The 54,391-nt window shown below is 71.3% G+C and carries 58 protein-coding genes and 1 pseudogene (1 of these 59 cut by a window edge); 26 read left to right on the forward strand and 33 right to left on the reverse strand.

Features of this window, described 5'->3' with window-relative positions:
- Window positions 1-279: 279 nt before the first annotated feature.
- Genes D581_RS0134880 through D581_RS0134890 form a run of 3 tightly spaced genes read left to right on the forward strand, consistent with a single transcriptional unit; the run spans window position 280 to window position 1,542 of the window.
- Window positions 280-1,110 (forward strand): Scr1 family TA system antitoxin-like transcriptional regulator, encoded by an 831-nt coding sequence (locus D581_RS0134880; RefSeq protein ID WP_018961752.1) that lies wholly within the window; start codon window positions 280-282, stop codon window positions 1,108-1,110.
- Window positions 1,107-1,316 carry a DUF397 domain-containing protein gene (locus D581_RS0134885; protein ID WP_018961753.1) on the forward strand — a complete coding sequence of 70 codons (210 nt, stop codon included), beginning with the start codon at window positions 1,107-1,109 and terminating at the stop codon, window positions 1,314-1,316. Before D581_RS0134880 ends, D581_RS0134885 begins: the two co-directional genes overlap by 4 nt.
- A gap of 16 nt (window positions 1,317-1,332) precedes the next feature.
- On the forward strand, window positions 1,333-1,542 hold the full coding sequence (locus D581_RS0134890) for a DUF397 domain-containing protein (RefSeq protein ID WP_018961754.1): 210 nt from the start codon (window positions 1,333-1,335) through the stop codon (window positions 1,540-1,542).
- Between the two features lie 467 nt (window positions 1,543-2,009).
- On the opposite strand, the gene D581_RS1000000139085 is transcribed toward D581_RS0134890, so the two are convergent.
- Complete coding sequence (locus D581_RS1000000139085; protein WP_018961755.1) at window positions 2,010-2,381, reverse strand: hypothetical protein; 372 nt, start codon at window positions 2,379-2,381, stop codon at window positions 2,010-2,012.
- 532 nt (window positions 2,382-2,913) lie between these two features.
- On the opposite strand from D581_RS1000000139085, the gene D581_RS01000000138180 reads away from it, so the two are divergent.
- Window positions 2,914-3,576: a hypothetical protein gene (locus D581_RS01000000138180; protein WP_018961756.1), complete on the forward strand. Its 663-nt coding sequence runs from the start codon at window positions 2,914-2,916 to the stop codon at window positions 3,574-3,576.
- Window positions 3,577-3,698: 122 nt separating this feature from the next.
- Here the strand turns inward: D581_RS01000000138180 and D581_RS0134905 are convergent, their stop codons facing one another.
- From D581_RS0134905 to D581_RS0134935, 7 genes are all read right to left on the reverse strand, one after another.
- A complete protein-coding gene (locus D581_RS0134905; RefSeq protein ID WP_018961757.1) occupies window positions 3,699-5,270 on the reverse strand; it encodes a helix-turn-helix domain-containing protein in 1,572 nt (523 codons plus the stop codon).
- Between the two features lie 756 nt (window positions 5,271-6,026).
- Window positions 6,027-6,551: an SgcJ/EcaC family oxidoreductase gene (locus D581_RS0134910; protein WP_018961758.1), complete on the reverse strand. Its 525-nt coding sequence runs from the start codon at window positions 6,549-6,551 to the stop codon at window positions 6,027-6,029.
- A gap of 145 nt (window positions 6,552-6,696) precedes the next feature.
- Window positions 6,697-7,029 carry a helix-turn-helix domain-containing protein gene (locus tag D581_RS0134915; protein WP_018961759.1) on the reverse strand — a complete coding sequence of 111 codons (333 nt, stop codon included), beginning with the start codon at window positions 7,027-7,029 and terminating at the stop codon, window positions 6,697-6,699.
- The gene (locus D581_RS0134920) at window positions 7,026-7,412 is read right to left on the reverse strand and encodes a type II toxin-antitoxin system RelE/ParE family toxin (RefSeq protein ID WP_018961760.1); all 387 of its coding nucleotides are present in this window, start codon (window positions 7,410-7,412) and stop codon (window positions 7,026-7,028) included. The genes D581_RS0134915 and D581_RS0134920 overlap by 4 nt, the downstream gene beginning before the upstream one ends.
- A 96-nt stretch (window positions 7,413-7,508) precedes the next feature.
- Entirely contained in the window at window positions 7,509-8,168 is a 660-nt protein-coding gene (locus tag D581_RS0134925) for a DUF5063 domain-containing protein (RefSeq protein WP_018961761.1), read from the reverse strand.
- A gap of 152 nt (window positions 8,169-8,320) precedes the next feature.
- The gene (gene recR / locus D581_RS0134930; RefSeq protein ID WP_018961762.1) at window positions 8,321-8,920 is read right to left on the reverse strand and encodes a recombination mediator RecR; all 600 of its coding nucleotides are present in this window, start codon (window positions 8,918-8,920) and stop codon (window positions 8,321-8,323) included.
- A gap of 131 nt (window positions 8,921-9,051) precedes the next feature.
- Window positions 9,052-9,396, reverse strand: coding sequence for a YbaB/EbfC family nucleoid-associated protein (locus D581_RS0134935; RefSeq protein WP_003967515.1), 345 nt, complete (start codon window positions 9,394-9,396; stop codon window positions 9,052-9,054).
- 368 nt (window positions 9,397-9,764) lie between these two features.
- Here D581_RS0134935 and D581_RS0134940 point away from each other — a divergent pair, with 368 nt between their 5' ends.
- Entirely contained in the window at window positions 9,765-10,562 is a 798-nt protein-coding gene (locus tag D581_RS0134940) for an SLATT domain-containing protein (RefSeq protein ID WP_018961764.1), read from the forward strand.
- A gap of 165 nt (window positions 10,563-10,727) precedes the next feature.
- Here the strand turns inward: D581_RS0134940 and D581_RS0134945 are convergent, their stop codons facing one another.
- The 3 genes from D581_RS0134945 to D581_RS0134955 form a co-directional block, all read right to left on the reverse strand.
- Window positions 10,728-11,378, reverse strand: coding sequence for a hypothetical protein (locus D581_RS0134945; RefSeq protein WP_018961765.1), 651 nt, complete (start codon window positions 11,376-11,378; stop codon window positions 10,728-10,730).
- A gap of 60 nt (window positions 11,379-11,438) precedes the next feature.
- Entirely contained in the window at window positions 11,439-12,287 is an 849-nt protein-coding gene (locus D581_RS01000000138185) for a GntR family transcriptional regulator (RefSeq protein ID WP_078626008.1), read from the reverse strand.
- Window positions 12,288-12,523: 236 nt separating this feature from the next.
- The gene (locus tag D581_RS0134955; protein WP_026291182.1) at window positions 12,524-13,906 is read right to left on the reverse strand and encodes an aspartate aminotransferase family protein; all 1,383 of its coding nucleotides are present in this window, start codon (window positions 13,904-13,906) and stop codon (window positions 12,524-12,526) included.
- A gap of 169 nt (window positions 13,907-14,075) precedes the next feature.
- Between D581_RS0134955 and D581_RS0134960 the strand changes: the two genes are divergently transcribed.
- From D581_RS0134960 to D581_RS1000000138785, 3 genes and pseudogenes are all read left to right on the forward strand, one after another.
- Window positions 14,076-14,681: a DJ-1/PfpI family protein gene (locus D581_RS0134960; protein ID WP_018961768.1), complete on the forward strand. Its 606-nt coding sequence runs from the start codon at window positions 14,076-14,078 to the stop codon at window positions 14,679-14,681.
- On the forward strand, window positions 14,659-15,168 hold the full coding sequence (locus D581_RS0134965) for a MarR family transcriptional regulator (protein WP_051114690.1): 510 nt from the start codon (window positions 14,659-14,661) through the stop codon (window positions 15,166-15,168). Before D581_RS0134960 ends, D581_RS0134965 begins: the two co-directional genes overlap by 23 nt.
- A gap of 240 nt (window positions 15,169-15,408) precedes the next feature.
- Window positions 15,409-17,297, forward strand: a pseudogene (locus D581_RS1000000138785) (serine/threonine-protein kinase).
- Here the strand turns inward: D581_RS1000000138785 and D581_RS0134975 are convergent.
- Window positions 17,279-18,553, reverse strand: coding sequence for an MFS transporter (locus D581_RS0134975; protein ID WP_018961770.1), 1,275 nt, complete (start codon window positions 18,551-18,553; stop codon window positions 17,279-17,281). The pseudogene D581_RS1000000138785 and the gene D581_RS0134975 sit on opposite strands and share 19 nt — an antisense overlap.
- Before the next feature lie 206 nt (window positions 18,554-18,759).
- On the opposite strand from D581_RS0134975, the gene D581_RS0134980 reads away from it, so the two are divergent.
- From D581_RS0134980 to D581_RS0134990, 3 genes are all read left to right on the forward strand, one after another.
- Window positions 18,760-19,338: a TetR/AcrR family transcriptional regulator gene (locus tag D581_RS0134980; RefSeq protein ID WP_018961771.1), complete on the forward strand. Its 579-nt coding sequence runs from the start codon at window positions 18,760-18,762 to the stop codon at window positions 19,336-19,338.
- 150 nt (window positions 19,339-19,488) lie between these two features.
- Window positions 19,489-20,442: an aldo/keto reductase gene (locus D581_RS0134985; RefSeq protein ID WP_018961772.1), complete on the forward strand. Its 954-nt coding sequence runs from the start codon at window positions 19,489-19,491 to the stop codon at window positions 20,440-20,442.
- Between the two features lie 66 nt (window positions 20,443-20,508).
- On the forward strand, window positions 20,509-21,798 hold the full coding sequence (locus tag D581_RS0134990; RefSeq protein ID WP_018961773.1) for a serine hydrolase domain-containing protein: 1,290 nt from the start codon (window positions 20,509-20,511) through the stop codon (window positions 21,796-21,798).
- Window positions 21,799-21,897: 99 nt separating this feature from the next.
- On the opposite strand, the gene D581_RS0134995 is transcribed toward D581_RS0134990, so the two are convergent.
- The gene (locus tag D581_RS0134995) at window positions 21,898-22,518 is read right to left on the reverse strand and encodes a TetR family transcriptional regulator (protein ID WP_018961774.1); all 621 of its coding nucleotides are present in this window, start codon (window positions 22,516-22,518) and stop codon (window positions 21,898-21,900) included.
- A 111-nt stretch (window positions 22,519-22,629) separates the two neighbouring features.
- On the opposite strand from D581_RS0134995, the gene D581_RS0135000 reads away from it, so the two are divergent.
- The 3 genes from D581_RS0135000 to D581_RS0135010 all read left to right on the forward strand — a co-directional run bounded on the left by D581_RS0135000 (window position 22,630) and on the right by D581_RS0135010 (window position 25,410).
- Window positions 22,630-23,748, forward strand: coding sequence for an IS701 family transposase (locus tag D581_RS0135000; protein WP_018961775.1), 1,119 nt, complete (start codon window positions 22,630-22,632; stop codon window positions 23,746-23,748).
- A 123-nt stretch (window positions 23,749-23,871) separates the two neighbouring features.
- Window positions 23,872-24,315 carry a MarR family winged helix-turn-helix transcriptional regulator gene (locus D581_RS0135005; protein WP_007452970.1) on the forward strand — a complete coding sequence of 148 codons (444 nt, stop codon included), beginning with the start codon at window positions 23,872-23,874 and terminating at the stop codon, window positions 24,313-24,315.
- A gap of 465 nt (window positions 24,316-24,780) precedes the next feature.
- Complete coding sequence (locus tag D581_RS0135010; protein ID WP_018961776.1) at window positions 24,781-25,410, forward strand: ScbR family autoregulator-binding transcription factor; 630 nt, start codon at window positions 24,781-24,783, stop codon at window positions 25,408-25,410.
- A gap of 257 nt (window positions 25,411-25,667) precedes the next feature.
- On the opposite strand, the gene D581_RS0135020 is transcribed toward D581_RS0135010, so the two are convergent.
- From D581_RS0135020 to D581_RS0135040, 5 genes are all read right to left on the reverse strand, one after another.
- Window positions 25,668-26,081: a DMT family transporter gene (locus D581_RS0135020; protein WP_018961778.1), complete on the reverse strand. Its 414-nt coding sequence runs from the start codon at window positions 26,079-26,081 to the stop codon at window positions 25,668-25,670.
- A 124-nt stretch (window positions 26,082-26,205) separates the two neighbouring features.
- Window positions 26,206-26,526 carry a DMT family transporter gene (locus D581_RS0135025; RefSeq protein WP_018961779.1) on the reverse strand — a complete coding sequence of 107 codons (321 nt, stop codon included), beginning with the start codon at window positions 26,524-26,526 and terminating at the stop codon, window positions 26,206-26,208.
- Window positions 26,527-26,700: 174 nt separating this feature from the next.
- Entirely contained in the window at window positions 26,701-27,180 is a 480-nt protein-coding gene (locus D581_RS0135030; protein ID WP_018961780.1) for a nucleoside deaminase, read from the reverse strand.
- A gap of 136 nt (window positions 27,181-27,316) precedes the next feature.
- A complete protein-coding gene (locus D581_RS1000000138790) occupies window positions 27,317-27,838 on the reverse strand; it encodes an oxidoreductase (protein ID WP_018961781.1) in 522 nt (173 codons plus the stop codon).
- A 1-nt stretch (window position 27,839) separates the two neighbouring features.
- A complete protein-coding gene (locus D581_RS0135040) occupies window positions 27,840-28,496 on the reverse strand; it encodes a DsbA family oxidoreductase (RefSeq protein WP_018961782.1) in 657 nt (218 codons plus the stop codon).
- 274 nt (window positions 28,497-28,770) lie between these two features.
- On the opposite strand from D581_RS0135040, the gene D581_RS0135045 reads away from it, so the two are divergent.
- Entirely contained in the window at window positions 28,771-29,388 is a 618-nt protein-coding gene (locus D581_RS0135045) for a GNAT family N-acetyltransferase (RefSeq protein WP_026291183.1), read from the forward strand.
- On the opposite strand, the gene D581_RS0135050 is transcribed toward D581_RS0135045, so the two are convergent.
- Window positions 29,377-29,784, reverse strand: coding sequence for a hypothetical protein (locus D581_RS0135050; protein WP_026291184.1), 408 nt, complete (start codon window positions 29,782-29,784; stop codon window positions 29,377-29,379). The two genes, D581_RS0135045 and D581_RS0135050, sit on opposite strands and share 12 nt — an antisense overlap.
- Window positions 29,785-29,940: 156 nt before the next feature.
- On the opposite strand from D581_RS0135050, the gene D581_RS0135055 reads away from it, so the two are divergent.
- Together D581_RS0135055 and D581_RS0135060 are read left to right on the forward strand one after the other, a co-directional pair.
- Complete coding sequence (locus tag D581_RS0135055) at window positions 29,941-30,777, forward strand: Scr1 family TA system antitoxin-like transcriptional regulator (protein ID WP_018961785.1); 837 nt, start codon at window positions 29,941-29,943, stop codon at window positions 30,775-30,777.
- A complete protein-coding gene (locus D581_RS0135060) occupies window positions 30,774-31,010 on the forward strand; it encodes a DUF397 domain-containing protein (RefSeq protein WP_018961786.1) in 237 nt (78 codons plus the stop codon). The genes D581_RS0135055 and D581_RS0135060 overlap by 4 nt, the downstream gene beginning before the upstream one ends.
- Before the next feature lie 90 nt (window positions 31,011-31,100).
- Here D581_RS0135060 and D581_RS0135065 read toward each other — a convergent pair whose 3' ends face one another.
- Window positions 31,101-31,481 carry a hypothetical protein gene (locus D581_RS0135065; RefSeq protein ID WP_032753577.1) on the reverse strand — a complete coding sequence of 127 codons (381 nt, stop codon included), beginning with the start codon at window positions 31,479-31,481 and terminating at the stop codon, window positions 31,101-31,103.
- Between the two features lie 140 nt (window positions 31,482-31,621).
- Here D581_RS0135065 and D581_RS0135070 point away from each other — a divergent pair, with 140 nt between their 5' ends.
- Together D581_RS0135070 and D581_RS0135075 are read left to right on the forward strand one after the other, a co-directional pair.
- Complete coding sequence (locus D581_RS0135070) at window positions 31,622-32,620, forward strand: ArsR/SmtB family transcription factor (RefSeq protein WP_018961788.1); 999 nt, start codon at window positions 31,622-31,624, stop codon at window positions 32,618-32,620.
- An 87-nt stretch (window positions 32,621-32,707) separates the two neighbouring features.
- The gene (locus D581_RS0135075) at window positions 32,708-33,226 is read left to right on the forward strand and encodes a DUF1203 domain-containing protein (protein WP_018961789.1); all 519 of its coding nucleotides are present in this window, start codon (window positions 32,708-32,710) and stop codon (window positions 33,224-33,226) included.
- A gap of 30 nt (window positions 33,227-33,256) precedes the next feature.
- Here the strand turns inward: D581_RS0135075 and D581_RS0135080 are convergent, their stop codons facing one another.
- The gene (locus D581_RS0135080; protein WP_026291186.1) at window positions 33,257-34,717 is read right to left on the reverse strand and encodes a helix-turn-helix domain-containing protein; all 1,461 of its coding nucleotides are present in this window, start codon (window positions 34,715-34,717) and stop codon (window positions 33,257-33,259) included.
- A 434-nt stretch (window positions 34,718-35,151) separates the two neighbouring features.
- On the opposite strand from D581_RS0135080, the gene dnaN reads away from it, so the two are divergent.
- From dnaN to D581_RS0135095, 3 genes are all read left to right on the forward strand, one after another.
- The gene (dnaN, locus tag D581_RS0135085; protein WP_018961791.1) at window positions 35,152-36,279 is read left to right on the forward strand and encodes a DNA polymerase III subunit beta; all 1,128 of its coding nucleotides are present in this window, start codon (window positions 35,152-35,154) and stop codon (window positions 36,277-36,279) included.
- 90 nt (window positions 36,280-36,369) lie between these two features.
- Complete coding sequence (locus D581_RS0135090) at window positions 36,370-37,107, forward strand: hypothetical protein (protein WP_018961792.1); 738 nt, start codon at window positions 36,370-36,372, stop codon at window positions 37,105-37,107.
- Window positions 37,108-37,364: 257 nt separating this feature from the next.
- The gene (locus tag D581_RS0135095; RefSeq protein ID WP_018961793.1) at window positions 37,365-38,063 is read left to right on the forward strand and encodes an SDR family oxidoreductase; all 699 of its coding nucleotides are present in this window, start codon (window positions 37,365-37,367) and stop codon (window positions 38,061-38,063) included.
- A 148-nt stretch (window positions 38,064-38,211) separates the two neighbouring features.
- Here the strand turns inward: D581_RS0135095 and D581_RS0135100 are convergent, their stop codons facing one another.
- The 3 genes from D581_RS0135100 to D581_RS01000000138195 form a co-directional block, all read right to left on the reverse strand.
- On the reverse strand, window positions 38,212-38,910 hold the full coding sequence (locus D581_RS0135100; protein WP_018961794.1) for a TetR/AcrR family transcriptional regulator C-terminal domain-containing protein: 699 nt from the start codon (window positions 38,908-38,910) through the stop codon (window positions 38,212-38,214).
- Between the two features lie 339 nt (window positions 38,911-39,249).
- Window positions 39,250-40,131 (reverse strand): glycoside hydrolase family 19 protein, encoded by an 882-nt coding sequence (locus tag D581_RS0135105; protein WP_026291187.1) that lies wholly within the window; start codon window positions 40,129-40,131, stop codon window positions 39,250-39,252.
- A 303-nt stretch (window positions 40,132-40,434) separates the two neighbouring features.
- On the reverse strand, window positions 40,435-41,319 hold the full coding sequence (locus D581_RS01000000138195; protein ID WP_469225319.1) for a glycoside hydrolase family 19 protein: 885 nt from the start codon (window positions 41,317-41,319) through the stop codon (window positions 40,435-40,437).
- A 367-nt stretch (window positions 41,320-41,686) separates the two neighbouring features.
- Here D581_RS01000000138195 and D581_RS0135115 point away from each other — a divergent pair, with 367 nt between their 5' ends.
- A complete protein-coding gene (locus tag D581_RS0135115) occupies window positions 41,687-43,072 on the forward strand; it encodes an MFS transporter (RefSeq protein ID WP_469225320.1) in 1,386 nt (461 codons plus the stop codon).
- A gap of 116 nt (window positions 43,073-43,188) precedes the next feature.
- Here D581_RS0135115 and D581_RS0135120 read toward each other — a convergent pair whose 3' ends face one another.
- Window positions 43,189-44,472 carry an adenylosuccinate synthase gene (locus D581_RS0135120; protein WP_026291188.1) on the reverse strand — a complete coding sequence of 428 codons (1,284 nt, stop codon included), beginning with the start codon at window positions 44,470-44,472 and terminating at the stop codon, window positions 43,189-43,191.
- Between the two features lie 186 nt (window positions 44,473-44,658).
- Between D581_RS0135120 and D581_RS0135125 the strand changes: the two genes are divergently transcribed.
- From D581_RS0135125 to D581_RS0135135, 3 genes are all read left to right on the forward strand, one after another.
- Entirely contained in the window at window positions 44,659-45,549 is an 891-nt protein-coding gene (locus D581_RS0135125; RefSeq protein WP_018961799.1) for a hypothetical protein, read from the forward strand.
- 33 nt (window positions 45,550-45,582) lie between these two features.
- Window positions 45,583-45,855, forward strand: a complete 273-nt coding sequence (locus D581_RS0135130) for a DUF1876 domain-containing protein (RefSeq protein WP_018961800.1) — start codon at window positions 45,583-45,585, stop codon at window positions 45,853-45,855.
- Between the two features lie 134 nt (window positions 45,856-45,989).
- Window positions 45,990-46,331 (forward strand): hypothetical protein, encoded by a 342-nt coding sequence (locus tag D581_RS0135135; protein WP_018961801.1) that lies wholly within the window; start codon window positions 45,990-45,992, stop codon window positions 46,329-46,331.
- A gap of 16 nt (window positions 46,332-46,347) precedes the next feature.
- On the opposite strand, the gene D581_RS0135140 is transcribed toward D581_RS0135135, so the two are convergent.
- The 8 genes from D581_RS0135140 to D581_RS0135175 all read right to left on the reverse strand — a co-directional run.
- Complete coding sequence (locus D581_RS0135140) at window positions 46,348-47,553, reverse strand: cytochrome P450 (protein ID WP_018961802.1); 1,206 nt, start codon at window positions 47,551-47,553, stop codon at window positions 46,348-46,350.
- A 229-nt stretch (window positions 47,554-47,782) separates the two neighbouring features.
- Window positions 47,783-48,451, reverse strand: coding sequence for a response regulator (locus D581_RS0135145; protein WP_018961803.1), 669 nt, complete (start codon window positions 48,449-48,451; stop codon window positions 47,783-47,785).
- Window positions 48,448-49,806, reverse strand: coding sequence for a sensor histidine kinase (locus D581_RS0135150; RefSeq protein WP_026291189.1), 1,359 nt, complete (start codon window positions 49,804-49,806; stop codon window positions 48,448-48,450). The genes D581_RS0135145 and D581_RS0135150 overlap by 4 nt, the downstream gene beginning before the upstream one ends.
- 141 nt (window positions 49,807-49,947) lie before the next feature.
- On the reverse strand, window positions 49,948-50,775 hold the full coding sequence (locus tag D581_RS0135155; RefSeq protein ID WP_018961805.1) for an NAD(P)H-binding protein: 828 nt from the start codon (window positions 50,773-50,775) through the stop codon (window positions 49,948-49,950).
- Window positions 50,776-50,881: 106 nt separating this feature from the next.
- Window positions 50,882-51,787 (reverse strand): alpha/beta hydrolase, encoded by a 906-nt coding sequence (locus tag D581_RS0135160; protein WP_018961806.1) that lies wholly within the window; start codon window positions 51,785-51,787, stop codon window positions 50,882-50,884.
- A gap of 122 nt (window positions 51,788-51,909) precedes the next feature.
- The gene (gene kynU, locus D581_RS0135165) at window positions 51,910-53,187 is read right to left on the reverse strand and encodes a kynureninase (protein WP_018961807.1); all 1,278 of its coding nucleotides are present in this window, start codon (window positions 53,185-53,187) and stop codon (window positions 51,910-51,912) included.
- On the reverse strand, window positions 53,180-54,028 hold the full coding sequence (locus D581_RS0135170) for a tryptophan 2,3-dioxygenase family protein (RefSeq protein ID WP_018961808.1): 849 nt from the start codon (window positions 54,026-54,028) through the stop codon (window positions 53,180-53,182). The genes kynU and D581_RS0135170 overlap by 8 nt, the downstream gene beginning before the upstream one ends.
- 336 nt (window positions 54,029-54,364) lie before the next feature.
- Window positions 54,365-54,391 carry the 3' end of a DUF3151 domain-containing protein gene (locus D581_RS0135175; RefSeq protein WP_018961809.1) on the reverse strand. 387 nt of this gene lie beyond the right edge of the window, so only the last 27 of its 414 coding nucleotides appear in the window; its start codon lies off the right edge, out of view; its stop codon occupies window positions 54,365-54,367.

Below are 54,391 nucleotides of genomic sequence, written 5' to 3' on the forward strand. Positions count from 1 at the left end.
GCGGCTCCGCCTCCCACTCCGCCCCACCACCCACCGGCCGCAACGACCAGTAAGGGCCGGCCACCCCACGGAACTCCCCCACCCGGTCACCCCGGGCAGTGTCCACCACAAGCGTTCCGAGGGCCGGGAGATCGGGAGGCTCCTGCGCATTCGGGCAAACGTTCTCGCCATACACCTATCGCTCCTCTCTGTAGCCAATTGACTACCGGGGCGATTCAGCGTGACCTACGGTCGAGATGTCTTCAACTTACGCAAACTGCCAGGCAAGTTAGGTGTCGCATGGTGAACCGGAAGGAACTGGATCCCGAGCGGTCGGCGAACGCCGCGTTCGGAGCACTTCTCCGCAGCTTGCGGGACGAGCGCGGCTTGACGCAGGACGAGCTCGGCGCCCTCATGAGGTGCTCGGGGGCGCATATTTCCGCCGTGGAAACTGGCAGACGGTCTCCAACTGACGCCTTTGCGGCAAAGGCTGACAGGGCGCTCGGCACAGGCGACCGCCTACAGCGTCAGAGCCGGGCCGTCAGGTACACGGCACTGTTGGAGGGATTCCCGGCGTACGTGAAGCACGAGGAGCGCGCGGCGGAGATCCGGCTGTACGAGGTCGGAGTCATCCCGGGGTTGCTCCAGACACCGGAGCACGCGGCCACGCTGGAGGCCGACGCCGTACGCCGGGAAGCGATCACTCAGGAACAGGCCGATGAGCGTGTTGCGTTGGTGGCACAACGACAGGCCGCGCTCGTGCGCTCCCCGACCCCCTTGTTGTTCGCGGTCCTGGACGAGGGATGCCTTCTCCGGCCGATGGGTGGCCCGGCCGTCATGGCAGCTCAGTTCGACCGGCTGCTGGCCTTCGCCGAGCAGCCGAACACCGTGCTTCAGGTCGCCCCGTTCCAGATGGGGGAACGCCGACCGTTCAGCCTGCCGCTCTACATCCTGACCATGCCCGACCGCTCGCTCATGTCGTACGCCGAGTCCGCCCAGCACGTGTACCTGGAACGCAACAACACACTCGTCCTCCCCCTGTTGACGGCCTACCATCAACTACAGGCAGAGGCGCTGTCGCAAGCGGCTTCCGTAGCCATGATCAGAAAGTTACGAAAGGGCATCCTGTGACGACCGAAACCCCTCGTTGGTTCACGTCCTCGTACAGCGGCAACGGCGGCGCGTGCGTCGAGGTCGCCACCAACCTCGCCACCCCGCACGGCATCGTCCCCGTCCGCGACTCCAAGAACACGAGCGGCCCAAGCCTGAGCGTTCCGGCCGGCGCATTCACGGCCTTCGTCGCGGGTATCAAGACTGGAGACTTGCAGCACCCGTAACGTCGGAAGGGCACCCGTGACAGCCAAAACCCCTCGCTGGTTCACGTCCTCCTACAGTGGCAACGGCGGCCAGTGCGTCGAGGTCGCCACCAACCTCGCCACCCCGCACGGCATCGTCCCCGTCCGCGACTCCAAGAACGTCAGCGGCCCGGCCCTGACCATTCCCGCCACCGCGTTCACCGCGTTCGTCACGGGCGTCCGGGCCGGGGACTTCGGCACCGCCTGAGCCACCCGAGCAGACAGCCCCACCGTGCCCGCACGGTGGGGCTCTCGCGCGGCCCGGCGGGCCCGCGCCGGGTGGTCCTGGTCGGCGCGGTCGCTGAGACCACAGCCGACAGGTGCCCTCCGAGCATCACGTTGACCTGAAACGGGGCCGCAGCCTCCTGCTTACCGACGGCGCTGGTCGACTGAGCACCTCATCTCCGGCCCACGCACATGCAGTTGGACAGCCAGCACTTGCTGACGTGCCGGCCGACCGCCTCGCATCGGAGTTCTCCGGGGAGTCGGAACGAAGAGCATCACCGCGCCGAAGCCCTGGAGTGGGTGGGGGAACCAGCACCCATGCCAGAGTCCCACCAGCCGAAACGGTAGGACTCTGGCGCGCCTCAGCACTCCGGTAGCACTTCACTTTTCCGGTCCCCGATTGATTACCGGAGATGGGAATCGTTCAGCCGTTGAACAGCTGCGAGTCGATTAGCTCTCACTGAACTCGGAGGACTTTGCGCATGCGGCACCGGGAACGCTCCAACAGAGGTTCATGAAGTACTTCGTGGAACCCACGATGTTGTACGTCTTACCGTCGCAGCCCGCGTCACCTCCGTCGGTGATCGTCCACATGATCCTGCGGTCAGAGGCGCGGTACAGGGACATCTGAACGCCGTGGCCGTCCGAGTTGGTGTCACATACAGTGAACCTGTCGCCGTTGTCCTTGAAGTGCGCGGTGCCGCGACCCCTGAGGGTCAGGTCTTTGTCCGCTGCGTAGGCCGGGGCCGTACCCAGAGCCAGCACTGTGCCCAAAGCGACGGCCAGACCTGCGGTCGACCGGACCATGTGCTTCAACCTCATGATGTCTCCTCCTTGCTCGGTAAAAGCGCTACAGCTGACCTCTCCTGACTGCCAGTCCGACTAATTCGCACCATCACCTCGCGCGAGGTAGTCGGTATTCCGAATGCCGAGGAGTGTGAGCTTGCGCTTCATGTGATCTGTCCTTGGCTCTTGGCGTGCCGGCTCCCTGTGCCATGGGCGGGGAGACGCTGACATCACCGAGTTCGTGGCACCACGTTAAAAGCAGGGACATGTGCCGGACAGGGTGCATCGTGCGCAGGTCCGCGCCGTGGGTGTGCACAGTGCGCAGCCGGACGGCGGGAACCCCGGCTGCCGCGCCGGACGTGAGCCGCCGACGCACCAGTTGTCCGACGCCCTCATGACGGCCGCTCGGACCGCTCAGCCGGACACGGGAGCCGGGGTGTTACGAAAGCGGCCCGGCCATGACACCCACTCTCCCCCTCAGGTTTTCCGCCGCGCTGCCGACGGCCCACCCGCATCGAACCCGAATGCGACAGGAATCGGGGCGGCCCTGGGCACCTGCACGGACGGTGTGAGGACCACCGCCGACGTCCAGACGAAGACGAAGGTCGGCCGCCACAAAAACGTCTGGTACAGCTTCGGCTACCGGTACGTCATGCCGCAGGTGGCCGCCTGGAAGTTCAAGGCCACCCAGTCCAACCCCAGATCCCCCTCCTTCGCCTGTGTGTCCTCAGGCGCGCCGAAGGCCTCCTATCTCTCCCTCGACCGCACGACCGTGCCCGACCGGCTCCTCATGGGCGAGTACTGCCGACCGCAGGTCGGGGGTCACCCCTCCACCCACTACCCGTCCACCGGCCGGATCGCCTCCTACCCGGTCGCCGCGCTGGAGCAGCGGTCCGGTGCGGTGGCCGCCCAGGGCTGGGCCAACTATCTGCCGCTGCCCGACGGAGGTGCGCAGGGAGCGGCCGCACACAACGGCAAGCTCTATGTGAACGTGAGCAGGGGGAAGAACCGCAACGGCCATCTCCACCGGGCCGCCTGGGACAAGAGCGCACTGACCCTGACCGGCCAGCCCATTGAGTCCGCCACAGGGCTTGAGGACCTCTATGTCGAGCGGGGTTCGGGCCGGCTGTGGTCCATTTCCGAACATGGGCCCAAAACCAAGGAATGCGGCAGCCTCTGCCATCGGGTGCTCTACGCCCACCGGCTGAGCTCGGTGGGCGCCAGGCGATGATGCCTGCCCGCCCCCGCACCCGGGCGGCTCACTGGCGGGCCGGCCGGGCTGGCGGGACCCGCGCCGGCGAACGCAGCCTGTCGACGCCGGTCAGCGGTCCTCTTCGAGCCGGTGGGGTGCCGTCAGCTGGGCCGGGTGAGTTCGCCGGTGGTGTGGAAGGCGTGGACGAGCTCATGGACGCCGGAGCCGGTGATCAGCACATCGCGTGCGAGAGCCCGCTCGGCACTGCGCAGTCGGGTTCTGACGGTGTTGCGGCTGATGCCGAGCAGTTGGGCGGCTCGCCGTGCGTCGGTGTCTGCCTCGATCCAGGCGAGCAGGGTGGTGCGGAGGCTTTTCCGTTCGGGGGAGCGCAGTGGGGCGAGCAATGATTCGGCCCAGGCGGCGGCAGCAGGTGTGCGGAGCAGGTCGTCGAGGGTGGGCGCGGTGGCGGCGGGGGCTTCGCGGACGCGCGGCAATCCGGTGATCGCCATGGCGAGGGAGAGCGCGGCTCGTGTACGGGTGTCCCGGAGGTCGAGCCCGAGGGTCTTCTCGGCGTGTTTGAGATGAGCGGCGACGGTGTTGCGGCTGATGCCGAGCAGTTGGGCCACTCCGCTCTGGGGGAAGGTGAGGGCGAGGCGGGTGATGTCGACGGTGATACGGGGGGCGGAACCCATGGCTCGGAGAAAGCCGGTGGCCCACTGCTGCGCTTCGCCGGCCGGCAGGAGACGGGCCAGGGGCTCCTGGCCTTCGTAGTCCGCGATCCGGTCGGGGGCGCCGCGCGCGATGGCGAGGGCGTGGCGGGCCTGGTCGTACGCCTCGGCGGTGGCGGTGAGCGGATGGGGTTCGCTGATGCCCAGGGCGTAGTGCCGACGCGCGCCGACGAGGCGGCGCAGCGCTTCCGGGAGACCAGGAGGAGCCTGACCGCCCGCCGTGCCGCACGCACCCGGACGGGAGCCCCCCTCCGTGCGGGAGCCGCCTTTCCCGGCGGCGCTGTTCCCGGTGGGGTCCGCTGCGATCAGGCAGATCACGTGGTCCTCGTAGACGGGGCAGCGGATCATGAGTCCGAGGCCGTGGTATCCGGCGGGGTCCAGGTGTTCTTCGACGAGGCGGTCACGGTCGTCCGGGGCGCAGCGCAGCAGGTGGACCCGGAGGGCGTCGGCATTGAGAAGGGCGGGCACGGCGCCGACGGTCATACGGCGGGCCAGGGTCAGGTCTCCCGACAGCAGCGCCATGAAGACGGCCAGCCGTAACTGTGCCGCTTTGCTCCGGTAACGGGAGAAGGCCGCGTCGGCTTGCTGCACTCGCTGCAGGAGGGCGATGAGACCGCCCGTGTGGGAGGCGAGGAGCGCGGCTTCGCGGCTGAGCGCGGCGGGGCCCGCGACGACGAGTACGGGGCGGGGGCCGGGGGCGGCGAGGATCTCCAGGCGTATGTGCAGCGTCCCGGCCACTGTGGCGGCGGCCGCCAACTGCCCGCCGGAGAGCCGAGAGAGCACCGCCCCGAGCGAGGGCAGGATCTCATGGGGAAAACCGGCACTCGCCACCTCGACCGCGCCCGTGGGGTCGATCAGCGCGACGCTCGCACCAATCCGCCGACCGAGCCAGTCCAGCAGGTCCCGCAATCCAAGTCCGGATGTCCGCGAGGCGTGCCGCCGCACCCGGTGCAGCAGCTCATCGAGCCCCTCCGCGGGCCCCTCCGCCGAGGGATGTGCCTTCATGCCTGTCAAAGTCCGCACCTCCGCGCTGTCGATGACATGTCACGCCGGTGCCAGGCGGATTCGGCGGCCCCGGCACAGAACAGTTCCCCGGGCGATGCCCGCCGCCCGGTCCGGGGACGGTGCCCCGGACCCGCCGGGCGCCTGCTCGTGGTCTCATCGGCGCACCCCATCCCACGCCGGGCGTTGTCAGGCCGGCCCACCGCGTGGTTCATGCTCCCGCCCACAAGTGTGTCAGTCACTCGCTTCGGCGAGGGCGATTTCGAGTCGGTGCCTGACGGGCCGACGGACCGTTGCCAGGTAGGCGTGTGCTGCCATGGCCACGGTGACAAGATCTGCGGCACGGCACTCGCCGCGAGAACCACACCCAGCGCACCCGGCCCGCCGCCGATCTCCAGGACCGCGAACGCCAGACCGATGGGCGCCACAGCCGAGCCGGTCCAGGGGAACAGACGCGCGGTGAAATGCAGCCGGTACGGCCTGATGGCCAGCGGGGCACCTGCCTCCCGGACTCGCGCCGCCCAGTTGATACGTGGAACGGGCCCCCTGGACTCCGGTCGTGCAGCCGCGCCTTACGCAAGGTCCAACTCCACCCGGAGAACACGAAATCCCGGCAGCGAGACGCCACCGGGAAGGTCGTCCCGACTCTGGAGCGATCCGAAGACCGTGTGTCGTAGAAGCACGAACAGGCACCCGACGGGTGCTCGCGACTCGGGGCTTGAGCCTCGGGCGGACCTGCCGGTTCGACCCCCGGCCGGTTCAGCCCGCCGTCAGCGTCTCCACGTCGAAGATCTGGGTGTTCTGCGCGGCGGCGATACGCCAGACCCCGTCGTCCTTGGCGAGTACGTACGTCGGGGTGCCGGGGACCGCCTCCGGGTGGGCGGCCATCAGCTCGGAGGGGTCCTCCTGGCCGTGGAATACCTCGTCCAGGAACCGGCCTCCGTCCCGGGTGGCCGGGCGCTGGCGGATCTTCACGGCGGCGATGTCGGGGCGGACGAAGAGGATCAAGTCGACCCTGTACGTGGCGGTCACCGGGGAGTCCGCCTGCGGGGGCAGCACCTTGCGGGTGAAGGCGCTGATCTCCGGCAGGCCGGTCAGCCGCTTGCCGTGGGCCGTGGTCCAGATGGCGTCCTCGCGGAAGCCGTCGAGGAAGGCGTCGGGCAGCGCGTTCTGCTGGGCGTGCTGCACGCCGGCGACGAACGCGACGATGGCGTCCACGTCCTCCTGCGGGGCGGGCACTCCGATGACGGTGGGCGTGGTGGCGGGGGCCTGGTTGGCGCTCATGAGGAATCTCCTTGCAGGGCGCGGCCGTTGCGTCGGCCGTTCACCAGGAGCCTCGGCCCTCAGGCACGGTTGAGGTCAAGTGGCGGAGGCCCCGCCCAACCGGCGGGGCCTGAAGGCTCGTTGGGCGTTCGGCGAAGACCGCCCGTCAGGCCGCCCCGACCGTTCGATCCCCGTACTCGATGGAAACCTTGATCCTGGCACCAAGCGCAGCCGCGTAGGTACGCATGCTCTCCAGGTTGTGGATCTCGCCCCGTTCGATCTGGGAAACCCGCGCCTGCGAAATGCCGACAGACTTGGCCACCTGCGCCTGGGTCAGGCCCTGCTCCTCGCGGATCACCCGCAGATGGTGCCCCAGCACGTACGCCTCGGTTGCGGTACGCGCCGCCTGCCTGCGGCCTTCCCGTTCGGCGTCGGTCACCTCCGGGGCGGCCCCGCGCATCCGCTGTTTCACCTCGGTCCAGCTGCTGTGCTCGCTCATCGGGCACCTCCAGGGTTCTCGGGCACACCGGACACGGCCCGATATTCGTCGTATCGGCGTTCGGCCACCGGGATCGACTCGCGATACCAGTCGCTCCACCGGCCCGCTTTGTCTCCGGCCACCAAGAGGATGGCCCGCCGCCCCGGATCGAAGACGAACAGGATGCGGACCTCACTCCTGCCGGAGCTGGCCGGCCTCAGCTCCTTGAGGTTGTGGATACGGCACCCCTGGAGCCGGTCCACAAGCGGTCGGCCCAACGTGGGCCCGCTGTCAGCCAGCGTGTCGACCGCCGCTTCGACAAGGTCAGCCGTCACGGGATCCTCCTCCGCCAGCCTGAGCAGCCACAGCTCCACCGATGAGTGAAGGTTGATCTCCCAGTTCATGCTTCGTACCTCAGCGTACGCCGCAACTGGGTAGAAGCGTTTCCTTATATTCTCTGCTCAAACGAGTGAACGAGAATCCGGTCCTGCATGTTCCGGCTACTTCACCGGGCGCAGGCCCAGCGGTCCCGCGATCTCCTCCAGCATCACGCGGCCCGCCTCCTCGGCGAGGTCCTCCTCGCCCGGGTCCTGGTCGGTGTCCAGGCCGTCCAGCTCCTCCAGGGGCTGGCCGAGGCGGATGTGGGCGACCAGGGACTGGAGGGCGCGGAGGGTGGCGGAGGCGGTGGAGCCCCAGTTGGAGAAGTACGAGAACTGCCACCACCACAGCGCCTCGGCGGTGCGCTCGGCGTCGTAGTGCGCGAGGCCGTGGCCGAGGTCGGTGACCAGGTCGGCCAGGTCGTCGGAGATCCGGTGCGGGACCGGGGCCTTGCGGGGCTCGTACGGGTCGAAGACCTCGGAGTAGACGTCGATCGGCTCCAGCAGCACCGCGAACCGCTCGCGCAGGCCGTCCGCGTCCGGCTCGGGGCCGAGGTCCGGTTCGTACCTCTCGTCGGGCAGGACGTCCTCGTACGCGCCGAGGCGGCCGCCCGCGAGCAGGAGCTGCGAGACCTGGAGGAGCAGGACCGGGACGGCCTCTTCCGGCTCGTCGACCTTGGACACCTCGGTGACCGCGACGATGAACGTCTTGATCTGGTCCGCGATCTGGACGGCGAAGTCGCCCGGGTCCTGCGTGACGGAGTTCAGCGTGGCGTCAGACATCGAGGGGACCTCCCGTGGGCGCGGTCACAGACGGTGAAGCGGACGACGAAGGGGATGACGAAGGGGACAGCGAAAGGGGCAGCGAAGGGGACGAAAACGAAGCGGGCAGCGGAGTGGACTGCGGTACGTGACGGGGGCGTACGGCGGTGGTGTCAGACATCCAGCAACCGCCTCCCCTCGAAGGCACGGCCCAGGGTGACCTCGTCGGCGTACTCCAGGTCGCCGCCGACCGGCAGGCCGCTGGCCAGCCGGGTCACTCTGAGGCCCATCGGCTTGACCATCCGCGCCAGGTACGTCGCGGTGGCCTCGCCCTCCAGATTGGGGTCGGTCGCGAGGATCAGCTCCGTGATGGAGCCGTCCGCGAGCCGCGCCAGCAGCTCGCGGATGCGCAGGTCGTCCGGGCCCACGCCCTCGATGGGGCTGATCGCCCCGCCCAGGACGTGGTAGCGGCCCCGGAACTCACGCGTCCGCTCGATCGCCACGACGTCCTTGGGCTCCTCGACCACACAGATGACGCTCCGGTCGCGGCGCGCGTCCCGGCAGATCCCGCACTGCTCCTGCTGCGCGACATTGCCGCACACCTCACAGAACCGGACCTTGTCCTTGACCTCCAGGAGGGAGTGCGCGAGCCGTCGTACGTCCGTGGGCTCGGCCTGGAGGATGTGGAAGGCGATCCGCTGCGCGCTCTTGGGACCGACGCCGGGCAGCCTGCCCAGTTCGTCGATGAGGTCCTGAACAACGCCTTCGTACAACGGAACGCCTTTCTTTGCTTTCTGCTCCGTACCGTAGTGGGTACGGGTCGGTACCAGTAGGCCTCGCGGACCCGGCTCCGTCCGGTCCGGTCAGAACGGTCAGGGCGGTCAGAGCGGTCGGCCCGGGCCGGTCAGAACGGCAGGCCGGGGATGCCGCCCCCGCCGCCCAGGCCCTGGGCCAGCGGGCCGAGCTTCTCCTGCTGGAGCGCCTGCGCGTTCTCGTTGGCCGCCTGGACGGCCGCGACGACGAGGTCGGCGAGCGTCTCGGTGTCCTCCGGGTCCACCGCCTTGGGGTCGATCACCAGGGCGCGGAGCTCGCCGGAGCCGGTCACGGTGGCCTTCACGAGACCGCCGCCCGCCTGTCCGTCGACCTCGGTCCTGGCCAGTTCCTCCTGGGCCGCCGCGAGATCCTGCTGCATCTTCTGGGCCTGCTGGAGCAACTGCTGCATATTGGGCTGACCACCACCGGGAATCACGGTCACTCCTGGCATTTCGACGACGAATGTTTCGGTAAGCCGAGCCTACGTGCTCCCCGGTCACCGCGCTCCACCCGCCAGGGACCAACTCTTTCGGGTGAGATTCAGGAAGCGGCGCGAGTGCTCCTATACCTGACCAGCGGCCGTACGCAGGCGGGAATCCCGCGATTCCGACCCCATGGCCCACCATTCGGCGGTAGGAAGGGCATGCGCATCGACACACGAGCGTGCATGTGCGGTGACGCAGAGTTACCCGGCAGGGGTCGTCGGTCGCGCGGCCCGCCCCGCCCTCTCCGGGCCGGACGGGTCCGGTTCCGGGAAGCCCTACGCGTCCGTCCCGTCCGTTCAGAGTGCAGAGGAGTGCCCCGGTGAGTCAGCCGGAGATGCAGCCCGAGGGGCCGCCCCGCAAGGAGTCCGATGCGGGATCCGGTGAAAACGGAGTTGAGCATTCCGCTTCCGATCCGGGCAGGGAACGCCCCGCCGGGCGCGATCTGACCGGGCGCCCGTTCCCCCTCGGCGACTGGGGCGAGCCGGCCGAGCGGCTCGACGAGCTCTACCGCTGGGTCGAGACCGGGGCGCTGGACACCGCCGACTGGTATCTCAACGACCGGGTCTGGAAGCGCCGGGCCGCCAGGGCCCTGCGGATGGGCGCCGCCACCGGGGTGGTCGCCGGGGCCGCCCTGCCGCTGCTCGACCTGACCGGCACCCTGAGCGGCTCGGCGGGCTGGGGCTATCTGTCCCTGCTGCTGGGGGCCGCGTGCATGGCCTGCGACCGGTACTTCGGCCTCACCTCCGGGTGGATAAGAGACCTCGCCACGGCCCAGGCCGTGCAGCGGCGGCTCCAGGTGCTCCAGTTCGACTGGGCGTCGGAGTGCGTACGGGAGATGCTCGGGCCGACCGAGGGCACGGCCAGCGAGGCGGCCGACCGGTGCCTGGGGGTGCTGCGGAGGTTCTCCGAGGACGTCACCGAGCTGGTGCGGTCGGAGACGGCGGACTGGATGGTGGAGTTCCGGGCGGGGCCCGCGCCGATGGGCATGCAGGCCCTGGCGACGGGGAGCGCCGGGGGGCGCGGCGAGTCGGCGGCGCCGGGGCGGTTCTCGATGCCGTCGGTGGCGGCGCGGCCGAACATGCCGCGGCAGCGGCCGCCGGAGTCGCCGCCGCGGTGAGGGGGCCGGGGCGAGGTGAGGAGTCCGGGGGCGCTGCCCCCGGGCCCCCGGTCCTCAATCGCCGGACGGGCTTGATTTTGGCGTCCCGGTCCGCGATGGGAAGCGGACGGGCTTGATTTTGGCGTCCCGGTCCGCGATGGGAAGCAGATGGGCTCCGGCGTTGTGCTAGCTGAAGATGATCATTGAGCCCTGGGCCAGGCTGCGGGTCGCCGCCGCGTGGAGGCCGAGCCAGACGTGGCGTTCCCGGGCGAACGGGCTGTCGTCGTAGGGGATCGGGTCCGCCGGTTCCTCCAGGGCCGTGGGGCCGGAGGGCGGTTGCGGGGCGGCCGGCGGGTTGGCCGGGTCGATGCCGATGGACGGGGCGACGAACTCCAGCTCGCGCAGCAGCCCGTGCGCGGAGCCCAGCGGTCCGCCGCCCGCCAGGAGCGCGTCGTCGGAGAGGGGGGCCGGGAAGTCCACCGGGACGTACGCCCCGGCGTGGTCGTAGTGCCACACCAGATGCGACTGCTGCGCGGCCTGCTCGAACATTTCGAGGAGCTGCTCGTAGTCGCCGTCGAGACCCGCGACGGGTGTGACGGCCAGGCCGCTCAACTGGAGCAGGTAGGCGCGGCGCAGGAAGTGCAGGGCGTCGTAGTCGAAGCCGGCCACGGGGGCGACTTCCCCGTTGAGGCCCGGCATGTAGGCGTAGACGGGGACGGGCGGCAGCCCGGCGTCGTTCAGCGCCTTGTCGTAGACGGCGATCTCTTCGGCGAACGGATTGTCGGCGCTGTGGCACAGCACATCGACGAGGGGGACCAGCCACAGGTCACAGGCCACGAAGTCTCGCTCTCCAACGGGTTCGGGCGATCGTCGGAACAGCGTAATGCGGGGCGAACCTCACGCACAGTGCCCCGGGGTCTTCGGAGTCTCCCCGGAGGCCTCGAACGCCCCGGAGACCTCGGGCTCGCCAGGGGCTCCGGGCTCCCCGGACTCCCCGGACTCCCCGGGCCGCCCCCCGTGCTCCCCGGACTCCTCGGCCCCCGGAGGGCCCGGCGGTCCGGGGGCGTCTCCCCCGGCCGCCCGCGCCTCCAGCCGGTCCGCCCAGGCGAGCGAGTGCGCGTAGTAGGAGTGCATGGCGGCGTGGACCTGCTCGTGGTCGCCCCGGGCGATGGCCTCGACCAGGTCCTCGTGTCCGAACCACAGGACGTCCTCGTCCATGCCGTCGCGGCGCAGTCGGTGCACGGCGAACACCCAGGCCTGGACGCGGAGCCGGGTGAGGAAGTCGGTGACGTACGGGTTGAGGACGAACTGCCCCAGCTCCCGCCAGAACCGCAGGTCGTACCCGATCAGCACGTCGAGGTCGCCGCCCTTCGCCGCGCGGACCGCCTCCGCCGCCCGGCGGCGGATCGAGGCGAGCCCCTCGGGCCGGACCGCGACCCGCTCGGCGGGGTTGCGGAAGAGGCCCTCGACGACGAGGGCGCGGGCCTCGGCCATCGCGCGGAAGTCGGCGACGGTGAATTCGCGCACCTGGAAGCCGCGGTGCTGGTCGGAGACGAGAAGCCCCTGTGCGGAGAGATCGAAGAGCGCCTCACGGACGGGTGTCGCGGAGACCCCGTACTGCTCGGCGATCTGCTTGACGGTGAACTCCCGACCCGGCGGGAGACGCCCTGCCAGCACCTCGTCACGCAGCGCGTCGGCGATCTGCTGGCGCAGGGTGTTGCGCGTCACACCTCCGCTCGGACTCATGCCGGCCCCCATCCGTCCGTCTGCCCCTGCCCGTCCCCTGCCCCCGTACACCGACCGTTCCGGCGTCGGCCGTTTCCGGCCTCGGGCGTTTCCGGCGGGGGTCATTTCTGGTTCGGGTCACCTTAAGCCAGAGCCGCCGCCGTGCCCGATTCCGGGCACGGCGGCGGTGCGCACAGGGTCGATCGCGTACGGAGCCGAGCAGTCCGGTTACCCGGCGTGCGGGCCGGGGGCGCGGGTTACGCGCCCTGCACCGTGTACGTGTCGGCGACGGAGAGAGCGACGTCCAGGGCCGCCAGCCCTTCCTTGGCCTCGGCCTCGGAGACGTTGCAGGCGGGGACGGCATGGGTCCGGTTCATGTTGATGAACGGCCACAGTCCCTGCTTCTTCGCCGCCGCGCCGAAGGCCGCCATGGGGGCGTTGGCCTCGCCCGAGGCGTTGTACGGGACGAGCGGCTCGCGGGTCTCCCGGTCGCGGACCAGCTCCAGCGCCCAGAACGCGCCGAGGCCGCGCACCTCTCCCACCGAGGGGTGGCGTTCGGCGAGTTCGCGCAGGCCGGGGCCGAGGACCCGCTCGCCGATCCGGGCCGCGTGCTCGACGACCTTCTCGTCCTCCATCACTCCGATGGTGGCGACGGCGGCGGCGCAGGCCAGCGGGTGTCCGGAGTAGGTGAGGCCGCCGGGGTAGGGGCGGGTCTCGAAGGTGGCGGCGATCTCGGCGTTGATGGCGACGCCGCCCAGCGGTACGTAACCGGAGTTGACGCCCTTGGCGAAGGTCAGCAGGTCCGGCACGACGTCGAAGTGGTCGGCGGCGAACCAGGCGCCGGTGCGGCCGAATCCGGCCATCACCTCGTCGAGCACGAAGACGATCCCGTACCGGTCGCAGATCTCGCGGACGCCCGCCAGATAGCCCGGCGGCGGGGTCATGATGCCCGCCGTGCCCGGGATGGTCTCCAGGATGATCGCGGCGATGGTGGCCGGACCCTCGAAGGCGAGGGTGTCCTCCAGGTGCTGGAGGGCGCGGGCGCACTCCTCGGCCTCGTTCGCCGCGTGGAACGGGGAGCGGTAGAGGAACGGGGCCCAGAAGCGGACGACGCCCGCCGAGCCGTTGTCGGAGGGCCAGCGGCGCGGGTCCCCGGTGAGGTTGATCGCGGTGGAGGTGGCCCCGTGGTACGAGCGGTAGGCGGAGAGCACCTTCGTGCGGCCGGTGTGCAGCCGGGCCATGCGGATGGCGTTCTCGACGGCCTCGGCCCCACCGTTGGTGAAGAAGATCTTGTCCAGGTCGCCCGGGGTGCGCTCGGCGATGAGGCGTGCGGCCTCGGAGCGCGCCTCGATCGCGAACGCGGGCGCGAAGGTGGCGAGCTTGCCCGCCTGCTCCTGGATCGCGGCGATCACGGTGGGGTGCTGGTAGCCGATGTTGGTGTAGACGAGCCCGCTGGTGAAGTCCAGGTAGCGGTTGCCGTCGTAGTCCCAGAAGTAGGACCCCTCGGCGCCGGCGACGGCGAGCGGGTCGATGAGGCCCTGGGCGGACCAGGAGTGGAACACGTGCGCGCGGTCCGCGGCCTTCACGGCCGCACCGGCCGCGGGGTCGGCGGACGGGGCATGAGGGGCATGAGGGGTCATGCGGCGAGCGTAGGCGCTGGTGGGGGCCGCCTCCATGGCCACCTTGTACGGCCTGGGGCGGATGGGTCGGCAGGGTGTCGGGTCCGGGGGCTGTGGGGTCCCCCTCCTCACCCATTGACAGCATACTGTCGTCATGACAGTCTTCTGTCATCTAGCCGAGGAGGTCATCATGACCAGCAGCAGCGACAGAACCGCACATCTCGCCGTCTACGACACCTTCGCCGACTGGGAGACCGGCCACACGACGGCCCATCTCGCGCAGAACGGCTACACCGTGCGGACCGTGGGGCTGACCCGGGAGCCGGTGACGACCATGGGCGGCCTGCGGATCCAGCCCGAGCTGGCGTTGGACGAACTGCACCCGCAGGACAGCTCGTTGCTGATCCTGACCGGTGCGTCCGGGTGGGACGCGGGGGACACTCTCGCCCCGTTCGCGCGGGCGGCCCGGGGCTTCCTGGACGCGGGGGTCCCGGTCGCGGCGATCTGCGGGGCGACGGCCGGGCTGGCCCGGGAGGGGCTGCTGGACGGCCGCGCGCACACGAGTGCGGTCTCCTTCTACCTCGCGGCGACGGGGTACGCGGGCGGCTCGCGGTACGTGGAGGCGGACGCGGTCACGGACGGCGGGCTGATCACGGCCGGGCCGACGGAGCCGGTGGCGTTCGCGCGGGAGGTCTTCGCGCTGCTCGGGGTGTACGGGCCGGAGAAGCTGGACGCGTGGTACCGGCTCTTCCACGACTCGGACGCGAGCGCGTATGAGGTGTTGCAGGGTGAGTGAGGGTGCGGGGCGCGTCCCGTCCGAGCAGGAGTTGCTGAGCCGGGCGGCGGTGACGGTGTTCCGGCTGAACGGGCAGTTCCTGTCGGTGGCCGACGAGTTGGCGCGGCCGGGTGGTCTCACGGCGGCGTGGTGGCAGGTGCTGGGGGCGGTGACGCGGGAGTCGTTGCCGGTGGCGGGGATCGCCCGGACGATGGGGATCACCCGGCAGAGCGTGCAGCGGATCGCGGACCTGCTGGTCGGGCGGGGGCTCGCGGAGTACGCGGAGAACCCGGCCCACCGCCGCGCGAAGCTGTTGCGGGCGACGGAGGCGGGGCGGGAGGCGGTCTCCCGGATCGGCCCGCCGCACGCGGAGTTCGCCGCGAGGCTCGCGGGGGAGCTGGGGATGGAGGATCTGGTGGAGACGGTGGGCGTGCTGGAACGCCTGTCGGAGGCCCTGGACACCTTGTCCACTACGGACCGGGCCACCCCCAGCCCGTCCGGCGATTGAGGACATAACCGTGCCGATGTCGGGCCTCGGGCCTGCCGGGTTGGTTCCTCCGGAGTACCGGCGTTGTCGCGTGCGTCGCCCCTGTCCGATCAAGGGTTCCGTCCTCAAACGCCGGACCGGCTGGAGAGTGCGGGACGGACCCGTCCCGGGGCCACGGGTCCGTCCTCAAACGCCGGGCCGGCTGAAGAGTGCGGGGGCGGCGTTATCCTCGTGCGGGCCGCACGGGGGAGGAAGCGCACCATGGACAAGCTCGGGTCCGACGACCCGCACCGCATCGGTGCGTACCGCCTCCTCGGCCGCCTGGGCGAGGGCGGCATGGGCCAGGTCTTCCTCGCCCGCTCCGACCGCGGCCGCACCGTCGCCCTCAAGCTCGTCCGCCGCGAGCTCGCCGAGCAGCCCGAATTCCGGGCCCGCTTCCGCCAGGAGGTCCGTGCCGCGCACCGCGTCGGCGGGGCCTGGACGGCGCCGGTGCTGGACTCCGACACCGAGGCCCCCGTCCCCTGGGTCGCCACCGGTTACGTCGCCGGGCCCTCCCTCCAGCGCATCCTCTCGGGCCGCCCCGGCGCCCCGGTCACGGACTCGGGGGCGTACGGGCCGCTGCCGTTGCGTTCCGTACGGTTCCTCGGTTCCGGGCTCGCCCACGCGCTCCAGCACATCCATGGGGCCGGGCTCATCCACCGGGACCTGAAGCCCTCCAACGTCCTGATGACCATCGACGGCCCCCGGGTCATCGACTTCGGGATCGCCCGCGCCCTGGAGGCCGTGCCCGACGGTGATCTGACCCGGACCGGGGCCCTGGTCGGCTCCCCCGGCTTCATGGCCCCCGAGCAGGTGCGCGGCGAGCGCGTGACCACCGCGTGCGACGTGTTCTGCCTCGGGTCCGTCCTCGCGTACGCCGCTTCGGGCCGGCTGCCGTTCGGTACGACGGAGAGCGGCGGGGTCCATGCCCTGATGTTCCGGATAGCCCAGGAGGACCCGGACCTGACCGGGGTTCCCGAGGACCTGGCCGGCGTCGTCCGGGACTGCCTGGCGAAGGAACCGGCGGCCCGCCCCGGCACCGGCGAGATCCTGGCCCGTCTCGGCGAGGCGCAGGCGCTGGCGCAGACGCAGACGCAGGCGCAGGCGGAGACGGAGACGGAGACGGACGAACCCTGGCTGCCCGCCACCCTGATCGCCCAGCTCGGCCGCCATGCCGTGGAGTTGCTCGACGCGGAGGACCCGGCGGAGCCGGAGAACCCGGAGGAGCCGGAGGGCCCGGAGGAGTCAGAGGAGCCGGCTGACCCACGCGGCCGGCAGGCTCCGCACGGCCCTCCAGGCACCCTGGACGCCCAGCGCGCCCAGCATCCGCAGCGCCCCCACACCCCCCAGCACCCCCAGCACCCCCACGCCGCCCCGGCGAGCCCGGAGACGGCCGGTAGCCCCGCACGGCCGCCCGTCGCCCCGATACCGCCCGGGCCCCACCCGTACGCTCCGCACCACTCGCCGTACGGCACCCCCGCCGCCCCGCAGCCGGCCCCGCAGCCGGCCCCCGGCCGTACCGCCGAACATTCCTTCCCCCCGTCCTACTTCGCGCCCACCGCTCCCCCGCCCGCCCCGGAGCGCCGCTCCGCAGGGGCCACCGCCGCGCTGGTCGCCGTCGCCGTGGTCGTGGCGATCGGGGCGGGCGGATCGGTGTACGCGTTCATGAACGGCACCGCCCCGGGGACGACCGCGTCTCCCGGCCCCTCGGGCTCCGCCGAAACCGACGGCGGACAGCAGGGAGGCCAGGAAGGCGCCGTCCCGGAGGACTTCCTGGGGACCTGGGCCGGCTCCATACTCGGCGAACAGGGCACTTCCTCACGGACGTTGACCATCCGGCAGGGGAAAGTGGGCGACCCGGTCCTCGTCCTCACCGCCGAGGGGCCCCTCGCCTCCGGATCCACGTACCGCTGCGAGTTCACCGCCCCCTCGCCGACCGGCCCGCCGAGGACGGCCCGGTCCGCATCGGACCCTCCACGGTGACCTCCGGCCGCCCGGCCTCCTCCTGCACGCCCGGGAAGCCCACAGAGCTGACCCTGCTCCCGGACGGGGACCTGCGCCGGTCCACGGCCGGGACGGGCGAGAGCCTGACCTACACCAAGTCGGACTGACGGGCTCCCGGAGCCGGCGCACCGGGCGGCTCCACGCCCGCCCCCGAGGACGGCGTTCGCAACGCCCGGGTGATCAGCGCCGCGCCGCCCAGCAGCACGAGCACCACCACCATCGCGTTCCGCAGCCCCACATGGTCGGCCAGGAAGCCCAGCGAGGGCGGGCCGACCAGGAACGCCGCGTAGCCCGCCGTCGAGACCGCCGCGACCCGGGCCGAAGCGTTCCGCACGCCCTCGCCGGCCGCCGAGATCGTGACCGGGAACCCCAGCGACGCGCCGAGGCCCCACAGCACCACGGCCGTCCCGGCGAGCAGCGCGTTGTCGGAGAAGACCACCAGCGCCACGCCGACCGCCGCCACCAGGGCGCTGGCCCGGACCACGGCCGCCGGGCCGTAGCGCACCAGCAGGGGCCCGCCCGTGAACCGGCCCGTCGTCATCGCGACGGCGAACAGCATGTACGTCAGCGAACCGGCCGTCGCACTCGTCCCGTGGCCGTCCACCATCAGCAGCGGCAGCCAGTCGTTGGCGGAGCCCTCCGCGAAGGCCATGGCCAGCACGATCAGGCCGATCAGCACCAGCCGCCGGTCCCGCCAGACCACCACCTGCGCGCGCACGCCTCCGGACCGTCCCCCGTCACCGGCCTCCCCGTCACCGGTCTCCGGCCCCTCCTGCCCCGTGGCCGCAGGCACCGCCCGTACGGTCCACGCCCCGGCGGCCGCGACGGCGACGGCTATCGCCGCCAGGTGCCAGCCGACCGGGAACCGGACCGCCGTCAGCCCCATCCCGACCAGCGCGCCGACCACGGTCCCCAGGCTGAAGCAGCCGTGCAGCACCGGCAGGACCGGGCGGCCCAGAGTCCGTTCGACGGCCGCGCCCTCGATGTTGAACGCCACCTCCGCCAGGCCCAACCCGGCGCCGAACAGCGCGAGTCCGCAGAACACCCCGGCCGACACCTCCAGCGCCGCGCCCCCGGCGATCACCAGCAGCCCGGCCACGAGCAGCCCCGCCCCGACGGCGATCACCAGCCGCCCGCCGTGTCGGCGCACCAGCCCGCCGGAGGCCAGCACCCCGGCCATCGACCCGACGGAGAGCCCGAACAGCACGAGACCCATCGATCCCGTCGTCACGTCCAGCGCGTCCCGGACCGCCGGGGTGCGGGCGACCCAGGACGCCATGCTCACCCCGGTGGCGAGCATGAAGAGGAAGAGCGCCGCGCGCCAGCGGCGGGTGGTGGCGTCCATGACCGGCGGGTTCTTCATGGGAGCGGGCCTCGGCAGACAGGTGGGGAGCACTTCACTTCCGGTGTACGAGCGTACGCCGGAAGTGTACGATCGTACATTCCCACCGGGGACCCGCGCCCCGGCGACCCCGCGACCCGGCAGCCCGGCACCCCGTCGACCGCACGGCCGCCCCTCCCCCGCGCTCTATGCTGCGAGGAGGACCGAGCCCACCGAGGAGGCCCCGCGTGGCGACAGGGCGCACCGACCCCGACCGGCGGGACCGCATCATCGACGCCGTGCTGGACCTCATCGTCGACGAGGGCGTCGCGGGTGTCTCGCACCGTAAGGTCGCCGCCCGCGCGGGCGTTCCGCTGGGCTCGATGACGTACCACTTCTCCGGCATGGACGAGCTGCTGCACGAGGCGTTCACGCGTTTCTCCGGCACGATCGTCGCCGTCTTCGAGGAACGCCTCGGCGCCGCGAGCACCCCCGACGAGGCGCGCGGGGCCGTCGCCGATCTCGTCCACCACCTCTCCGGCGGCAACCAGCGCGAGCTGATCCTCACCCACGAGCTCTACACCCTCGCCGCACGCCGGCCCGCCTACCGCGAACTCACGCGCACCTGGATGGGCCGCAGTCGGCGCGCCCTGGAATGGCACTTCGATCCGGCCACCGCCCGTCAGCTCGACGCGCTCATCGAGGGCCTGTCGATCCACCGCGCCCTGGAGACCGAGCCCCACGAGCGCGCCCTGACGGTCGAGGCGATCGCGCGGATCACGGCGTCGGGCCCCGGCGCCCCGGACGCGGCGGCTTCGGCTCCCTGACGCCCGGAGCGAGGGACCGGCTCCGGGCCCGGTGGACATCCCGAAGTAGTCCAGAGGTCGGCAAGTAGCAACGGGATGCTGTGCTTCGACACCGCGGGCTGTTGCTATGAGGTGGTCGCTTTCCTCTGTGGAGAAGGGAGTTCTCGCAGGATGCGAACCACAACACTGGGCAGGGACGGGCCGGTCGTCGGACGGCTGGGACTGGGCGCGATGGGACTCTCGTACCGCTATGCCCCGTCCCTCAGGGACAGGAGCAAGGCCGTATCGCTGGTCCAGGAGGCGGTGGACCTCGGGGTCAACCTCGTCGAGACGGCCGGCGCCTACGCGGCCGGGGACAACGAGCGGCTCATCGGTGAGGCCATCCGCGGGCGCCGGGACGAGGTGGTGCTGTGCACCGGCGGCGGCCTGCTCGGCGACGCCGACGGTGCGCTGCGACCCGATGGCGGTCCGCAGGCGCTGCGGTCCGCTGTCGACGAGAGCCTGCGCCGGCTGCACGTGGACCACATCGACCTCTATCTGCTGCGCCGCGTCGATCCCGGCGTGCCGCTGGAGGAGAGCTGGGGTGCACTGGCCGAACAGGTCTGGGCGGGGAAGATCCGCATGCTGGGGCTGCCCGTCGTCACCGTCCAGGAGGCCCGCGCAGCCGAAGCCGTGCACGAGGCGGCGGCGTTGGCCGCCGAGGTGTCGCTCTTCACCCGCCGCGGTCTCGACGACGTCGTGCCGTACGCGGTGGAGCGCCGGATCGCGCTGCTGGCCGGCGCCCCGCTCGGCCGCGGTCTGCTGACCGGCGCGCTGTCACGCTCCGACGACCTGGCCCCGGACGACTGGCGGCGCACCCAGCCCCGCTTCGCCCCGCGCGCCATCCGCCACAACTACGCCGTCACGCAGGCGGTCGCCCAGGTGGCCGCCCGGCATGAGGCCACCTCCGCGCAGGTCGCCCTGGCGTGGCTGCTCCGGCTCGGCGAGCACGTGGTGGCGCTGCCAGGCACGACGGTGCCGTACCACCTCGCGGAGAACCTCGGCGGCGACCGGATCCGCCTGACCGAACAGGACCTGACCGACCTGGAGTTCCTGCCCTACCCGTCGGGCGCCCCCGAGGTGTGAGCCCAGCCCGGCCCACGCACCGCCCACCCCCGTCCCTGGCTCCCCACCACTCCTGGAGTTCTTGACATGACGACCTCACTGGTACGGCAGGCCCTCCCGCGCCCCAGACCCCGTCCGACGACGGCCGGCGTCCTCGGAACCACGGCGCCCGGATTCGCCTCCGTGCGCCATTCCTTCGAACGTGCCTGCCGGGACGCGGGTCCGGCCGGTTCCCAGGGGGCCGCGCTGACGGTCGTACGGGACGGTGAAACGGTCGTCGACCTGTGGCACGGGACCGCCGACCCGGCCACCGGGACTCCGTGGACCGGCGACACCCTCGTACCCGTGCTGACGGGCTCCCACGGGATCCTGGCCACGGCGGTCCTGCTGCTCGCCGATATGGGCGCACTCGCACTGGACCGGCCCGTCGCCGACTACTGGCCGGAGTTCGCGATGCGCGGCAAGGGCGCGGTGACGCTGCGGGACGTGCTGACGTTCACCGCCCGGCTCCCGGGCATGGCGGCGGACCTCGACCAGCGCGATGTCGAGAACCCGCAGATGATGGCCGCGCTGCTCGAACTGCGCAGCCCCGAGGAGGACCCGCGGGCGGGCGGTGTGCTGCACGGGCCGTGGACCGCCGGGTGGATCGCCGCCGAGGTGATCCGCCGGGTCGACGGCCGCGAGCTCGACCTGTTCTTCCTTGAGGAGATCGCGGGGCCGCTCGGTCTCGACATCCATTTCGGCCTCGTGCCCGACCAGCTGCCGTACGCCGCCCGGATCTCGTACGACGCCGGCTTCCGCGCCCGCTTCCCGGCACCCGAGGGCGGAAGGGGCGGGGGGACGGGACGCGGCGCGGCGGGCGACAGCGGGGCGGGCGACAGCGGGGCGGGCCTCTCCGGGCGGGTGTGGAACAACCCGGCGCCGTTCCCCGCGGACGCCGGGGTGTGGAGTGAGAGCCGACGGCGGTACGCGGTCATCCCCTCGTTGGGGGCGCACGCGTCGGCCCGTGGCCTCGCCCGGCTCCAGGGCATCCTGGCGGCGGACGCCGCACGGGCCCCGGGCGAGGAACCGCTGCTGTTGTCGCGCCGCACGCTGGACCAGGCGCGGAGCTTCTGGGTCGAGGGCCTGGACCCGCTGCTCGGCGGGATCAGCGCGTACGGCGAGGGCGGCCTCCAGCTCCTCGACGAGGGCCTCCACCCGGACGTCCGCTCCGGCGCCTTCGGCCACCAGGGTCCCGGCGGAATCGTCTACCAGGCCTGGCCGGGGGCCGGAGCCGGCGCCGCCCTGGTCCGCAGCCGGCTGACGGCGGGCCCCGGCGCGCAGGTCCTGGACGAGGTAGCGGACGCGGTGGCGAGATCACTGCGGACGACCGCCTGAGACCGGCCGGAACACGGGCCGGAGTACGGGCCGGAGTACGGACCGGAGTACGGGCCGGAACCAACCGTCAGGCCGGAGTACGGGCCGGAACGCCCGTCATCAAGCCCGCGGCGTCGGCACGTCCGGCAGGTCCGTCCTCCCCGCCTGACCGGCCCGGTCGGCGGCGAGGCCGTGCAGGACGACGTTCCAGACCGAGTCCCACGCCGAGTCCCACGCCGAGTCCCGGGGCGCGCCGTGTGCAGCCATCGCACCCTCCGCCAGATGCGCCAGCAGGGCCATCGCGTCCTCCGGGGACACTCCGGGACGCAGATGTCGCGCGTCGTGGGCCCGGTCGAGCAGGCCGCGGAGCACGGGGAGCCAGACCTCGGTCAACGGCGCCACGTCCCCGGGGCCGTCGGCCTCCAGGCGGCGGGTGGCGCGCACGAAGGTGTCCTCGTGGGCCAGCCGCGCCAACGCACCGATCAGGGTGCGCAGTTCACGTAAGAGGTCGGGGGCGGCCACGAGGTCTGCCAGACAGCGCTCGAAGCGGGCGCGCCCCGCCGTGCGCACCTCCTCGGCCAGAGCGGTCTTGTTCCCGAAGTGAAAGGTCAGAGCGCCGATCGAGGTCGCGGCCCGCCGGCCCATCCGCTGGAGGGAGGCGCCCTCGTAACCGCGCTCGGCGAACTCGTCGGCGGCCGCTTCCAACACGGCCTGGCGCGTCCTGACCGCGCGTTCCTGCATGCGCCTTCTCCTTGGACCTCGGCAAGTAGTCGTTCCCTGGGTTAGAAATATAACGAACATTCTCTATGTTTGTTAGTCTGCTCAACGACGCTCACCTGGGAGGGACCTGCAGTGACGACGACGCACGAGACGCCCGACATGGCGACGGGCCGGCCGCCGGGCGATCTGTCCCGGCTCCTGTTCGGCCACTTACACCGATCCGACCAGCAGCGATGGGGTCGGGTGTACCTCCAGGGGCTGCTGCGGACGGACGGAAAGAAGACGGTGCGCCGGATGGCGGCCGTCGTGACCGGCTCGGAGGCGGCGTCGACCTCGCTGCACCAGTTCGTCAACGCCAGCCCGTGGGAATGGACCCCGGCGCGCGGCGAGCTGGCCCGCTGGGCCGCCCGGTCGCTGCCGGTGCGGGCCTGGACACTGGCGCCTGCGGTGCTGCCCAAGCGCGGCAACTGCTCGGCCGGGGTGCATCAGCGCTTCCTGCCGAAGTCCGGACGCACCGTCAACTGCCAGCTCGGACTCGGCCTGTTCCTGGATGCCGGGCAGACGCACGTCCCCGTCGACTGGCGCCTCTTCCTGCCTCCCCGGTTCACCCGCGACGAGGCCGTACGCGACCGGGCGAAGATCCCCGCGGCGACGCGGGCCCAGCCGCTGTGGGAGCACGCCCTGCGCCTGGTCCAGGAGATGACGTCATGGTCGAACGGGCGGACGGCGCCGGTGGTGGCCGACCTGACGGCCCTGTGCGACGTCGCGCCACTGGCGCAGCGACTCCAGGGCGGCGAGCACGCCTTCGTCCTCGCCATCCCGGGCCAGACCACGCTCGCCGGGCCCGAAGTGCCGCCAGGAGCAAGGGAGTCGGCGCGCGGCCTCCTGCTGCGCCGGGGTGTACGGCACTCGGCGGGGGCGGGCCGGCAGGTCATCTCGTACGACACGCCCGTACGCGGGCTGCGTCCGGACGGCGAGCGCAGCCTCGGGGCGGGGCGGCTGATGGCCGAGTGGGACGCGAGCAGCGGGCGTCCGGGCCGGATCTGGCTGACGAACATCACCGACCGCCATCCGGCCGAACTGCTGGAGCTGGCCCGTTCGCCCCAGGGGGCGCAGAGTTCGGTCGACCGCATGGGCGAGGACTTCGGACTCCTCGACTTCGAGGGCCGCTCCTACCCTGGCTGGCACCGGCACATGACGCTCGTCTCGGCCGCCTACGCATGCAGCACCCTGGGGGGCATGAACGACTGACCTTTTACTTGCTCCAACAACTATACAGCGGCCGGGGTCCCTTTACTGAGCACCACCACTCCCCAGATGATTGCATGGGCATGTATCTTGTGGTTCATCGCAGTCGAGAAGGGGAGCCGTTCCATGACGATCCACAAGCAGCCGCGCGCCGCCTCCGACCAGACCATGTGGGAGGCCGTCCTCGGCCTGCACGCCTTCGTGGAGCGTCAGCTCGCACACACCCTGCAGCGGCGCTACGGCGTCGGCCTCTCCGAGTACCGCGCCCTGGAGGCCCTCACCCAGGCCGAGAACGGCGAATGCCGCATGCAGGAGCTCGCGGACCACATCGGCCTGGGCCAGAGCTCCGTAACTCGCCTGGTGGGACGGTTGGACAGCGCCGGCTACGCCTACAAGGACAACTGCGCCGACGACAAGCGCGGCGTCTTCGCCGTCATCACCGACGAGGGCCGCAAGCACTACCAGGACGCCCGCGCCACCTACGCCGACGTCCTCAGCTCGGCCCTCAACACCGCGAGCGCCGACGACCAGCTCGCCCGCGCGGTGCAGGCGCTGCGCAGCGCCGCCTGACAAGACCACGACAGACGGCGGGACACGAGCCGGTTCATGACGGCGGCCATGCCCTGCCCCGCCGCCATGGCCATGACCATGGCCTCCTTGCGGGTCCACAGGTGGGCGAAGTCCCGGACCAGTTCGTCTTCCCTTCGCGGTCCCCCGAAGTCTGTGCACCTGCCACTGGTGCACCTGCCGCCGCTGGACTGGTTTCGCTTCACGGTTCCGAACGGAAACAGACAACTTGGCCCCCCAAGATCGGTTGCTTGAGCGGGCGACTACACAGAGGCGTTCCGAGATCAACCCCGCGTGCCCGACTCAAAAAATAATGTTCCTTTTTTTGGCACGTCAAGGGGCGGCCCACTGGGAACCCGCTTGGGGCGATTTGTTGTTTTTGCAACTCAATCCCACCGAAACGGACTTGCCCCGCCCTCTATCCACCCCGATAACATAAGGAGCATTCTTTTTGGGAAGGTGAGAGGCATGGCACTGAAGCAAGAACGGGCGGAACAGACCCGTCGAGCACTCCTGCTCGCAGCGGCGGAGGTCTTCGACGAGTACGGCTACGCGGGAGCCAGCATCACGCGCATCCTCAAGCGCGCCGGGGTGACGGCGGGGGCGCTCTACTTCCACTTCGGCTCCAAGGAGGACCTGGCCAAGGCCGTGATGAACAGCCAGCCGGGCACCCTCGTCCCGCTGATCGCCGCCAGCGGACTGCAGCGGCTCATCGACCTCACCCTCGTGTGGTCGTGGCAGTTGCAGCGCGACCCGCTGCTCCGGGCCGGCGTGAGGCTGACGAACGAACAGTCCTCCATCGGCGACTCCCTGAACTCCGACCCGTACGAGACGTTCCGCGGGATCATGAGCACGTGTCTCGACGAGGCGCGGGAGCGCGGCGAGTTGCAGCCGGGGATCGAACCGATCGTGGTCGCGGAGTTCGTGATCGCCGCCTGCACGGGGATGCAGATGTACTCCAACGTCGTCAGCGGCCGCAGGGACCTTCCCGAGCGCACCCAGCAGATGTGGAACCTGCTGCTCCCGGGCATCGCTGTCCCGGCCGTGATCACCCGCGCCGAAGCGGCCCCGGCCCGCGGCGCCGCGATGATGCCCTGACAGCCGGACCGCCCGCGCGCCCCGCCCTGCCCCGCCATGCCCAGCCTTGCCCTGCCCAGTACCGCCTTGCCCTGCCCAGTACCGCCCTGGTCAGACCTGATCTGACCTGTCCTGACCACCCTGGCTGTTGTGCCTGCTGGTGGGCAGCACCGACACGGAGATGATGGACGGCGTCCTGTCGGCCGGTACGCCGCAGGTGCCCGCGGCCCCCTCGTGAGGGGGCGGCGGGCACCTGCGGCGTACCGGCGGGGGGAATGTCAGACCTGAACCGCGGTGGGCCGGTCCGCGATCTGCTCGGAGCGGGGCGCGGTGGCCGCCTCGGGCTTCGTACGGTCGGCGAGCTTCAGCCAGATGACTCCGACGATGATGACGGCCAGCCAGATGCCCTTGGCCAGGGTGAGGGTCTCGTCGAAGAAGAGCGGGCCGAGAACCGCGGCGCCGACCGCGCCGATCCCCGCCCAGACGGCGTAGCCGATGCTCACGTCGATCGTGCGGAGGGCGAGGCTCAGTGCGTAGAGCGTCAGCAGGAAGAACACCACCGCGACCAGGGACCAGGTCAGAACGGTGAAGCCCTCGCTGCCGCCGACGGCGAGCGCGTAGCCGATCTCGAAGACTCCGGCGAGCAGGAGCGAGAGCCAGGCGTTCGTGGAGCTCTTGGCTTCGTTGGACATGGGAGGTGAGTCCTCTCTCAGGGAAGGCGTCAGATGGTTGCGGGGTGCGCGGGGTGCGCGATGCGTGCGAGGCGTACGGCATCTACGGGACCGGAAGTCCGGCTCCGGGCTCAGGCCTCATCCCTCAGGCGGAGCCGCTCAGCTGGAGGCCGACGACGCCACCGATGACGAGGAGGATGCCGATCGCCTTGTTCGTGTTCAGACGCTGGCCGAAGAACAGCGCTCCGAGGACGGTGATACCGACGCCCGCGACGGACGTCCACAGGGCATAGCCGACGCCGACGTCGAAGGTCAGCAGCGCCTTGCTGAGGAAGAACGTCGCGGCGGCGCCGCTGGCCAGGGTGATGCCGGTCCACTTGCGGTTCTTGAAGCCCTCGGCCTTTCCGGCGGCGATGGCGACCACGATCTCAAGAGCGACGGCGATGGCGAGGTAGAGCCAGTGCATGGGAGGTCCTTCCGTGCGGTGAGTGAGCGGGGATGAACGGGATGAGCAGGATGAGCAGGATGAGCGGAACGTCCGGGTGAACGGGAATGAACGAGAAGTGCGGGTGAGCGAGAAGTGCGGGTGAGCGGAGTCATCGGCCCCGGGCGGCGACGCCGCGTGGCGGAGGTCCGGCGGCTAGCGCGGGGAGCGACTCAGGGTCAGGAAGTCCTGGAACGGCTGCTCGGCCTCCGGGAGTTGCAGCGCGGTGACCTTGATGGGCCAGTTCTCCGGGTCCTCGGCGAAGACGGCGTACGAGCTCGTGTAGTCGAAGCCGTACCGGGCGGCGGTCCTGCGGTCGGCGGCATGCACGATGTGACCGATGCCGGCGAACCGGGCCGCCAGATAGCACAGGGCGCAGGGCTCGCCGGAGGCGAACAGGGTGGCGCCCGCCACGGCGTGGAGCCCGTACTTGGCGGCGGCTTCCCTGAGGGCGACGACCTCGGCGTGGGCGGTCGGGTCGTTGTCCTCGCGGACCCGGTTGAAGCCCGTCCCCAGAATCCGTCCACCGCCCACGACCACGCCGGAGAAGGGGATACCGCCCTGCGCGACGTGCTCGCGGCTGATCCGGACCGCCTCGTGGGCGTAGCCCAGCAGTTCGCTTTCGTGTGTACCCATCAGCAGTTCGTCCCCCGAGTTGCCCTGCGATCATTTCGCGTTGCATTTTGCCTGCACATGCAAGTGAATGCTTTCCGCAACCCCCGCCGACAACTTGCCCTGCGGGAACTAATCTTGCATGTGCAAGTAATCACTGTCAAGCGTGTGCGTGCGGGCGTTGCCCAGGGCCGGTTCCGCTTCGGCGTCCCCACCCGGCCACCGCCAGGCGGGATCGTTGATCTTCCCCTGCGAGAGCCGGACGCCGACCGGGAAACCGGGCCCGGCCGCGTCTCTGACCGTTGCCCTGCGAGACGGCCCCGGAGTGCAACAGCTGAAGGACGACGCGCGCGCCGGCGGCATGCACTCCCTCGACGACAGGCCGCCAGGCGGCGGCCTGCGCCTCGTCCGTGGTGCCGGGCTGGTGCAGGTACCCCTGGCTGAAAGCCCGGTCGGTGTAGGTCCCTTCGGTGATCAGGAGCCCGAAGCCGCCCTCGGCGTACGCCGCGTAGTACGCGGCCATGTCCCGCGTGGCCCGCCCGTCCTCGGTCGCGGAGACCCGGGTCATGGGGGCGACGGCGTATCTGTTGCACAGCTCCAGCCCCGCGAACCGGCAGGCCTTGAGCGCGGGATGGGTGGCGGGGCGCCGGGCGGGGGGCCCGGCGGGATGCGTGGCGGGCATCTCAGCAGCTCCCGTCGATGCCGCAGGAGGCGCCGTACACGTCGCCCTCCGCCTGCTGTGCCTGGGCGTCCAGGAGCGCCTTGCGCACCTGGGCCGGACGCGGAACTCCCTCGATCCGGGTGTCGCCGACGAGCATGGTGGGAACGGACTGCACCCGGTGGGCCGCCGCCTCCCGCAGGGCCTCCTGGTGCCGGGCCCGATAGGTGCCGTCCGCCAGCGCGGCCCGGAACCCGGCCTCGTCCAGACCGATCTCAGCGGCCAGGGCGACGAGGACGTCGATCTGTCCCAGGTCCTGGCTCTCCTGGAAGAAGGCGCGGAACATCCGCTGGTTGTAGGCGGTCCCGAGGCCGTGCTCGGCCGCGTACTGATAGCCCTCGAAGGCGAGAGCCGTGTACGGCTGGGGAGAGACGGCGGGAAGCGTGATGCCGACGCCCAGACGACGGGCCATGGGATAGACGGCCCGTTCCCAGATGCTGGGCAGGTACTCGTCCTCCGGCCGCAGGGTGGGCTGGGGGTGGGGACGCAGCTCGAAGGGCATCCACTCGACGTCCACCTCGACGCCGACGTCCTTGATCGCCTCTTCGAGCGGGCCTTCGGCCAGCATGCAGAAGGGGCAGACGTAGTCGGACCAGATCTTGATCTTCACGGGTTCAGCCACGCGCCGACCTCCAGGTCATTGATCGCGCAAGCAACAACATCCCCCGACGATGCGGCAGGAGTTGACGGACGTCCAAAAGGTTGCACGATCATGCACTTTTGTGTCAAGCCTCCCCGCCGTCGGTCGAGACGGCAACCCGGGAAAGCCGACCGGAACCGGCCGCCGGCGCCACGAGCAACGGGAGAGACGGGAGCGACGGCGGCAAGCAGCGAGATCGACGACAAGGAGCGGCAAACCCTTGCGGGAGCGCTCCCGCACCTGCAAGATCCCGCGCATGACTTCTCCGTCGCCCGTGCTGCGCCCGTACCGCCCCGAGGACCGCGAGGCCCTCTTCGACATCTGCGTACGCACGGGGCACGAGGGCGGGGACGCCCGCCACCTCTACCCGGACCCGGACCTGCTGCCGAACATCTTCGCCGCGCCCTACGCCGTCCTGGAGCCGGAGTTGGCGTTCGTGGTCGAGGACGGCGGGCGCGCGGTCGGCTACATCCTCGGTACGGCGGACACCGCGTCCTTCGTCGACCGCTACCGCGCCGAATGGCTCCCCGGCCTCGCCGAGCGCTACCCGGCCCCCGTACGCCAACCCGCGTCCCCCACCGAGCGGATGACCGCCCTGATGCACGACCCCGAGCGCATGATCGTGCCGGAGCTGGCCGGCTATCCGGCCCACCTGCACATCGACCTGCTCCCGGCCCACCAGCGGTCCGGGTACGGGCGACGGCTCATGGATGCCTTCCTGGGCGCCCTGCACGAACAGGGAGTCAAGGCCGTCCACTTGGGCATGCTCACCGTCAACACCCGGGCCCGCGCCTTCTACGATCGCGTCGGCTTCCACGAGATCGCGGTTCCGGACGCGGGGCCCGTGACGTTTCTGGGTCGCTCAGTTCAGTAACGTGTACGCCGCGTTGAACAGGATCAGCGTGTGCACGAACCGCCCCGCGCGCGTGGGCGGGTACCGCCACGCCAGCGGCCAGGTGTCACCCCCCAGAGCGGGTACGGGGACGTAACTGATCCGCCCCGTGGCCCCGTTGAACGTCGTCACCGCACGCGGCCACGGCCGCCCGGCCGTCGAGCCCGCCGGCACGAGGAAGTACACCCCGCGCCGGCCGTTCGACTCGGTGACGACGGGTCCCGGCTCGCCGCCGACCAACTCCTCCATCAGGTCGGCCAGCCGCCGCCCGTCGTCGCCGTCCACGCGGACGGCGTCGAATTGCACGCCCGCCTTGCGTAGGTGAAATCCGGAGTCCGGAATCCACTCGGCCCTCAGCCCACCATTAAGTGCGTTCACGAGACGATTGTGACCCCGATCACCTAGCGTTCTCTGTACCTGCCGAGGTGCGTCGTACAGCCGTTGACCTGCTCGAACTTCTGTGAAGTGGGGTGGAATTCAACGACTTCGAGTAATGACCGGTTGAGTTCGGTTGAGTCGAAAAGAGATCGCGTAATGGCGAGTGCTGAGAACAAGCAGACCGCGAGCCCGATGGCCCTCATGGTGGCGGAAGTGGCCCGGACGATGCGTATCCAGCGGGGGTGGACACAGGAGAAGCTCGGCCTGGAGCTGGGCTACTCGGCAGCGGCCGTGAGCGCCATGGAGACGTGCGCGCAGCCCGCGAGCGACGCGATGCTGGTCGAGCTGGGACGGTTGTTCAATAACGGGACCGCCATGTTCGAGAGCGCGCGGCGGTACATGCGGATGGAGAGGTATCCGCTCCAGTTCCAGGACTACGCGCTGCTGGAGCAGGCGGCGCTGAGCCTTCAGCTGTTCGCGACCAACGTCATCCACGGGCTGTTCCAGAAGGAGGCGTACGCGCGTGCGTTGATCGGCGGCGGATACCCGCCGCTCTCCGACCAGCGCGTCGAGGAGCTGGTCCAGCTGCGGATGGAGCGCAAGGCGCTCTTCGACCGGGAGCCGGTCCCGATGATCGAGATCATCATCGACGAGTCCGTCCTGCGCCGGGTCATCGGCAGCGAGGAGATCATGCGGGAGCAGCTGCTCCATCTCGTGGAGTGCGCGGGGCGCCGCAATGTCACGCTTCTGGTGCTGCCGCTGGACGCCGGTAAGTACGGGGAGTGTGCAGGTGCTCGCGGCGCGATGACCCTGGTGGAGACCCCGGCGCACGAGCATCTCGTCTATCTGGAGCCGCAGGACGAGAGCTTGCTGATCAGCGACCCGGCAAAGGTGAGCACCTACGCTCAGCGCTATGCGAAGATCCGGTCACAGGCCCTGGGTCCTCGTGAATCGCTGGACCTCATCAAGCGGTTGGCAGGAGTAGTGGAATGAGCAGCACCCTCCGATGGTTCACGTCGAGCTACAGCAGCGACAGCGGCGGCGAGTGCATCGAGGTCGCCTTCGACTGGCACAAGTCCTCCTACAGCAGCTCCAGTGGCGGCGAGTGCATCGAGGTGGCCATCTGCCCCCGCGCCGTCCACGTCCGTGACTCCAAGGTGCCCGACGGCCCCGCCTTCGCCGTCGCGCCGGACGCCTGGTCCGCGTTCCTCGGCTGGACGGGCTGACAGCCCGGCACCACCGCACCGACGGTCTGCCTCCTGGCGTGCATCACCACCACGCCAGGAGGCAGACCGCTCACGGAAGGCGCGACTCCGTCACGGAGCCAGCTTCACGGAGTTGATCGGCGTGAAGTCGTAGTCGTAGTACGTGCCGGCCACCTGGTTGCCCCCGCAGCCGGTGCCGTTGGAGCCCGTGCACCGGTATGCCTTGGCGCCGCCGGTCTGGTTGTTGAACCAGCGCTTCATGCCGATCTGGTCGTAGATCCTGTGGGTCCCGTACGAGTAGAACGCGTGGCTCGGCCTGTCGCCGTTCCAGCTCGCGTTGGGATACAGACAGACCGCCCCGGACGGGCAGCCGTGGATCGTGGCCGCCGCCTCCACCGCGGTGGCCGATCCGCCCAACGTGAGTACGGCGCCGGTGGCGAGCGCCGTGGCGCCCATCGCTGTCCTCTTGATGGTTCTCTGAAACTGACGCATGCGCGTTTTCCCCCATCTGGTCGGTCTTGGGTTCTGCATCGCTCCTTTAGGAGCTTCTCCAACGATGATGAGGAAGCCCGTGAAGACGGGTCCAAGGGTTTTCATCGCACGTCAAACGGATGTGTTCATTCGGGGGATCCATGGAACTCCGTATCCATTTCACAGCAGACGACCTGACACGCATCACGGTGGCTCCCCGCCCCGATCCCATGTGGGAACTGGTCAACAGCCTTCACGCGCTCCAGGCCCCGCGACCCGCCCCCGACCACGCGCCGTGGCTGGAGCACGTCCGCAGCCGACTGGCCAGAAGCGATCTGAGAGAGCCGATCCGCCTGCTCACCACGCTGGTGCCGGCCCGGGGGAAATTCCCCGACTTTCTGACCCCGCCCCACAGAGGCGGAATGGAGGTCGCCCGTGACCTGATTCTCGCCACACCGACGGAACGCGTGCGCGCCGAGCTAGCCGCATGCTGCACGCAGCGAAAGCCGCCCGACCGGCTCCGGCGGCTCGCGGAAGGTGACCGCGCTGCCCGACAGGAGCTCGGCACCGCCCTTACCGTCTACTTCTGCGAACTCCTCGCCCCACGACGGCACCTGATCGACGACGCGGTGCACAACCACCGCGCGCTCCACAGCCGGGATCTGCTGGAAGGGGGCGCAGAACGGCTGCTGAGCACGCTGTCGCCCTGCATCCGCTGGGAACCGCCCACCCTGGTCGCCGACTATCCGCGCGACGGCGACCTCCACCTGCGCGGTCGCGGTATCGCGCTGATCCCGTCCTTCTTCTGCACAGGACGTCCCATCACGCTCATCGACCCCGGCCTCCCACCGGTTCTGGTCTACCCCGCGAGCAGTCGTTCCGACTGCGCGGACCGCCTCGACCGCCTCGACGGCCTGCCCGAACTGCTGGGCCGCACGAGGGCCATGGCCTTGTGCGCCCTGTCCTCACCGTGCTCGACGGGCGAACTGGCCGTGCGGATCGGTGTGTCGATCGCGAGCGCGAGCAAGCACGCGTCGGTGCTGCGCAAGGCGAGGCTCATCACCAGTACGCGCAGGGGCTGCGAGGTGGTGCACGCCCTGACCCCGCTCGGGCGTGAGGTGGCGCAGGGGCGGCGGCGCGGATCGTGGTGCGGTGAGTGACGACTGCCGACCTTCCGCGTGGGCGCGCACCAACGCGACGTCCGTTTTCTGCCAGCAACCGCCTGCGCGCCGCTTCAGCATGGGCACATGACCACCTACACCGTGCTCCCTGTCGACCCGGCCGTCCTGAAGGAACTGCGGGTCCTCGACGACGCGGGCCGCCCCTGCGCCCCGTACATCGCGACCGGCGACGACGCGGGCTCTCCGCTGCGCTGCTGCCTGCGCTCCATCACGCTCGGCGAGCGGATAGCCCTCGTCTCTTACGCCCCTTTGCGCCGCTGGGCCGCCCTGAGCGGCGCAGACCCGGGCGCGTACGACGAACAGGGGCCGGTCTTCATCCATGCGGACGACTGCGGCGGGTTCACCCCCGGCGAGGGCTACCCCTTCGCCCGGCCGGGAGCCCTGCGCACCGTGCGCCGCTATGACGCCCGGGGCCATATCGCGGGCGGCCGTCTCCTGGAGATCCCGGCCGACGCCACGGCCGGCTTCGACGCGGCCTTCGACGACGCGTTCAACGACCCGGACGTGGTGCTCGTACACGTCAGGGCACTGGAATACGGATGCTTCCACTTCGAGGTGCGACGGCCCGCCGCCATGGAGCGGTGAACTGGCGGCGGGCATAGGACGGGGCGGCCCTCAGGCCGCCGCCCCCAGGTCCCGGGCCCTCAGCGCCAGCCACAGGTCGTAACGGGCGCTCGGAGGCCGGAGCAGCGAGCGCTGGAGGGCCGTTTCGAGCCGGGTGAGGCGTTTGCGGGCGCCTGGCACGCTGATGCCCAGCTCGGCGGCGGCCGGGCCCAGGCGGCCCTCGCAGCGCAGCCAGGTGCGCAGGGTCTCCTCGGCACCGAGGACGGGGGCCAGTTGCTGGTCGGCCCAGTGCCGTACGGCAGGGCGGCGCAGGACCTCGTCGAGCGCCCCTGCCGCCTCTCGCGTACCGGCCCCTGTGGGGGCGTACGGGGCGGGGTCGGGGGCGCACGCCGGGGCGGGGGTGGCGCGGACGCGCAGCGCCAGGTCCAGGGCGGCCTGGTCGGCGAGCCGGTGCAGGTCGAGGCCGAGCAGCTCGCCGATGAGCCGCAGCCGGGCGGCCAGGGTGTTGCGGTGGACCTTGAGGTGGTCGGTCGCGTGCGACGAGAACGCCAGCCAGGACCCGGCCGTGGCCGCCAGCTCCTGAGCCCCGGGATCCTGCGCGCGGCGCGGCGCATGGGTCAGGAGCGGGGTCAGCAGGTCGTGCGCCCACTGGCGCCCGGCCGGTCCGACGACGAGCGCGGGGCCCGGGGAGGTCCCGAACCGGGCGTGGCGGGACGGTACTTCGCGGGCGACGGCGAGGGCGTGGAAGGCCTGGCGGTAACCGGTCGCGGTGTCGGCCAGCGGCACGGGTTCGCTGACGCCCACGACGCAGTGGTCGACCCGGGCGGCGACGGCCTCGTCGGTCGGGGCGGCCCCCTCCTCCGGCTCGTCCGCAGGCATCACCAGGATGAGGTGGCGGGCGTAGACCGGGCACCGCACGATCCAGGAGCGGGCGCCGTCCGCGTCCGCGCAGACCCGGGCCACCTCGTCACGGCCGTCGCCCGAGCACTCCACGACGCACACCCGTACCGGATCGGGCAGCCGGGGGCGCAGCGCACCGGCGACCTGCTGGGCGATGGAGAGCTGGCCCGTCATCAGCAGGTGCAGCACCGCCTCCCGGCCCCGGGACTCGGCGAGGTCGACCCGGCGGCGCTTGCGCTCCAGGGCCTCGGCCTGCCGGCACAGGGACAGCGGCAGGACCACGTCGGCCAGCAGCGTGGCGAGCCCGGCGGCCACGGGCCGGGGAGTGACGACGGCGAGCACGGGGGCCGCGCGGTCGTCGGCGCTCAGGGGGAACAGCAGGGCGGTGTGCGCGCCGGTGTCGAGGGAGTACGCCCGGGCCGCGCGCTCCGTGAGGGCGCTCGCGCCCTCGGCGACGAGCCCCGCGATGTCGGGGACCACCGCCCGTGCCGTACGGGCCGCCGCGTGCAGCACCGTCCCGTCCGGGCCGACGAGCCCTGCCCAGCCGCCGGCCCGCCCGGCCAGCCAGCGCAGCAGCTCGGCGGTTCCGCCGGTGCGGGCCAGCCGGTGCATCAGCAGAAGGTCGTCCGCACGCTCCCGTGCTGGCACCTGTTTTCCCCGTTCCCGCCCTGGACACGGCCGTGGCGCCTGGCGGCCCGCCCCGCACGACTGACTGTGCGGACCGATACCCCGGCGGCCGCCCCACTGGGCGCATTGAATCTCCCGTCTCCTTACCCTGCGTTCTATGGTCCGAACGTGTTCCCGTCCGTCGGGGGACGGCTCCGAAAACAGGGGGCGCGGGGGGCGGGGATACGAGGGCGCGGGGGCGCGGGGTACGGGGGAACGTGCGGCGGCAGCGGCTCACGGGGGTGGTCGCTGTCGTCGGCTCCCGCCCCGCGTCGATTGTCAGCGGTGTTGTCAGTCGGGTTGTCAGTGGTGCCTTTTATCGTCGTTGTCGTGGGAGTCGGCCTCCGGCTCCGGCTTTCGACGTGCCAGGAAAGGCCCCCATGGAGTTCCGGATCGAACGCAGTGCCCTGACCGACGCCGTGTCCTGGGCGGCCCGTGTCCTGCCCGTGCGCTTGCCCGTCCCCGTACTGGGCGGGCTGCTGCTGGACACGGAGGGCGGGGGCGAGGGCGGCGGCGGGCCCCTGCGGATCTCCGGGCTCGACTACGAGGCGTCCGCGCGCATCGACGTGGACGCCGAGGTCGTGCGGCCCGGGAAGGTGCTCGTCATGGGGCGGCGGCTGCTGGACATCTGCAAGGTGCTGCCCGAGGGGCCGGTGGAGTGCTCCGTGGAGGGCTCCAGGTTCACGGTGTCGGGCGACGGGGCCCGGTTCGGCCTCTCCGTGCTGCCGCTGGACGAGTACCCCGCTCTGCCCCCGCTCCCGCAGCTCCGGGGCGCGGTGGACGCGGGGCTGTTCGCGGCGGCCGTGGCCGATGTGGCGGTGGCCGCGGGGCGCGACGACACGCTGCCCGCGCTCACCGGGATCCGGCTGGGGCTCGACGGCGACACGATGACGCTCGCCGCGACCGACCGGTACCGCTTCGCCGTACGAACCCTCCCGTGGAAGGCGACCACGCCCGGCGAGACCGCCGACGTCATCGTCTCCGCCCGCCGCCTTACCGAGATCGCCCGCTCGCTGGGCCGGTCCGGGCTCGTGAGCCTCGCTCTGGACGCCGGCTCGGCGGGGTTCGAGCACTCCGGGATGCGGACCACGGTACGGCTGCTGGAAGGCCGGCTGCCGCGCCACGAGAAGCTGTTCGCGATGGGGGACCCGGCCGTCGCGGTGGTGGACCGGGCCCGGCTGACGGAGGCCGTCAAGCGGGTCTCCGTCGTCGCCGACGGCGACAGCCCGGTGCAGATGACCTTCTCCCGCGCCGACGCCTCCGTAACACTCCGCGCGGGCTACGAGGACGATGTGGCGTCCCAGCGGCTGCCGGCTGCCCTGGAGGGGGCCGAGGAGCTGACCGTGGCCTTCAACCCCGGCTATCTGGCGGACGCCCTGGCCTCCTTCACGGAGCCGTCCCTGCGGCTCCTGCTGCTGGGGGCCGGTCAGCGCGCGATGATCACGGACGAGGCGGGCACGGACGTCCACCGGCACCTGCTGATGTCGGTGAAAGCGCAGTTGGCGTGAGGGCGAGTGCTCATCAACCTCACCATGCTCAGAGGCCGTTGAGCGTCACGCGGAGTCACAGCAAGCCATGTCGAGTCACGGGGGACGAACATGAACGGACAGGAGCTGTTCGCGCGGCTGTTCCAGGCGGCGTTGATGGTGTTCCAGCCGAAACGCGCCGGCCGGATCGTCGACGAGACGATCACCGCGCTCCAGGTCGCCCGCTCCCTCGTCGGGGCGGTCGCCGTCATCTGGATCACCATCGCCTACTGGGGATCGGCGGACGACCCGCTGCGGGCGAAGTTCGAGGAAGTGGCCCTGGCCGCGACGATCCTGGTCTTCGCCGTGCCGGTCATCCTGTTCGTCTTCATACTGGCCGCCGAAGGCACCCGCCGGGGCCTCTATCTGAGCCGGATCGCGGGCCCGCTCACGGCCGTGGGCACCCTGGCGGGCGTCTACTACCTGACCTTCGTGGTCAGCCCCGCCATCGGGCGCACCGCCGTCGAGGACTTCGACATCGTGCCGATGCTGCTGACCATGCTGGTGCTCCTGCCGTCCTACGGCGTGGCCGCCCTGTTCCTGATCATCGGCACGACGTTCGCGGTCGTGACCGTCTTCCGCCTCTCCGACGTCCACGAGACACTGCCCCCGCTGGTCTCGCCATTTCTGGTGTGGACGCTCTTCGTCATCCAGCTCGCCGATCCGCCGATGTCCGGCATCCCGGTGCTGCTCCGCATCCTCTTCCTGGTCGGCCCGCCGCTCTCCGTCACCGCGCTGTCCTATGCCGAGCTGCGCCAACTGCGCCTGCACCACGGGGTCACGCTCCGGACGGCGCTGAACCGCGCCTGACGACACAGCCGCGTCGACAAGGCGTGGGTACCCGCCCCTGACTGTGGCGCTTGCGACCGCGTCAGAACAGCAGGTAGAGCACCAGCCCTTCCAGTCAGCGACCCACCCACTGGTACATTGATCGGGTCACTAGAACAACGTTCCGGTGCTCGATCGACGTTCGCCACCGAGCCGTCCTCCGATTCGACGGCCGAGGGCCGGGGGGCGGTGGAGCGGTGGGATGCCCGCCCTGTCAGGTCGCCCCACAGGAGGAACACGTGAAACTGGTCATCTTCGGCGCGAACGGCCCGACGGGCCGGCTGACCACCGAACAGGCACTGGCCGAGGGACACGAGGTCACCGCCGTGACCCGCCGACCCGACGCGTTCCCGCTGAGCGACGCCCGGCTGAGCGTGGCCCAGGCGGACATTCTGAACCCCGATGAGGTGCACCGCGTGGTGGCCGACCATGACGCGGTCGTCTCCACCGTCGGCGTGCCGTATACCAAGGAGCCGGTGACCGTCTACTCGGAGGGCACCGCGAACGTCATCAAGTCGATGCAGGCCCACGGCATCCGGCGGCTGGTCTGCGTCAGCTCGATCGGGGCCGACTACGAGGACGCCCCCGGCGAGGCGTTCGTCTTCCGCAAGGTGATCGTGCCGATCCTGCTCAAGATGGGCCGCCCCCTCTACGAGGACACGAGCCGCATGGAGGAGATCGTGAGCGCGAGCGGCCTGGACTGGACGGTCGTCCGCCCCGCCGGTCTCTTCGACGCCACGACCACCACCGACTACATCGTCAGCAAGTCCCGTCACCCCGGCTGGTTCACCTCGCGCAGGGACCTCGCGGACGCGCTGGTGCGTGAGGCGGTCGACGACCTCAGCGTCGGCTCCCGCGTCGAGGTCATCACCACCAAGGGCGTTCCCAGCTACTTCCAGGTCTTCGCCAAGGAGGCGCTGCACATCGGCAAGAAATGAGCCGTACGGGGGTGGCCCGGTCCCGTGGCCGACGGGACCGGTGCCCGGAGACCCTGCTCGATCCGCGGTCCAGCGGGCGCCTGCGGACCTGTCGGGCGAGTTACCGCCGATCGATCGACTCCGGCCGTCTCCCGGCCGGGAACAGCCGTCAGACGTTGTCGGAGAGCTGGGCCTCCAGGCCGTCGAGAACGAGCTTCACGCCCAGGTGGAAGTTCTCCTCCCAGCTCTCGTCGAGCATGTACTCGTACTCCACGAGCGTCGGGTACTTGTCCTGCTGCCGGCGCAACTCCTCCTGAGCCGAGGCGCGTTGCGTCATCGACCACTGGAGGTTGGACTGGCTCGCCACGGAGCCCGAGACATGGTTGTACAGCAGCCAGCAGGAGGCCTGGGTCTGCTGTGCGTCGAACCCGGCGCGCGACAGCGTCGCCTGCAGAAACTCCAACCACGTGAGGAAGTTCGGCCCGATAGACGGTCGCCGGCGCAGCGGCAGCGCCGCGCACCATGGGTGCCGCAGGAGCATGGCGCGACACCCGGAGAGGAGGGCCACGACGTTCTCCCGCCAGTTCTCGTCTTCCCCGTCAGGGTTCAGGGCCTCGGCGAAGATGGCATCGGTCGCCAGGTCGACGACATCGTCCTTCGTGTCGATGTGCCAGTACAGCGTCGTGGCGCCGACGCCGAGACGCTCTGCCAGATGGCGCATGGTCAGCCGCTCCATGCCCTCCTCGTCCAGCAGGGCGACCGCCGCCTCCGTGATGCGCTCCCTGCTCAGCGGCGGCTCATGGCGCGGCGCAGGCGGCTGACGCAGCCAGACACTCTGCCCCGAGCCCGAATCCGAGCCCGAGCCCATACGACCGTTCCCCCGTGACTTTCCCACGCTGATACACACCAACCTTTCCGGGACATCGTACGCAGGGACGGCATCGACGCCGCCGACGCCGCCGATGCCGTCCCTGCGGTGCCGCCTGACGCACGGGCGCCTCTTACCCGAGGTGGTCCACTCGCCGCGGGGACACCGTGAGGAGAGCGCGCACCGCCGTGGTCGCGATCGGCGCAGGGGCCGGCGCGCGCTGCACCGGACGCCGAAACGGGGGTGCACCCGGCGCGAGCCGGATGCACCCCCGTTCTGGATGGGGCCTTCAGGGGCCCCTCAGCAGCCCGCACGGGCCGGTGAGGGGCGTGGGAGCGGTCAGCAGCTCAGGTTCGGACCGGTGGTGGTGCCGAGGATCTGGGTGAACTGCGTGAACTTGTTGATGCGGCTCTGGACCTGCGCCGGGTTGCCGCCGTTGCACTCCAGGGCGCCGTTGATCGAGCGGATCGTCTCGCCGAAGCCGGCGTTGTTGACGATGGCGTTGTGCGGGGTCATGGTGCCGGGGCCGTTCTGGGTGTTCCAGTACCAGAGGCCGGTCTTCCACGCCACGGCCGGGTCCTGCTCCACCAGGTACGGGTTGGCGAGCAGGTTGATGCCCAGGGCGTCACCGGCGGCCTTGTAGTTGAAGTTCCAGCTCAGCTGGATCGGGCCGCGGCCGTAGTAGGCGGCCTGGCCGGCCGGGCAGCCGTACGACTGCGTGGTGTCGCAGTAGTGCGGGTAGTTCGCCTCGTTGACTTCCTTGATGTAGTACAGCCCGCCGGTCTCGTGGCTGACGTTGGCGAGGAAGGCCGCGGCCTCGCGCTTCTTCACCTCGTCGCTGCCGGAGTTGGCGAAGGCCGGGAAGGCGCTCAGGGCGTCGGTGAGGCCCTTGTACGTGTAGAAGGCGTTCCGGTTCGGGAACATCTGGTTGAACTGGGCCTCGCTGACGACGAAGCCGTTCTCGCCCGGGTTCTCGCCGCCGGTGCCGCAGGCACCCTTGTCGGCCCAGACGTCCGACGTGCCCGGACGCTCGTTCTGGGTCCACCACTTCGCGGTGTAGTTGCGGCCGTTGTACGAGACCGCGCCGCCGTTCGTGTAGACGGAGGAGGAGCTCCAGGCCGTGGCGCAGGTGGCTGCCTGCGCGGTGGTGGCGGGAAGAACGATGAGCGCCGCGACGATCGCGGCTAGCGCGACCAGCAGACTCATGGCACGTCGGATCACGTGATCACACTCCTTGGACGCGGCGCGACGTCCGGCCTGCGCCGCAGTGGGGGTGCCGACACTCAAGCGAGGATGGTCTGGACCTGTCAAGGTCTAGACCACCCTCGGAAAAGGTGCTGGTTCCACCGGTTCCGGCCGCCGCCGAGCGGGGCGATCGCGTCAAGGGGGCCCTCAACAGCCGCTATTGCGGAAGGTGTCCATCCGGAGCCCCCGCGAACGGGGGCGGAACCGAAGGTAAAATCTTCCGGCCCGCCCAGCATGCGGACGGTTCCGGGCGGCCTGCGGGCACCGGAACCGGCAGGCTCAGCAGGTGAGTCCGGCTCCCGGGGCCACTCCGACGATGCCGGTGATGCGCTCGTACCGCTCCACCCGCGCGGTCACCGACCCCGGGTTGCCGCCCTCGCACTCCAGAGCCCCGTTGAGCGAACGGATCGTCTCGCCGAAGCCGGCGCCGCCGACCATCGCGTCGTGGGACGTCATGGTGCCGGGGCCGTTCTGGGTGTTCCAGTACCACAGGGCGGTGGCCCAGGCGACGGACGGATCCCGCTCGACCAGCCAGGGATCGTTCAGCAGGTCGAGCCCGAGGGCGTCCCCGGCGGCCTTGTAGTTGAAGTTCCAGCTGAACATGATCGGGCCGCGTCCGTAGTACGCCTCGCGCCCCGCCGGGCAGCCGAAGGGCTGGGTGTCGTCGCACTTGCGCCAGTAGTTGGCCTCGTTGATCTCCTTGACGTACTTCAGCCCCACCGACTCGAAGTCCGCGTGCGTCAGGAACGCCGCCGCCTCCCGGGCCCGCGTCTGCGGCGTACCGACGTTGGCGAAGCGCGGGTAGGCGTGCAGCGCGTCGATCAGGCCCTGGTACGTGTAGAAGGGGTCGCGGTCCGGGAAGATCTCGTCGAACCGCTGCTCGCTGATGACGAAGTCGGACACCCCTCCCGTACAGGCGCCCCGGTCCGACCAGGCGGAACCGGCCCCCGGGTTCTCGCCCCGCGTCCACCACTTGGCGCTCCAGTTGCGCCCGTGGTGGGAGACGGTGTCCCCGGCCCGGTAGTCGGCCGAGGCCCTGTGGAGCGGTGCGCAGGGCCCGTCGGCGGGGACGGCGGCCGACGCGGCGGGGGCCGCCGTCACGAGAGCGGCGGCGAGGGTGACCAGGGCCGCCGGGACGGTCAGGAACCTCTTGGCACGAACGATGCGATCGATGCGGTTCAGGGCTGCTCACTCCTTCGGTGCGGCACACCGAGCATCCCGGCAGGCCGACATGACGGGCCACCACCCAAGCCCGCCTGGTCTGGACCTGTCAAGGTCTAGACCAGCCATGCCCGAAGCCATGCCCGAAGCCCCGCCCGGATCTCACCGAAGCCCCGCCCGGAACCCACCGCAACCCCGCCCGAAGCCGCCCGAAGCCCCACCCGGGTTCACCCGGGGCTGATACCCACCCCGGGTATATGGCCGGTCAAGCCATTGTGGCGAGTGACGCCCCCTCCATAGCGTCGTCGGGGTGATAACCGCGCACCCCCGCCGCCAGGCCGCACTCGTCGTTCTCTGCTTCGTCCAGTTCATGCTGGTGCTGGACGACACCGTCGTGAACGTCGCCCTCCCCAGCATCAGGAGCGACCTCGGCTTCAGCACCACGGACCTGACCTGGGTCGCCAACGCGTACTTCCTCGCCTTCGGCGGACTGCTGCTGCTCTTCGGCCGCCTCGGCGACCTGATCGGCCGCCGCCGGGTCTTCCTCTGGGGCGTGATCCTGTTCGGCGCCGCGAGCCTGCTCTGCGGACTCGCCCAGGAACCCTGGCAGCTCGTGGCCGGACGGTTCGCCCAGGGAGCGGGCGCGGCCATGTCCAGCCCGGCGGCCCTGGCGCTGATCACCCTGCTCTTCCCCGGCCGCAAGGAGCGCGCCAAGGCGCTCGGCATCTGGGGCGCCATCGCCGGCCTCGGCGGCACCACCGGGGTGGTGATCTCCGGGGCGCTCACCGGACTGGCGTCCTGGCGCTGGATCTTCCTGATCAATCTGCCGGTCGCCGTCCTGGCCCTGGTGCTCCTGCCCCGCCTGGTCGGCGAGAGCCGCACCGACCGCCCCACCCGGCTGGACGTCCCGGGCGCGCTGCTGGGCACCGGTGCCGTCGTCTCCCTGGTCTACGCCCTGCTCCAGACCGAGCATGCAAGCTGGAGCGACCTGTCGGTCGTGGCGCCGCTGCTGCTCGGCACCGCCCTGGGGGCCCTCTTCCTCCTGGTCGAGGCACGCACGGCGGATCCGCTCATCCCGCTGTCCTTCCTCTCCGTCAGGATCCGCGCGGTCTCCAACGCCGCGGGCCTGCTCTTCGCCGCCGCCTTCTTCTCCTTGTCCTTCCTGCTGATGCTGCATCTGCAGACGGTGCTGGGATACGGGCCGCTCAAGGCCGGCTTCGGCTTCCTGCCCTACGGCGCGGGCATCCTCACCGGCGTCTGGTGCTCCTCCCGCCTGGCGGTCAGGCTCGGACTGCGGTGGGCCCTGGTACTGGCGTTCCTGATCAGCGCGGGCGGGCTCCTGCTGCTCTCCGGGGTCTCGCCGAACGACAGCTACGCGATCGGCGTGCTGCCCGGCATGCTGGTGGTGAGCTTCGGCTCCGGCCTCGGCTTCCCCGCCCTCGCCATCGCCGGGGTCTCCGGCACCGACGAGGAGAACGCCGGCCTCGGATCGGCGGTCCTCAGCTCGGTGCAGCAGATCGGCGGCGCCGTGGGACTGGCCGTCCTGGTCTCCGTGGCCACCCGGCGCAGCGAGGAGCTGACCGGTTCCGTCGGCCCGCTGCGCGCGGCGACGGAAGGGTTCTCCCTGACGCTCACCATCGCCGCCGGGCTGCTCGTCCTCGGCGCCGCGCTCATCGCCGTACTCCTAGCCAAGGACGGCGCGGCACAGCCGGAATCCGCCGCGCGGGAGCCGTCACCGAAACCGGTGCGGCGGTGAACGGGAGAGCGCGTGAACGCGAGAGCGCGTGAACGCGAGAGCGCGTGAACGCGAGCGGCGGCGGACGACGGGTCATGCCCGTCGTCCGCCGCCGCCGCGGTGTACCCGCCCGTTCCCTACAGGAACGAGTTGATCTCGATGGTCTCGGTCCGGCCGGGGCCGACGCCGATCGCGGAGATCGGAGCGCCCGACATCTCCTCCAGGGCCTTCACGTAACCCTGCGCGTTCTTCGGCAGGTCGGCGAAGGTCTTGGCCTTCGTGATGTCCTCGGACCAGCCCGGCAGGTTCTCGTAGATCGGCTTCGCGTGGTGGAAGTCGGTCTGGTTGTACGGGAGTTCCTCGACGCGCTTGCCGTCGATCTCGTACGCCACGCAGACCGGGATCTGCTCCCAGCCGGTGAGGACGTCCAGCTTGGTGAGGAAGAAGTCGGTCAGGCCGTTGACCCGGGTCGCGTACCGCGCGATCGGGGCGTCGAACCAGCCGCAGCGGCGGTCACGGCCGGTGGTGACACCGCGCTCGCCGCCGATGCGCCGCAGCGCCTCGCCGTCCTCGTCGTGCAGCTCCGTCGGGAACGGGCCGGCCCCGACCCGCGTCGTATAGGCCTTGAGGATGCCGATGACCCGGCTGATCTTCGTCGGGCCCACGCCGGCGCCGGTGCAGGCGCCGCCCGCGGTCGGGTTCGACGAGGTGACGAAGGGGTACGTGCCGTGGTCGACGTCGAGCAGGGTGCCCTGGCCGCCCTCGAAGAGGACGACCTTGCCCTCGTCGATGGCATCGTTCAGGATCAGGGTCGTGTCGGCGACGAACGGCTTGATCTGCTCCGCGTACTGGAGCATGTCCTCGACTACCTTGCCGGCCTCGATGGCCCGGCGGTTGAAGACCTTGGCCAGGAGCTGGTTCTTCTGCTCCAGGGCCGCCTCCACCTTCTGCACCAGGATCGACTCGTCGTAGAGGTCCTGGACGCGGATCCCCACCCGGTTGATCTTGTCGGCGTACGTCGGACCGATGCCCCGGCCCGTCGTGCCGATCTTGCGCTTCCCCAGGAAGCGCTCGGTCACCTTGTCGAGCGTGACGTTGTACGGAGTGATCAAATGAGCGTTGCCGCTGATCAGAAGCTTGGACGTGTCGACGCCTCGCTCGTTCAGACCGCTCAGCTCGGAGAGCAGGACCGCCGGGTCGACCACGACACCGTTCCCGATGACCGGGGTACACCCCGGCGACAGGATTCCGGAGGGGAGGAGATGCAGTGCGTACTTCTGGTCGCCCACGACGACCGTGTGACCGGCGTTGTTACCGCCTTGGTATCGCACGACATAGTCCACGGATCCACCGAGGAGGTCGGTGGCCTTCCCCTTGCCCTCGTCACCCCACTGAGCACCGAGCAGCACAAGTGCGGGCACAGGCGTACACCCCTTCCGGGCGGGGCATGTCCAAGGTCAGGGGGCGTACGTAAAGGTCGTACCTGCCGTACGACGATGTACGGCAAAGCCTGAGCCGTCGAACCGGGTGCCCCGGAATAGACGAAGCCCCTGGCGCAATAGCGCAAGGGGCTCTTGCACCAAGATGCTACCCGAGGAAGGACCGAGGTGTCGGCTGCAGAGCCCCCCGGCGACGGAGACGACCAGCTCCTGGTGGTCATCGACCCGGTCGCCCGCCGGACCGACGGCGAGTCCGTCCGTATCGCCAAGGACGTGCTGAGCGCCGGCTCGCACGCCAAGATCTGCCTTCCGGACACCCCCGAGGAGTTCGCCCGGGCCCTGACCCGGCGGGGTTCGCGCAGGCCCGTGGTGGTCGGCGACGATCACGCGCTGCTGCGCGCCGTGGCCCAGCTCCACCGCGAACGGGAGCTGGCCGACGGCGTCCTCTCCCTGATCCCCGTCGGCGCGGCGCACGCCCTGGAGGTCGCCCACGCCCTCGGCGTCCCACGGGGCGCCGTGGCGGCCGCACGGACCGCGCTGGACGGCACGGTGCGACGCCTGGACCTCCTGGTCGACGACAGCGACGGCGTCGTCCTCGACCGCCTCCGCATCCCCGCCCCGGCCCCGCCGCCCGGACCGGGGGGCCCGGGGGGCCCGCACACGGGCGTCACGGCCGTCTGGGACACCTGCCGCTCGCTGATGACGTCCCTGGTCCGCCCGGCCCCGGTGGCCGCCAGCACGCACCCGGGCACGCACCGGCTGCGCGTCGAGGCGGACGGGGTGATGCTGAGCGACCTGGACACGCCGGTACGGGGCGTCCAGGTGACCTCCCAGGGCGGCGGGGGCCTGGCCGACGTCGTCGTCCGCGCCGCCTCGGGCGAGGACGTCACGGCGGAGGCCAAGGCGGTCACGGTCTCCGGCGCGGACTTCCGCTACCGGGCGGACATACGGACCGGGGGGCCGGTGCGCACCCGGACCTGGACGGTCCGGGCGGGCGCCTGGGGGCTGATGCTGCCGGGCCCGGCGAGCGCGGACGGGGCAGGGGGCGCACGCTGGTAGAAGACGGCCCGAGACGTCCCGGAGGTGACCGTCATGACCAGGATCGCTGTCGGATGGCACATCGACCTCGAATTCGAGGAGGACACCCACCGCACCCGCGCGGCGGCGCTCGTCCGCCTCTCCGACGGAACAGAGGTACGCGCCCACGGCTACGCCAGCCGCCATCCCTCGGACTCCGACCAGCAGCGGGTCGGCGAGGAGATCGCGGGGGCCAGAGCGCTGAACGAACTGGCGATGAAACTGCTGACCAAGGCGCACGACGAGATCGACGAGGCGTCGGGCCGACGGTCGTACCCGCTGACGTAGCACGGGGCTCCGCCCTGGCCCCCGCTCCTCAATCGCCGGAGGGGCTGAGTGTGCCGGCGTTCGAGGAGCGGAGGCCCGGGGGCAGCGCCCCCGTAAACGGAACCGCGCTCGCACCCCGCCGCGTCCTCCACCGTATGGAGATCCAGAACTCACGGCGGGAAGCCGTCGTCGGAACCGCCGGCTGTCTGACCGCCTTCGCCGGAGCGCTCGCGGGCATCGTGCTCTGGGCCCCGCACGGCAAGGGCGGCCTCCTCGACGGCTTCGAGGGCGCCTCCAACTGGAACGTTCTCTGGATCGGCCTGCCCCTCATGATCCTCGGCGGGATCGCGGCGGCCCTGGCCGTGTTCTTCCTGGCCCGGGGCGACTGGAAGCGGGCGCTCGGCCTCGTCGCGGCCATCGCCGCACTCTTCGCGGTCGGCGTCGGCGTGGACGCGCTGGCCGGAGCGCCGAGGCCGGAGTGCTACGACCCCTGCTGAGCCACCCGCGCAGGCGCTACACCTCCGCCCGCAGCTCCTTCAGCCCCCGGATCACATACCCCGGCTGCCACGCGGGCTCGGCCGTCATCCGCAGGGCCGGCGCCTTGCGGAGCAGCTCCCCGAAGGAGGCCGCCAGCTCCAGCCGGGCCAGCGGGGCGCCCAGGCAGAAGTGGATGCCCGCCCCGAAGGTGATGTGCGGGTTGTCCTCCCGGGACAGGTCCAGCGTGTCCGGGCGCGCGAACCGCTCCGGGTCCCGGTTGGCCGAGCCGAACAGCAGCGCCACCTCCGCGCCCCGCCCGATCACCTGGCCGTCGATCTCGATGTCGTCGAGCACCCAGCGCTCGAACATCTGCAACGGGGTGTCGTAGCGCAGCAGTTCCTCGATCGCGGTGGGCAGCAGCGCGGGGTCGGCGCGCAGGGCGGCCAGCTGCTCCGGGTGGTGGAAGAGCGTGCGCCAGCCGTTGACGGTGGTGTTCACCGTCGCCTCGTGGCCCGCGTTCAGCAGGAGCACACAGGTCGAGATCATCTCCTGCTCGGTCAGCCGCTCGCCCTCGTCGTGGGCGGCGATGAGCGCCGAGATCAGGTCCTCGCCGGGGTCGGCGCGCCGCTCGGCGATGAGCCCGCGCAGATACGCGGAGAAGTCGACGGAGGCGCGGACGGCGGCCTCGGCCGTCTCCTCGGACGGATGCAGCTCGAACATCCCGCAGATCGCCGCCGACCAGGGCCGCAGCAGCCCCCGGTCCGCCTCCGGAACGCCCAGCATCTCCGCGATCACGGCGACCGGCAGCGGCTCCGCGACCTCCGCGAGAAGGTCCCCGCCGCCCTTGGCCACGAAGGCGTCGACCAGCTCGGCCGCCAGCCGCCGTACGGTCGGGGCGAGGTTCTCGACCGTACGCGGGGTGAACGCCTTGGAGATCAGCCGTCGGATCCGGGGATGGTCCGGGGCCTCCAGATCGAGGATGCCCTGCCCGTTGAGCGTGGTGAACGGCTCGTGCGCGGCGGGCGGCGGGGTCCGGCCGAACTCCTCGTGGCTGAAGCGGTGCAGATACGTCCGGCCGAGGCGACGGTCGCGCAGCAGGGCCGATACGTCGGAGTGGTGCGGGATCAGCCACTGCCCCGTCGGCTCGAACCAGTGCGCCCGGCCGGCGGCGCGCAGCGCGGTGTAGGCGGGGTAGGGATCGGCGACGAACGCGGGCGACCAGGGATCGAAGGACACGTGCATGACCCGACGCTACCCGCGCCCGCCGCCACCGCAAGGGGTGATCCCGGCGGAGCGGTCCCGGGGCCGCCCGCCGCCACCACTGGAGGTGATCTGCCCGGGCCCCCGGGCCTCCCGGGTACCGCCCGCGGTCACCGCGAGAGGCGCGCCTGCCCGGCGGTCCCGGGGCCGCCCGCCACCACCGCGAGAGGTGCGACGGTCCCGGGCGGTCCCGGGACCGTCGCAAAAGCCGCTACCCGGGCGTCACCAGCCGCGCCTCGTAGGCGAACACCGCCGCCTGGGTCCGGTCGCGCAGCCCCAGCTTCACCAGGATGCGGCTGACGTGCGTCTTGATCGTGGACTCGGCGACGATCAGATGCGAGGCGATCTCCGCGTTGGAGAGCCCCTGTGCGATCAGGACGAGCACCTCCGTCTCGCGTTCGGTGAGATCGCCGATCCGGGCCAGGGCGGGCGGGCGCGGGGTCTCCGCGAGCTTGGAGAACTCGGTGATCAGCCGCCGGGTCACCGTCGGGGCGAGCAGCGCCTCGCCCGAGGCCACCACCCGTACCCCGTCGGCGAGCTGGCGGGCGGACGCGTCCTTGAGGAGGAAGCCCGAGGCCCCGGCCCGCAGCGCCTGGTAGACGTACTCGTCGAGGTCGAAGGTCGTCAGCACCAGCACCTTCGCATCGGCGTCCCGCGCGACGATCTCGCGGGTCGCCTCGATGCCGTTCATCTCCGGCATGCGGATGTCCATCAGGACCACGTCCGGGCGGAGGGCGGCGACCTGGGCGAGGGCCTGACGCCCGTCGACCGCCTCGCCGACGACGGTGATCCCCGGCATCGCGTTGAGCAGGACCGAGAAGCCCTCGCGGACCATCATCTGGTCGTCGACGATCAGGACCCGGATGTCGGTGTCGCTCATGCGCCGCCGCCCCGTTCGACGACGACCGTGTCCGCGTCGCCCGTCGCGCCCGTCGTGTCCGCCGTGCCGCCGGCCGTCTCCCGCGGCTCCGGCACGTCCGACAGCGGTACGGGGAGGAACACGGCGATCTCGTATCCGCCGTCCCCCGTCGCCCCGGCCGTCATCTCCCCGTTCAGCATCGCGACCCGCTCCCGCATCCCGGTGATCCCGTGCCCGGCCCCCGGCGAGGGCTTGACCAGACCGCGCGGGGGCCCGTTGACCACCCGCAGCCCGAGCCCGCCGAGGACATAGCCGAGCTCGACCCGGGCGGAGGCGCCCGGCGCGTGCCGCAGGCTGTTGCTCAGGGCCTCCTGGACGATCCGGTACGCCGACAGCTCGACGCCCTGCGGCAGCTCGCGGACGGCCCCGGTGATCACCTTCTCCGTCTCCAGGCCCGTCTCGCGGACGTTGTCCAGGAGCCCGTCGAGCGCGGCGAGGGTGGGCTGCGGGGCGTCGGGGGCCTCGTAGTCCTCCGCCCGTACGACCCCGAGGACGCGGCGCAGCTCGGTGAGGGCGGCCACCGCGTTCTCCCGGATGGTGACGAAGGCCTGCTCCAGCTCCGGCGGCGGGTTCTCGACCCGGTAGGGGGCGGCCTCGGCCTGGATCGCGACCACCGACATGTGGTGGGCCACCACGTCGTGCAGCTCCCGGGCGATGGTGGTGCGCTCCTCCAGCAGGGTGCGCCGGTCCCGCTCGACGGCGGTCACGGTGCGCTGCACGGTGACCTCGCGCTCGGCGTCGCGCCGGATCTGGAAGACGGCGACGACGAGCAGCGCGAAGGCGGAGAGCGTCGCCAGGGGTGCGGTGATGGACGGGTCGCCGCCCTCCAGCAGCATCCCGAAGAGCAGGGTCAGCAGCCACATCCAGGCGGCCGTGCGGGGCCGGGTCCGGGCGGCCACGACCACCATGACCACCACCTGGGCCCCGAAGGCGCTCGGCCCCCACAGCCCCTCGCTGCCCAGGACCCCGCAGAAGACGGTCGCCAGCATCGAGGCCCAGAACGCCGCGACCGGCCTGAGGAGGGTCATCGCCACCGCGATCGCGGGGACCAGGCCCATCAGGAGGCGGAACCGCCACTCGGCGAAGCCGGCCATCATCACGAGGAAGGCGGCGAACAGCACCAGTGCGTGCGGGGTCCAGACGACGACCCTGCGTATCCCCTCGGGCAGCCGCCGGATCAGCCGTCCGTCGGGGTTCAGCGGCGGCAGGGGGCGATAGGCGAGCGCCTGGCGGAAGAGGTCCTCCCGCAGGCCGTCCATCGCCCCTGCGGCTGCCCGGAACTCCGGGCCACGGTTCTTTGTCTGGGTCTCGGTCACGCTTCCACGGTAGGCGGCGGCGGACGGCGGGTCGTCACCATCGCTACGGATTCCGGGGCGTCCCTCTCAAGGACTACCCGGCTGACCACCCGCCTCCGCCGCCCCGCGCCAGGGGCCGGAAAACCCCTGGTGGCAGCCTTCTCAGGCCCCCGCGCGGAAGTGGTCCGCGTGCTCCTGCGCCCACTGCGCGAAGGTCCGGGCCGGCCGCCCGGTGACCTTCTCCACCGTGTCGATCACGGTCCGGCCCTCCGCCGGGGTGTCCCGGTAGACGTCGATGAGGAACGCGATCACGTCCTCCGGCATGCCCTGGCCCCGCCAGGCCTCCAGCGCCTGCTCCTCGGTCAGCTCGACCAGCTCCACGTCCGCGCCCCGCGCCGCCGCGATGGCCGCCGTCTTGTCGGCGACGGTCAGCGCCTGCGGCCCGGTGATCAGGTACTCCTGGCCGCCGTGGCCGTCCTCCGTGAGGGCCGCCGCCGCCACCGCCCCGATGTCCGCCTCGTGGACCATCGCGCTCAGCCGGCTCACGAAGGGCTCGCGCACCACGCCCTCGCTCCTGATGCCGGGCGCCCACTCCAGCGCGTTCGCCATGAACTCCACCGGCATCACGACGGCCCAGGCGAAGTCGCTCGCCCGCACCGCCGCCTCCATCGGGGTCTCCCCGCCACCGTGGAGCACGGTCACCCGGCGCACGCCGGCCTTCCGGGCCAGGGCGAGGATCTCCTCACCGGTCTCCAGCGGGGCGAAGAGCTCGCCGCCGAAGGTGATGAGGTGCAGCCCGCTCACCCCGTCCAGCGCGGCGCCCAGCGACCCCGGGTCCGTGAGGTCGCCCGCGACGACGTCGACCCCGTCCGGGAACTCCGCCCGCGCCGGGTCGCGGGTCAGGGCCCGGACGTGCTCGCCGCGCTCCAGCAGCTGCTCGACCACGCGGCGTCCGACCGTTCCCGTGGCTCCGGTCACCAGGATCGTCATGAGGTTCCCCTTCGTCGGTACCGGCTCCCTCTGAGCGGCAACAGGACCAACGTAGAGACCCTTGCGGACACCTTCCGTCCGCAACTCGGCTCCCCGGCCGACCGGCTCACCAGGCGAGCTGGGTGATCTCCTCGGCCACGACGGCGCAGGCGTCGGCGGCGGGATCGATCAGCGGGAAGTGCCCGACGCCGCCGAGCAGCGTCAGCCCCACCATCTCGCCGGACCTGGCCGCCGCGTCGACGTACGCCTCGGAGACGGCCTGCGGCACGACGATGTCCTCGACGCCCTGCACGATCGCGGTGGCGATCCCGGTCGGCAGCAGCACCCCGGGGTCGGACTGCGCCACCCGGCCCTCGAAGCCGACTTCCCCGCCCAGGAGTTGGGCGAACGCACCGCCGCACACCCCCAGTTCGGCCGCCACCGTGAAGTCCGCGATCGGGGCCAGGGCGACGACCCCGCGCAGCGGCGGCGGGGCGGGCAGCCGCCACGGCGACCCCTCGGGCAGGACGTGCCGCGCCGCCGCCCACAGGGCGAGGTGCCCGCCCGCCGAGTGCCCGGTGACCACGATCCGCCGCACATCGGCCCCGGGCAGCTCGCGGGCGGCCAGGACGGGCATCGCGTCCATCGCGGCGGCCACGTCGTCGAAGGTCTCCGGCCAGCGCCCCGCGACCGGGTCGACACCGCCCGGCCGGGTGTTCTCCCCGCCGCCGCGCTGCTGCGGGATGTCGTCGCCGCCGCGCCGGTACTCCACGCTCGCCACGGCGAAGCCCCGGCGGGCCAGGAAGTCCGCGAACGGGGAGACATGGGCCCGGTCGTACGTGGTCCGCCAGGCGCCGCCGTGCAGGAGGACGACGAGCGGGGCGCCGGTGCGGCCGTCGCGCGGCGCGTAGAAGTCGACGACCTGGTCGGGGTGGTCCCCGTAGGCGGCGGTCCGGTCGGGCGCGACCTCCGGATGCGCGAGCGCCGACTCCGTCTCGGCGACGTCCCGATCACGCGCGGCAGAATCCGACATGCTGCTCAACCGTCCTATGCCTGTGTCCAGTGCCTGTGCTCTTGCCCAACTGGGCTGACCTGCGGGGACGGTACCAGCACTCGGCACCGTCCCCGCCCGGCCGAACAGACGGTGACGGCCCGTCAGCCGACGGTGTCGCCGGCGACCACATCGGCGACCACATCGGCATCCACCTCGGCGAGCACATCGCCGAGAATCCGCGCCGCCCGTTCCGCGTCGGCGAACCCCACGTACAGCGGGGTGAAGCCGAACCGCAGCACGTCCGGCCGCCGCAGATCGCCGACGACGCCCTGTTCGATCAGCCGGCGCATCACGGGCTCGGCCCCGTCGCAGCGCAGGGCGACCTGGCTGCCGCGTTCGGCGTGCGCGGCCGGGGTGACGGAGGTGACCCGGCCCGCCGGGACGTACGCCTCGACGCACTCCAGGAAGAAGTCCGTCAGGGCGAGGGACTTGGCCCGCACCACGTCGACGGAGACCCCGTCCCACACGTCCAGCGCCGCCTCCAGCGTCAGCATGGAGACGATGTCGGGCGTGCCGACCCGGCCCCGTACGGAACCGTCCGCGGGGGCGTAGTCGGGGGTCATGCCGAACGGGTCGGCGTGCGAGTTCCAGCCCGGCAGCGGCGAGTCGAAGGCGGCCTGGTGGCGCTCGGCGACGTACAGGTACGCGGGCGAACCGGGGCCGCCGTTCAGGTACTTGTAGGTGCAGCCGACCGCGAGGTCCACCCCGTGCTCGTCAAGTCCGACCGGCAGCGCGCCGGCGCTGTGGCAGAGGTCCCACACCACGACCGCCCCCGCCGCGTGGACGGCGGCGGTCAGTCCGGGCAGGTCGTGCAGCCGGCCGGAGCGGTAGTCGACGTGGTTGAGCAGCACGGCGGCGGTACGCGGCCCGAGCGCGGCCGGGACGTCGGCGGGCGCGACGGGCACGATCCGGTGGCCGGTGAGCCGGGCCGCGGACGAGGCGATGTACCCGTCCGTGGGAAAGGTCGTCGCGTCAACCAGGATCTCGTCGCGTCCCTCCCCCGCGAGCCGGCCCGCGGCGACGACGGCCTTGAAGACGTTCACGCTGGTCGAGTCACCGACGACGATCTGCCCGGCGGCGGCCCCGACGAGCGGGGCGATCCGGTCGCCGATCCGCTCGGGCGCGGTCCACCAGCCGCTCTCGTCCCAGGACCGGATGCGCAGCTCGCCCCACTGGCGGGTGAGGACGTCCCTCACGCGGGCGGGGACGTGGACGGGCAGCGCGCCCAGCGAGTTGCCGTCGAGGTAGACGCCGTCGTCGAGGGCGAAGAGCTTCCGCCGCGCGGCGAGCGGATCGGCGGCGTCGAGGACGGCGGCGCGCTCGCGAAGGCCCTGCGCCTCCTCCGCCGCGTTCCTGTCCGTGGTCGTGGTCTCAAACATGGCTGCGCGCCGTCCATAGCTCAGGGAACACGTTCTTCGTGGCGCGCTTCTCCAGCCAGGCCACCCCGGCGGAACCGCCGGTGCCGGTCTTGGAGCCCATCGCGCGCCGGGTGGCGACGAGGTGGTCGTTGCGCCAACGCCAGACGAGCTCGCCGACGTCGGTGAGCAGTTCGCCGAGGCGCACCAGCTCGTCGTTCTGGTCGTCGGAGGCGTAGATCTCCGCCCACACGGCCTCGACCTCGGGCGACGGCTCGTACCGCTTGGTCAGGTCCCGGCCCGTGACCGCCTCGGGGATCGCATAGCCGCGCCGGGCCAGCAGGGCGAGGGTCTCGTCGTACAGGCTGGGCTCCCCGAGCGCCTTCTCCAGCTCGGCGTACACGCGGGGCGCACCCCGGTGCGGCACCAGCATGGAGGCGGACTTGTCTCCGAGCAGGAACTCCATCCGCCGGTACATCGCCGACTGGAAGCCGGAGCCCTCGCCGAGGGAGCCCCGGTAGGAGTTGAACTGGGCGGGGGTGAGTCCGGCCAGCGGCCGCCAGGAGTCGTTGAGCGCCTCCAGCTCGCGCAGCGAACGCTTCAGGGCGTCGCGCGCGACGGGTATGCGGTCCTCGCGCAGGGCGCGGGTCGCGGTCTCCCACTCATGGACGATGACCGTGAACCACAGCTCCATGACCTGGGTGGTGACAAGGAAGACCATCTCGCCGGGATCGTCCGAGCACAGGTGCTGGAGGTGGGTCAGGACATCCGCCTGGACGTAGTCCTCGTACGGAGTCGTTCCCTCGAAGTCCAGGTGCGGGGTGTCCGCACCGGTGGCTTCGGGGTCGGGGTGATTCGTCGACATTTCTGTCTCCTCGACACGAGCTTCCGGGTAGCGGTCCGCCCCTTCCGTGAGGTGATGGAGCTCCGGTCCCCTGCTCGCATACTAGGGCCTCGCTTCGGACCAGGCCGGATCAGGGAGCGGGGTCCGGTGCGTGCAGCTGCAAGGCGGAGGAGGGAGTCATGGCGGAGCCATGCCGACCGACGACAACGCCGGAGGGGGCCCCTCCCTGCTCGAGCGAAGCCGAGAGCTTGGGGGAGTGCGTGCCGGACCCCGCGAGCCCGGCCTGGTCCGAAGCGAGGCCCTGGGCCGCTCCCCGCCCGAGGTGCTTGGGCAGGGAGCGGCTCAGGGGAAGACTGCTCAGCTCAGGATGTCGGCGGCGGTCGG

This window comes from Streptomyces sp. CNB091, assembly GCF_000377965.1.

What these genes read in the sequence shown, in the direction of transcription:
- D581_RS0134960 (WP_018961768.1), top strand. Translation starts at nt 14,076, where the DNA reads ATGACCAGCAGCAGCGACAGAACCGCACATCTCGCCGTCTACGACACC.
- D581_RS1000000139085 (WP_018961755.1), bottom strand. Translation starts at nt 2,381, where the DNA reads ATGAGGTTGAAGCACATGGTCCGGTCGACCGCAGGTCTGGCCGTCGCT.
- D581_RS0135020 (WP_018961778.1), bottom strand. Translation starts at nt 26,081, where the DNA reads ATGTCCAACGAAGCCAAGAGCTCCACGAACGCCTGGCTCTCGCTCCTG.
- D581_RS0135060 (WP_018961786.1), top strand. Translation starts at nt 30,774, where the DNA reads ATGAGCAGCACCCTCCGATGGTTCACGTCGAGCTACAGCAGCGACAGC.
- D581_RS0135090 (WP_018961792.1), top strand. Translation starts at nt 36,370, where the DNA reads ATGAACGGACAGGAGCTGTTCGCGCGGCTGTTCCAGGCGGCGTTGATG.
- D581_RS0134910 (WP_018961758.1), bottom strand. Translation starts at nt 6,551, where the DNA reads ATGAGCGCCAACCAGGCCCCCGCCACCACGCCCACCGTCATCGGAGTG.
- kynU (WP_018961807.1), bottom strand. Translation starts at nt 53,187, where the DNA reads ATGTTTGAGACCACGACCACGGACAGGAACGCGGCGGAGGAGGCGCAG.
- D581_RS0135135 (WP_018961801.1), top strand. Translation starts at nt 45,990, where the DNA reads ATGGAGATCCAGAACTCACGGCGGGAAGCCGTCGTCGGAACCGCCGGC.
- D581_RS0134925 (WP_018961761.1), bottom strand. Translation starts at nt 8,168, where the DNA reads ATGTCTGACGCCACGCTGAACTCCGTCACGCAGGACCCGGGCGACTTC.
- D581_RS01000000138185 (WP_078626008.1), bottom strand. Translation starts at nt 12,287, where the DNA reads ATGAGTCCGAGCGGAGGTGTGACGCGCAACACCCTGCGCCAGCAGATC.
- D581_RS0135030 (WP_018961780.1), bottom strand. Translation starts at nt 27,180, where the DNA reads ATGGGTACACACGAAAGCGAACTGCTGGGCTACGCCCACGAGGCGGTC.
- D581_RS0135025 (WP_018961779.1), bottom strand. Translation starts at nt 26,526, where the DNA reads ATGCACTGGCTCTACCTCGCCATCGCCGTCGCTCTTGAGATCGTGGTC.
- D581_RS0135140 (WP_018961802.1), bottom strand. Translation starts at nt 47,553, where the DNA reads ATGCACGTGTCCTTCGATCCCTGGTCGCCCGCGTTCGTCGCCGATCCC.
- D581_RS0135055 (WP_018961785.1), top strand. Translation starts at nt 29,941, where the DNA reads ATGGCGAGTGCTGAGAACAAGCAGACCGCGAGCCCGATGGCCCTCATG.
- D581_RS0134920 (WP_018961760.1), bottom strand. Translation starts at nt 7,412, where the DNA reads ATGAACTGGGAGATCAACCTTCACTCATCGGTGGAGCTGTGGCTGCTC.
- D581_RS0135115 (WP_469225320.1), top strand. Translation starts at nt 41,687, where the DNA reads ATGCTGGTGCTGGACGACACCGTCGTGAACGTCGCCCTCCCCAGCATC.
- D581_RS1000000138790 (WP_018961781.1), bottom strand. Translation starts at nt 27,838, where the DNA reads ATGCCCGCCACGCATCCCGCCGGGCCCCCCGCCCGGCGCCCCGCCACC.
- D581_RS0135045 (WP_026291183.1), top strand. Translation starts at nt 28,771, where the DNA reads ATGACTTCTCCGTCGCCCGTGCTGCGCCCGTACCGCCCCGAGGACCGC.
- D581_RS0134965 (WP_051114690.1), top strand. Translation starts at nt 14,659, where the DNA reads ATGAGGTGTTGCAGGGTGAGTGAGGGTGCGGGGCGCGTCCCGTCCGAG.
- D581_RS0134915 (WP_018961759.1), bottom strand. Translation starts at nt 7,029, where the DNA reads ATGAGCGAGCACAGCAGCTGGACCGAGGTGAAACAGCGGATGCGCGGG.
- D581_RS0134975 (WP_018961770.1), bottom strand. Translation starts at nt 18,553, where the DNA reads ATGAAGAACCCGCCGGTCATGGACGCCACCACCCGCCGCTGGCGCGCG.
- D581_RS0135005 (WP_007452970.1), top strand. Translation starts at nt 23,872, where the DNA reads ATGACGATCCACAAGCAGCCGCGCGCCGCCTCCGACCAGACCATGTGG.
- D581_RS0135160 (WP_018961806.1), bottom strand. Translation starts at nt 51,787, where the DNA reads ATGTCGGATTCTGCCGCGCGTGATCGGGACGTCGCCGAGACGGAGTCG.
- D581_RS0135075 (WP_018961789.1), top strand. Translation starts at nt 32,708, where the DNA reads ATGACCACCTACACCGTGCTCCCTGTCGACCCGGCCGTCCTGAAGGAA.
- D581_RS0134955 (WP_026291182.1), bottom strand. Translation starts at nt 13,906, where the DNA reads ATGACCCCTCATGCCCCTCATGCCCCGTCCGCCGACCCCGCGGCCGGT.
- D581_RS0135170 (WP_018961808.1), bottom strand. Translation starts at nt 54,028, where the DNA reads ATGTCGACGAATCACCCCGACCCCGAAGCCACCGGTGCGGACACCCCG.
- D581_RS0134985 (WP_018961772.1), top strand. Translation starts at nt 19,489, where the DNA reads ATGCGAACCACAACACTGGGCAGGGACGGGCCGGTCGTCGGACGGCTG.
- D581_RS0135130 (WP_018961800.1), top strand. Translation starts at nt 45,583, where the DNA reads ATGACCAGGATCGCTGTCGGATGGCACATCGACCTCGAATTCGAGGAG.
- D581_RS0135065 (WP_032753577.1), bottom strand. Translation starts at nt 31,481, where the DNA reads ATGCGTCAGTTTCAGAGAACCATCAAGAGGACAGCGATGGGCGCCACG.
- D581_RS0135010 (WP_018961776.1), top strand. Translation starts at nt 24,781, where the DNA reads ATGGCACTGAAGCAAGAACGGGCGGAACAGACCCGTCGAGCACTCCTG.
- D581_RS0134905 (WP_018961757.1), bottom strand. Translation starts at nt 5,270, where the DNA reads ATGAAGGCACATCCCTCGGCGGAGGGGCCCGCGGAGGGGCTCGATGAG.
- D581_RS0135070 (WP_018961788.1), top strand. Translation starts at nt 31,622, where the DNA reads ATGGAACTCCGTATCCATTTCACAGCAGACGACCTGACACGCATCACG.
- D581_RS0134880 (WP_018961752.1), top strand. Translation starts at nt 280, where the DNA reads ATGGTGAACCGGAAGGAACTGGATCCCGAGCGGTCGGCGAACGCCGCG.
- D581_RS0135100 (WP_018961794.1), bottom strand. Translation starts at nt 38,910, where the DNA reads ATGGGCTCGGGCTCGGATTCGGGCTCGGGGCAGAGTGTCTGGCTGCGT.
- D581_RS0135145 (WP_018961803.1), bottom strand. Translation starts at nt 48,451, where the DNA reads ATGAGCGACACCGACATCCGGGTCCTGATCGTCGACGACCAGATGATG.
- D581_RS0135080 (WP_026291186.1), bottom strand. Translation starts at nt 34,717, where the DNA reads ATGCACCGGCTGGCCCGCACCGGCGGAACCGCCGAGCTGCTGCGCTGG.
- dnaN (WP_018961791.1), top strand. Translation starts at nt 35,152, where the DNA reads ATGGAGTTCCGGATCGAACGCAGTGCCCTGACCGACGCCGTGTCCTGG.
- D581_RS0134995 (WP_018961774.1), bottom strand. Translation starts at nt 22,518, where the DNA reads ATGCAGGAACGCGCGGTCAGGACGCGCCAGGCCGTGTTGGAAGCGGCC.
- D581_RS0135155 (WP_018961805.1), bottom strand. Translation starts at nt 50,775, where the DNA reads ATGACGATCCTGGTGACCGGAGCCACGGGAACGGTCGGACGCCGCGTG.
- D581_RS0134990 (WP_018961773.1), top strand. Translation starts at nt 20,509, where the DNA reads ATGACGACCTCACTGGTACGGCAGGCCCTCCCGCGCCCCAGACCCCGT.